The sequence below is a fragment of the Pirellulaceae bacterium genome (assembly GCA_029243025.1).
Taxonomy (GTDB): domain Bacteria; phylum Planctomycetota; class Planctomycetia; order Pirellulales; family Pirellulaceae.
Genome location: JAQWSU010000030.1, coordinates 288357 through 346027 on the forward strand (window position 1 = coordinate 288357; position 57671 = coordinate 346027).

The following is a 57671-nucleotide window of genomic DNA, read 5'->3' on the forward strand; positions in this document are numbered from 1 at the left end:
CGACGCTGGGAAGCTGCGGCAACTAGTTTTGAACGAGCACTGCAAGCCGCACCTCGGTCGAATATTGCACGACTGTGGGCCGCGCGATCCTGGAATGCACTCGGGCGACAGGATCAGGCAATCCGACTTTGTGAACATGCGATTGGCCGACCGCCGGTTCCCGAATCGATCTGGTTAATGCTTGCTGAATTGCGGATGAGACAGCAACTCAAGTTGCCGCCAGCCGAACGAGCATGGCAGCCAGTGTCCGAACTGCTCCAGCAGGCCGCCAACCGGTTGCCGGATTCCTGGGAAATCCAAGTGCTGATCGCGACTCAGCTCGTAGCGACCGAAACAACAGATTTGCAAGATGAGGCGCTTCAGGCCTTGCAATCCGCCGAGAGAATCGCGCCCACGTCACTGCCTATGTGGACCCGCTTAATGTTTCTTTATGACGCCTTGGGGCAAAGAATAGAGGCGGATCAAGCGTTGCAACAGGTTGGCCATCTGAGCGGTGATGAAGCTTTGGTGTCCCTCTATCAGGCTGTCCTTTCGGCAAGGCGCGGTGACTACGAATCTGCGATGAAGACGCTGGAGGAAATTGATGCAAACCGCGATGATCTCCGAGACTCGATCGAACGCGCCCGACTGATGTTGGCTTATCGTCAGGGTGATCCTGATGCCGCGAGAAACGTACTCTTGAAGCGACTTGAGTCGGAATTGACCAAGACTGATGCGCTTGCGCAATTGACTGAGTTGGCGGTGTTCGATCACGACTGGGAGCAAGTTGAACGACTCGTCGCCGAACTACACGACCTGGAGGGGCAAGACGGTGTGCTCTGGCGATTTTTTCGCGCTCAGCTGCTTCTCGAGAACGCCGAATCCGAGACAGGTCAGCCGGTTGCGCGGGCGTTAGACTTGACCGAACAAATCAAAGCGAAACGTCCTTGGTGGGTTGGCACAAAAATTCTGCAAGCGCGATTGGCCGAATTGCGCAAAGAAGATACTGCAGCGATCGACCAATACGCAAGTGTGCTGCGTTCAGGATTTAAACAAGCCAGCATCTACGTGCGATTGATTCGCTTGTTGCATCGGCAGGGACGGTTTGTGGAAGCTGACCAATGGCTGGATGATCTTCAAAATCAACAACCCCTTGATCCGCAATTTCTTGATCTTGCGTGGTCAAATGCTCCCGATCGAAATCGTTTGAAGTTGGCCTTGCGCGTGGGGCAAAAAAATGTGCAATTGCATCCCAGTGAGGCAGTCGCACGCGTGTGGTTGGCCCAAATGCTGCTGGTCGCTGGGCGTCCTGAGGAAGCACGAAATCTGATTGACGAAGCACTCGTACTGAAACCAGAGGATGCTCCTGCTTGGACCGGATTGCTCTCTTATTTTCTGCGGATTGGTGATAGTGAACAGGCGATTCAAGCGCTCGAAGTGTTGCAGAAACTCGAGGATGTGCCGGTCGAACGGCGGCATTGGATTGCCGCGCAAACCTATCGGCGGTTGGGCCGAATTGAAGAGGCGAAAACGGCATATGACCAAGCACTTATCCATGCCCCAACTCAAGTTGAGATCTTGTTGGATTATGCACGTTTTCTACGCGCGTTTGATGAGGATCAGGCTGAGCGTGTCGTGCGGAATACGATCCAAATGGCGCCGAGTAACCTGGGCGCCCGACAACTGTTGGCCGGTTGGCTCAATTTAAGTCAGGAAAGTAACGATCGACTGGAAGCACGGGCCCTGTTGAATCCCGACGGAAATCGAGTTGAGATGTTCGACCGACGTGCGGAGGCGATGGTGCGGATGCAGAGTGGTCGCTCGGATGATCGCCGGATTGCGAGGGCAATCCTGGAAGAACTGGTGGCAGCGGGGGAGGACCGTTTGGAGGATCGAGAATCCTTGGCGATGGTTTATGAGCGAGACGGTGACTACCAGCGGGCCGGTGCTGAATGGGAGATGTTGGTAGAACGTTCACGCCCAATCGCTCGACACCTCGTTGGCTACATCGAACATTTACTGAATCAGGGCCACATGGATGACGTGCCGAAATGGCTGGGGCGACTTGAACAACAATCGCCCCACAGTTTTAGCTTATTGAAGTTGCGCGTCCGATATCTGCTGGCTCGAGGTGAATCCGAGAAAATGGATGTGATGATTGAGGATTATGTTCGTCGTGGATTTGCTTCAACAGACAAACCGGCGGTAGAACGAAGAATGTTGCGGCAAGTTGCGGAAATGCTCGAAGGATTCGAACAGATACATGCATCCGAGTTGCGATTTGCTCAGCTGTTCGAACGTTATCCTGAGGAACGCGAAGGTTTGGTGCTGTTTTGGGTGAGAAATCAACAGGCTCCGCGAGCGTTAGAGATGTGTTTACGAGCAGTCCAAGAACAACCTTCCCCGGGAAATGCCACGCTGCTCGCAAAAGTACTGGTTTACGGTGAGTATTCGGCTGATTTCTACCGTCGTTCTGATCAGCTGCTGACAAGTGTCCAAGCGGAATACCCAGACGATCCACCTTTGTTGTTTGCGTTGGCGAATCTGCGACTCAAACAGGGGCTTCAGCAGGATGCAATTGAGATTCTTCGCCACCTGACGCGAGTGACTCCGCAGCATGTCCTTGCTTGGAATAATCTCGCTTCGATTCTGGCGGATCAAAAAGGGCATCAACAGGAAGCCATGCAGTGCATTAATCAGGCGATCGCGGTAGCCGGCCGGCCGGTGCCAATTCTATTTGACACCAAAGCCGTGCTGCTGATCCAAGCCGGTGATCACGAGGCGGCGGCTAATTTATTGAAGCAAGCCATAAGTTTGTCGAACGATGCAGATTCCCGCTATCAATTGCATTTGGCGGTTGCTGGTCAACGACTCGGTGATCGGCGGATTGCACAGAACGCTTTGCGCTCGGCAATGGATGCTGGTGTTCGTAAGGCGTTCTTAACTGACTATGAGCTTGAATGGATGACGGAAGTAGAAGAATCGCTTGCAGAATAATTCAACGCGACTTAGTGTGAAATGATGGCACCATCGAACGACAAAAATGTGAAGCTGAACTTGTACGTATCGATGATGATTGCGCTGGCTGTGCTTGTGACGGTAACTTCCGGTGTCCTTGATGGACGCATGAGTCAGCAGTGGGGTGCGGACCAGGACTTCGAACAATCCGCGATTGCTCTTGCAGAGTTGCCAAAGCAATTTGGTCGATGGCACCTCGAAGGCAAACAGGGACTCGGTGACTCTGCAATGGAACTGTTGCAATGTCGCGCATTTATCCATCACAGTTATCGGAATGCGGATACGGGACAATTGGTGACGATTGCCGTTATGGTTGGCCCCGGTGCAAAGATGTCAATTCATGTTCCTGAGATTTGCTTCGAAGCAAAGAATTACAGTCTTGTTCAAGATCGTGAGCGGATACAAGTTGATGCTGGAAGTGCTGTGGAGAACCAACTGTGGACGGTGGTGTTTCAATTGAATGATGTGTCAGAACAGCGGATTAATGTCTATTACGGCTGGAAGGCCGCGGGCCAATGGGTGGCTCCGACAATGCCCCGCTGGTCTGTTGCCGGTAATCCTGTCTTATACAAACTGCAGTTGTCCGAGCGAATCACGACATCGATCGATGGTTCCGAAGGTGGTGCCTTGGAATTCTTGGAATCGTTCTTGCCCGTTCTGAATGAACGGCTTGAAGCTTCGAGAATTCCGTGAGTTGTTTGCAGTTCCAGTCTTTGGCTGTAAGCGGTCGAGAATGGTTAATTAAACTGAATTTGAAATGACTTTGATAGTTGTGCGTCTACAAAACCAACCAAGATTTGCGAGCTTCTGATAAATCGTGAGAAGGTTACAATCGACAACCGAAATTCGACACGTTGAAGGTCAAGATGATCTTCGTTCGCATGCGTTTATTTCAATTGTTGTTCCGGTGCGTAATGAACAGGCTCACATTCAGAAGACCTTGGAAATGTTGCTGGTTCAAGATTACCCCCGCGACTGTTTTGAAATCCTTGTGGTGGACGGACAATCCGACGATGCAACGGTAGACATTGTCAGCCGAATCTCGCGTGAATGTCTCAACGTTCGAGTCATTAGTAATCCGCGACAGTGGTCCAGCGCAGGGCGAAATTTGGGAGTCCAAAACGGTTGCGGAGATCTGATTCTGATTGTTGACGGCCATTGTTCCCTTAAGAGTCGCTCGCATCTTTCCGATTTAGCCGCCGCATTTGCGAATAGCGGTGCCGACATTATTGGCCGTCCTCAGCCGTTGCGAGTTCCGCTGGCGACTGCCTGGCAAAAAGCCGTGGCGGAAGCACGAGCATCCCGTCTAGGCCATCATCCAGATTCGTTCATTTACACAGAAACCGATCGCTTTGTCCCGGCGATCAGCGTAGGGGCTGCCTATCGTCGTGAGGTGTTCTCGAAGATTGGCTACTTTGATGAGTCTTTTGACGCGTGTGAAGACGTGGATTTTAATTACCGCGCGGACCAAGCTGGCTTGAGTTGTTTTTTCTCTACACGGGCCGTCGTGAATTATGTGCCGAGAAAATCGCTGGTGGCGTTGTACCGGCAACTGTCTCGGTATGGCCGAGGACGCATTCGTCTTTGGCGCAAACACCCAGAGACATTGAGTCTCAAGACACTCTTGCCGGGTGTGTTCGTCACCGGTTTGTTGAGCGGACCGCTGCTGTCCCTGATCAACGATCGCTTGTTGTGGGTGTATTGGACGGCCTTGCTTCTTTACTGCTCGACGTTGCTGACGATCTCAGCGTTGATTGCGATTCGGCGACGTAATTTCAATTTGATGGTGTGGTTGCCGGTGATCTTTCTGACCATACACATATCAGCGGGCTGGGGGATACTTCAGGAGACGTTGGTAAGTGGTTGGAGAAGTGGATGGTCGAGTTTCCAGGGGGTAAAGGTCAATCCGAATGTTCAGAAGACATCTGATCTAGGCTGATATGTCCGGTCAAGCTGCACAAACCGTTCGCGTTTGCTTTGTGATCGAGAATCTCCTCAGAGCTGGAACCGAACTGTGGATTCTACGTCTGATCGAACGACTTGACCGTCAGCGTGTTCAGCCACTGCTTTGTGTCGTCGATGGTGATTCGCCTGACTCCCGTCAGCTTGAGCCCACCGATTGCCCTGTCCTGCGATTAGGCTTGTCAAACCTCAAGACGGTTCGAACCGTTTCCGCAGCATCTCGTTTGTTTCGTTTTTTGCGGCACCACCAAGTCGATGTGGTTCAAGTACATCACGCTGATCCGTTCTACTTGGGAGTGCCCGTTGCTCGATTGGCAAATGTTTCCCGAGTTGTGCAAACCAAGTATGATGTTGGTTATTGGCTCAAGGGAGCCGATTTGTGGTTGCATCGAATGATGCGTCGTTGGGTTGATTTGACCATCGCCAATTGCGAAGCTTGTCGGCAAGCAGCAATTGAGCAAGAGTGGTCCTCGCCTCAGAAGATCGTAGTCCTGGACAATGGAATTGACTTAGCGGGATTGCGTCAAATTCCACCCATGGTGATGCGGGAACAAGCATCGCTTCGTATCGGTATATTGGCAAATCTTCGGCCCGTCAAAGATGTAGCCACCTTTCTGCGCGCGGCACGACATCTGCTTGATACACGTCGGAGTCTCTCATTTCACGTGATCGGCGATGGCGATCAGCGACCTGCGTTGGAACAATTGGCTCTTGATCTGGGGATTGACCGACAGGTTGTATTTCACGGTCATGTATCCAACCCTCAGCATTTGATCGGTCAAATGTCGATCGGCACGCTTTGCTCGTTGTCCGAAGGGTTGCCACATGCGTTGCTTGAATTCATGGCGGCAGGTCGTCCCGTCGTTGCGAGTCGCGTCGGTGGAAATGCTGAAATTATTGAGGACGGTCGCACCGGGCGATTGGTGCCACCGCAAGATCCGAGAGCCTTGTCGGATGCATGGGGCGACATGATTGATCATCCTACCGAGACATTTCAAATGGGAGTTGCTGCGCGCGAAAGCGTTGTGGATCGATTTTCGCTCATTGCGATGACGCATCGTTTCGAGTTGTTCTATCAGAAATTCGGTCGCTCGCATTCGATCAATAAGCGAGTTCAGGAAGAGACTCTTGTCTAGCCCCAATCTACGCACTGAATTGCGTTCCGCAGGTCAGCATTCGCTAGTCTATTTGTTGGGACCGGCATTGTCCAAGGTGATTGGTTTTCTGCTAATTCCGATCTATACGCGTTTTATCTCGCCCGCCGATTTTGGTGTCATGTCGCTCGTCGATGTCTGCATGTCAATCACGATGATGTTTCTCGCAATGGGTGTAGGCGAGAGCATGGTGAGGTTTTATTACGAAACGAGCGACCAAAAACAGCGGCGACAGCTGGTGGCTACTGTGATTTGTGGCACGGCATTAATCAGCTTGCCCACGATGGTAGTCATCCTTCTGTTGGCGGGTAGCTATTATTCGATGCTGGGGATCAGCGATGAGTACGTGAATTACTTGCGATTAGCTCTCGTCAGCGCTTGGCTCTCGATGCTTGCAGAAATCGGTTTGGCCTACTTGCGTATGCGTTATTTTTCCAGACTGTTTACGACAGTCATAATCTTTCAGGTAGTAATGTCCTTGGCGTTAAATCTCTTGTTTGTCGTTCTTTGGCGGCAAGGCATTTGGGGCATTCTTTATTCCACGTTGATTGTGCAAGCGACCATCGCTGTTTTGCTCACCGTCGTGATTCTGTTTCAATCACGTGCGAAACCAAGCTGGAAGCAACTCAAGCAGCTTTTGAGCTTCGGGTTACCCCTCGTGCCCTCAGTCGTTACCTTGCAACTCAGTAATTATTTAAACCCTCTGTTGATTCGTTGGATGCTTGTTGGCGATCCTGTGATGGTGCTTGCCCAGGTGGGCCTTTTTGCCGCAGGGCAACGGATTGGTGTCGTCGTGAATCGTTTTGTCACGGTCCCATTCAACGCCTTCTGGCGTCCCAGGCGGATGGAGTTGGCCTTGCAAAACACGGGAGAAGTCAAGCGGATTCTCGCGAGGGTGTGTACCTACTCAACACTCGTTGCCGCACAAGTTGCGCTATTGTTAAGTGTGGTGATTGAGGATTTACTTCGATTGGTGATTAACGATCGGTATTGGGATGCATGGCGAGTTGTACCAATCATTGCTGCCGCCTACGTGGTGTTGGGATTGGAACATCATTTTTCCGTGGGAATGTATTACGGTCGGAAAACAATTTGGGCGACGTGGATTGGGATGGTTTCACTCGTCACCATGGTTGCAATCAATCTTGTTTTGTTGCCCCTGATCGGAATTTTGGCCGGGGCGATCGCGACCTTTGTGGGGGGCGCTGTTCGAGTCAGCCTGATCCTGATGGTGAGCCAACGGCTGTATAAGATTCCCTTTGAATTCCGTCGAATCGCGTGTTTGGCGATTTGTTGTGCGATGCTGTTTGGATTAAGTCGACTGGTGGATCTTGAGTCAACAGTCCTGACGCTTGCAGCGCGTGGAGCCTGTGGATGTTTGTTAGTCCCCCTGCTGTTGGTGTCGCGATTCTTTTGGCCCACAGAACTGAATGGGTTTCATGATGTTTTGACTGGCCACCGACTTCGGACCGTAACAAAATGAGTGAATTGTCTCGTTCCTATACCTCATTGCCACAGTGCGAGTTGTCAACGCAGGTCTTGCCCATGGGTGGACTCGCTGATGAAGCGTCGGACGTAGATGCAGAAATCGGTGCTGATGACTTTGCGGTCGTGGAAAATCGACGCTGGTCACGATCGATCGGGCTTTGGCTTGTTTCGATTTACATCGTACTTTTCTTGATTCGACCTTGGGAAATATTGGTTCCTTCACTTGGGGCCTGGCATTTCGAACGCATGTACGCCGTCGTGATGATCAGCGTAGTTTTGATGACCGGTCGTATGCCTCGCTGGAATCTTCAGACGGTGTCAGTCATCGCGTTTGCGTTAGCTGTGACCCTGTCGGCCCTTAATGCGTGGCAGTCCGCTTTGGCGTGGCATTGGCTTTACCAGTATTTGGCGATTGTCTTGGTTTATTTCTTAATGTTGGCCGTCTGTCGTGCCCCCAGAGACTTGTTCTTGCTGATCATGACCTACGTCGGAACGATGTTTGTGTATTTGACGAAATCTCTTTGGGAATTCTACGTTCACGGTCGCCATGAATATGCGCAAAGCGTGACTCGCCTCCTCGGAATTGAAGAAACCTATGGGGAACCGAATTCATTAGCGATGTCTGTTGTGTTGTCGTTGCCATTGTGGCTTTTTCTCTTGCGAAGTCGGAAGCCGCTGACTTGGCAATGGAGTGCCGGTTGGCGTTGGGGCTACGGTGTGGTGATTAGCAGTTATCCGTTTTTGGCAATCGTGACAGTTTGGGAAACCAACAGTCGCGCCGGCATGCTTGGGATCGTTGCCTTTCTGGTGGGTGCTGTGGCTTTTAGCGAGCGTTCCGTGAAACCGATGCGGGCTGTTTTCGTTTGCATGATGGCTGTGGCGATACTTTGGCTGATCACCCCCGCTATTCAAAAGGAAAGGCTGAGCACACTTTGGGATAAGAATGCGGGGCCGGCCAACGCTCATGCGTCGGCCAGTGGACGTTGGGAGGGTTTTCTGGCAGCCATGCAGATGGTTCAAGATCGACCTCTGCTCGGCGTGGGAATTGGGAATTTTCGCGACTATCGGATAATCTACGTGGATGGCATTGGCCTAGTTGCCCACAATTTGCCCGGCCAGATTCTTGGTGAGACCGGCGTGCTGGGTGGAACTGCCTTCTTGGTGATGATCTTGGCCACTCTTCGCATGACGCGTCGACTGCGGTTACTCGCGGCTGAACAGTCGGCGTCGGCCTTTGAGGTTTATGTCCACCTTGCACAGATGTGCTTGTTGGGTTTGGGGTTGAGTATCTTGTTTGGTGTTTCGTTGCACAATGGACTAAGGTTCAATTGGTTGTGGATCGCAGCCTTTAGTGGGTTGGCTCTGCAGTTCTGTGAACAGAGCATTGCCGACTGCGATGATGCGGGTCAGTTGGGACAGACGCTGTGACCTGTTTATCCACATCGAATTTACCACCTGCATTATTTGCTGACTTGCAGCGGTGGTGTGATCGCGAGTTTCAACAGGCTCCGAAACAGACCGATTTGCTTTCCACAGAAAAACGCAACTGTTCGACGATTTATCAACTCAAGGTGACGCTGGCCGATCGCGATGAACACTTGGTCTGCAAACGAATTGTCGACAACGAACAAAATCGACTCTTCCGGCATCGGGGTAACGCGGCCCAAGTCGAATATGACGCGCTCTGCAGAATGCATCGAACATTGTCCTCGAATCGTGCGTTCGGCGTTCCGAAGCCTCGGGCCGTATTCCCTGACTCGAACTCGTTCCTGATGGATTATACGTCGGGAGTAAGTGTCGAGACTGTGTTTCCAGCTCTTCGTTTGACGGCGAGCCGGAATGCGATTGGTCATGCACTCGACGTCTTCCGTAAAAGTGGCGCCTGGTTAAGATGTTTTCAATCGTTGAATCAAGAATTTAGCGATGACAAGAGTGTCTTGGATGCGACGCTGCGCCATTGTGACGATCGGCTGCAGATGATCATTGACGAATGCGATGCGGCCCTGCCGACTGAGTTTCGTTCCCGGACGCTTCGGAAAATCGAGTCTTGGGTAAGGCGAATTGACGGGCCCATTGGCGTCGCCAATTGCCACGGGGATTTTGGCCCATGGAATCTGATGATGGATCAGGATCGCCTCATCGTGTTCGACTTTTTTGCTTTTCGACACGACTGTCAGTTGACGGATTTGTTGGGCATGTTGATATATCTTGAGAGTCAAAGCGACGCACCGTCATTCAGCTCTCGAAGAGTGACGCGATTGCAGGCGGCCTTTCTGCAGGGCTTTTTCCCTGAGACACCGCTGGATCCTAATTTGATTGCGGTTTGTGAAGCACACCAACGCATTCGTCGTATACACGATTGCGTGATGCAACGTCCGGTTAAGTGGAGTGATCAATACCGTCTGAAACGAACATTGCGAAAGAACATTGACTGGCTGTGTGAAGACAGTCCGTCGTTGCTGGATAGATTTGAGATCTTGACCGAAAGCCAGGTGAAATGAATAAGAATCAAACCGTTCGCGTTGGGATTGTTGGTGCGGGACATATTTGTCCGTTCCACATCGAAGCGTTGCAACGTCTGGATGACGTTGAAATTATCGGAATCAGTGATTTTCTAATAAAGCGAGCCGAAACGATCGCCAAGCAATACCATTTGCCCAAGGTGTACGCGCAGCTGAACGAATTGTTGGCGGAGAGCGATGTTGTCCATGTGTTGACGCCACCAGAAACCCATGCCAATTTGACAGTGCAGGCACTGAAAAAAGGTTGCCATGTGTTTGTGGAAAAACCAATGGCGACTTGCGTGAGTGATTGTAATGCGATCATTCGTGCGGCTGAGACACATGGTGGCATCGTCGGGGTCGATCATTCGTTGCTACTCGACCCTTTCACCTTGCAAGCACGTCGAATCGTCGCGAGCGGTCGGATTGGCGTCGTGCACTCGGTGGAATGTATTCGATCTCAAGACTATCCGCTCTATGAAGGGGGGCCATTGCCGGAGATGTATGCGGTGGGTGGTTACCCGTTTCGAGATTTGGGTATCCACGCCCTCTATCAAATCGAAGCATTCCTGGGGCCCATTATCGATGTGAAATGGATGATGGGTCATCAAGGCGATGATCCGACGTTGTGTTTTGATGAGTGGCAGGCGATGGCTCGCTGTCGTCAAGGTTCGGCGCATCTTCGCATCTCTTGGAATTCGCGACCGCTACAAGATCTCATTCTTATCCATGGGGCGAAAGGCACGATCAAGGTGGATCGCTTTGGGCTGTCGGTGACAACAAAGCGCGAGGGGCGACTGCCGGAGCATCCGCAGCGAGCGTTCAATGCCATTGCCGAAGCAGCCAACACTTGCTGCCAAGTTCCCTGGAATCTGGCCAAGATCGTCACCAAAAAGATCCGACGTTATCATGGCCTGCAGTCAATGGTGAGTGATTTTTACAGCCGGCTTCGAGACGGAAAGCCGCCTTTGGTGGGGCCCGAGGATGCAAGACGGATCGGATATTGGTCGGAGATGATTGCGGCTGACGCCGATCAGCAAAAGGAACTCTTGCAAGCGGAATACGCTCGTCCCTTAATTGCGAAGACGCTTGTGACTGGTGCTACAGGATTGATCGGATCTCACTTGCTTGATCGGTTGTTGGAAGCGGGGCAGCCGATTCGAATCCTGACACGCCGACCCCCACCCCAGCATCTTCGGAATCATCCTCTCGTGGAGGTTGTGTTAGGCGACTTGGGTGACCCGATTGCCGTCGACCGAGCTGTTGAGGGTACGGAAATCGTTTTTCACTCGGGCGGCGTTCTGCACGGGGCGGCCGTCGATTTTGTGCGGGGTAATGTGGTGGGTACAGAAAACGTTGTCACCAGCTGCCTCAAGCATCAGGTTCAGCAGTTGGTCTACATGAGTTCACTCAGCGTCTTGCAAGCGATTCGAGAGGATGAAACACCCATTGATGAAAATTGTCCGTTAGAAAAGGCACCGGAAAAACGAGGCCACTACACGCAAACTAAGCTCAACGCCGAAGTGATCGTGACCCGTGCTGTACGTCAATTTGGCTTGCCGGCTGTAATTCTCAGGCCTGGAGAAGTGATTGGTGAAGGCGCTGCCTTAATCTCTTATGGGGTGGGGATTCGAAAAGGATCAAGGCTGATCATGTTCGGTGATGGAAGGCTTGAAGTGCCACTGGTCGATGTCGAAGATCTGGTGGATGCGCTTTTGTTGTCGAAGGATAAAGGTATTACGGATGGAACGATTCTCCACTTGGTGGATTCAGATTCCAAGAGTCAGAATGAGATGGCAAAGCAGTATTGTGAATTGACAGGAGATGCGTTGCAGCCGATTCATGTGCCCCGCTTCATGCTTTACTCCTTGGGCTTTTGTGTGCAAACGTTATTTGGATTGTTTGGGAGGTCTCCGTCGTTGTCGATCTATCGATTGCAATCTGCGTTGGCCACTCGGAAATACAATGTAAGTGCCGCAACGGACGGATTGGGATGGTCGCCAAGACGCGGAATTGATCAAGGGTTGACTGCGACGCTGGAAGCGGCACAGGCGACCGCATCGTCCGTGTCGAACCAGGAGACATTGACCGATGGAAACTGCGTTTACAAAGAGATGGGCGATGATTTAATTCTGGGCGAAACATCGCGGGTTGACCAACCACAAATGCCCAAGTGCAATTGATCTATCGATTGTCGTACCGCTGTTCAATGACTAGAAGAGTATTTACGGAATTTTTCGTTAGATCAAAACAGTGTTGTGAGAACTCCATCATCGTTGCGAAGTGATCTTCGTGGATGACGGAAGTACGGATGCGACTCGAAATGGATCAGCGCAATTGTGTGCTGGGGAAGGGCTTATTAAGGTGGTCCAATTGACCATTGGATTTGGGCAAACGGCTGCGATGCGAGCGGGTGTTGAAATGACGTGCGGTCCGACGATTGTGACGATGGATCGTGAGTTGCAAAAAGGTCCTTATGACATTCCTCGTAGGTGGCGACAACTGGACGAAAGCTACGACCTGGTTGTCGGCGGGAGCCTGTTGTGAGCCCGGTAGTCGTCTTGAAGGTAGGAATTGTTCGACCGGCGGGCGTGTCTTTCAGGTTGAAGGTCAACGTTACCGATGTTGTCAGGATTGTCAGACCTGTTATGGAATCCGACTAACCGCAATCCAGTTCACCGGTTGATCCCCGCTGAGCATCAACAAGATCCGGTTACTGCAGGCCCCATTGTGGCAGTTGGAAAAGCAGTTGGAAAAGCAGTGCAGTGCAGTGCACCACCGCGATCCTTATCAACAATGGGACGGGCGCTGGGGAATGGGTTTACCACGCTGACAGAGTAGGAAAAGGGCATTCAAGGCCGAGCGAACGCGTTGGATCGAAGACCGAAATTCTTTGACCCTGAATCTTAACGGCTCGACCCATCGTGATCGCGGCCAAGCGGTTGACCTGACCCGTCAGTCGCGAATTCGCGTCGCTCGGCCTTGAATGCCTTTTACTGCAACGCTTCCAGTTATAAAAAGAGTCGCACACTGCCTGTTGTCTTGACCCTGGTTTGTCGCTGCGCCGTCGCGGCGTATGTTGATTTTTCCGAAACTTGGGTGTCACTGAGAAACTTCCAACTCAGTACATCTATCTTGTTGTCTGTTTTGGCGGTTAGAAGTCGTATCTTGTAGGACGCAAAATAGAATCTCTTGCTCCGTAGCCAAGACATCCAGATTTCTACAGGGATGCCGTGCGTTTAAATTGGATTGGAAGTTTCTTTGCGTTTTGGATATCGGCAGAGTTTTTGGAAGTGTTGTCCGCACGACTGCCTACGCACCGTCACTTCAATAAGATGCAAACCAACGGCTATCGTAACGTCGGTCGTTCTCTTTGTTGTTCGTCGTTAAGGTGCTGGCAGTTGTTGAAGTGGGCGCCTCGGACGGTATCAATTATCTCGCTGCGCTATCTCTTGGTGTTTAGCTTTCGTTTCTGCTTTGGTTGTGTGCGATGCCTCCTGTTTAGTTGGCAGCGATCTCGATCCAGGGGTGGGGACTACAGGAGGACGCAAGGGGCTACGTGCTTGCAGTGCAGGATTTAATCCGGCGGCCGATGTCACACTCTCGTTGCTTCAACGAACGGTGGAACTTTTCTGCTTTGTGCTGCCGGGTGCATGGTTGACCGTTGCAGATCCGGTCGTTGTCCACGATGGAAAACCGATTCGCCATGATCGAAATTTATCCGCGCCCTAGATGGCCGTAGTCTTGATGAACTGTTTGTGACACAGGTTGTGTTTATTCCGCAGGTTGATCAGCGGCGACCAAATCTGCGCGGAGCAAATCAAATGAAAATAACAACCCCCAAGAGGGTGGAGCGGTCGCGGAAATCTTTGGCTAGAGAAAGGGAAATATTTACTTGGCGAGTGTCACAGAGTCTCAAAATCAAAGTCAAGCACTTTGCGTTATCGAGCCACTTTGATGATTCGCAAATCGCCTCTGCCAAATGGTTTGTTACTTTGTTCCGTTGCTCGGTCTAGCATCTTTTGGTTGCCAGAGACTTCTGGTCCGCAAACTTACTGCAATCGTTTTTTCTTGCGCCCCTTGCCTTCGTTCTTGGCTTCGCTAAACTCGTCCGCTCGAGTGATCAGCTTTGTTTGGTCAGATCACATGGAACAGGAATAGGTTTTTGCAGAGGAAGTCGTGATGAAGAGGATTTGTAGTGCATGTTTCTTGACGGGATTACTGGTGTGGATGTCACAAACGGGCTTTGCTGCCGATCTTGAACTCTTAGAGGTCGAGCGGCAGATCATCGCTCACACCAACGCCCAACGTTCTCGTCATGGGTTGCCATCGTTAGTGACTGATCCGTCTTTGATGAAGTCAGCGCGAAGCCACACGGCTTGGATGGCCCGCAGAACTTCGTTGCAGCACACCTCCGCTCCCGTCGGTGAGAACATTGCCTTTGGGCAACACACTCCCACGGAAACGGTCCAAGATTGGATGAATTCTTCGGGGCATCGGGCCAACATTCTTTCGGGAGGCTACAGTCGGATTGGTGCGGCTGCCTATCGAGGTTCAAATGGGCGCGTCTACTGGTGCCAACAGTTTTTGCGCTAAGCCGCACATGCCTTTAGTTTCGTGATGTAAGCGAACCGTATCGACGCTCTGGTCGGTACGGTTTTTTCGTTGGATGTCTCGGGATTTATCGAGGTTTCCCTGATTTTTCTTATTTCGGCATCTGCGATTGGCGGGGGCTCGTCCCAACACAAACGCGAAATCTTGGGTGGGGAAATGGCGGACGAGGGGGCGTAGACTCCACGGCATGGATCGTCTTCGACGATTATGCGACAATCGGAAGTCGGTCGCGACTTATCTTTGAAAAGTTAGAGCATGTCTGACGAATCCTCATCCAACGACTTGGAACTAGAAAAGTTTCGTGCCTATTTGCGAGTGCTGGCACGCATGCAACTGAATCCTCGTTTAGCGCGTAAAGTAGACGCGTCGGATTTGGTTCAGCAAACGATGCTGCAGGCCCATCGTGCGATCGATCAATTTCGTGGCGATTCTCCCGCTGCCATGGCGGCTTGGCTTCGACAGATCCTAGCTCGGAATCTGGCGCATACGGCCCGAGACTTCACTCGCGAGAAGCGTGATATCAATCGTGAAAGATCGCTCGAGGCGGGTTTGGACAATTCTTCCTTGTGTCTGGAACGCTGGCTTGCCAGCGACGAATCGACACCCAGTGTAAAAGTTGCCCGATCGGAAAGTTTGTTGGAGCTTGCTCAGGCCGTTGAGTCGTTACCCGATCCTCAGCAAGAGGCGGTGATTTTGCATTACTTTCAGCACAAAACATTGAAGGAAATTGGCGATCAATTGGAGCGAAGCCCGGCGGCAGTTGCCGGATTATTACACCGGGGTTTAAAGAAACTGCGGGAGCATCTGCAGTTTGCAGCGGAGTGATCACAGCGGGTGTTCTATTAGAGTCATGAAATCAGCAGGTACGGGCGACTCCAGTAATCAACAGCTGAATGCGATACTTGCCGACTATTTGCTGGCATTGGAGAGCAAGGAACAGCCTGATCGCGAGCAATTGCTCAAGAGCTATCCGGAGTTTGCTGACCTGCTTCGCGACTTTTTTCACGATCACGACAAAATGATGGCGCGCGGGAGTGAGGTGATACAAGAGGAGGCGATGTCGCAACGACTTCATCGTCGCACCTCTTCCGCGAATTCGGCTATGTCGAGGGAATCTGCGGAAACGGATTTCATGAAAATATTTGCCGAGTTTGGTGAGTATCAGTTGCTGGATGAGATCGATCGCGGGGGTATGGGGGTTATCTATCGAGCGCGCCAGTCCTCATTAGACCGGATTGTGGCCTTGAAGATGATCAAATCAGGTCAGTTCGCTACGGCGGAGGAGATTGCGAGATTTCATTTGGAAGCGGAGGCAGCAGCCAGTCTTGATCACGCTGCCATCGTATCAATTTACGAAGTGGGTGAGCGTCAGGGGATTCATTTTTTCTCGATGCAGTATGTCGAGGGTTGCACGCTTGCGTCTCGGCTTGCAGAAGGTCCGATGGAACCCTGCGATGCGGCTTGTTTAATATTGAAGATTGCTCAGGCGGTAGCTTATGCACACTCGAAGGACATTGTTCATCGGGATCTCAAACCAGCAAATGTTCTGCTCGACAATGAGGGAGATCCCCACCTGACTGATTTTGGTTTGGCCAAACGAATGACTGAAGACAATCAGTTAACGATGACCGGGCAGATCTTGGGTACTCCTGCTTTTATGGCGCCTGAGCAAGCCTCGGCGCGGGTGGGCGACCTGGCACCATTGGTCGACGTTTATGCGATTGGAGCTCTGTTGTACACGACGCTCACAGGAAAGCAGCCCTTCGAGGCCGAAAATGAAATTGATCTGTTACTCAAGTTGCTTGATCAGGATCCAGTACCACCGACCAAAGTCAATCGGCGAATTCCAAAATCACTCGAAATGATTTGTCTGCAATGCATGGAGAAAAACCCCGAACGTCGTTATTCTTCTGTGGCTGCGGTAACCCAAGATCTTCAAAGTTTCTTGCGTGAAGAACCGTTGCAGAAACGTTCGGATGATTTGGCCCAATCAATCCGGCGCTGGTGGCGTAGAGAGCCGGTCTTGGTAACGCATGCGACTGCGATCTTAGGTTTCCTATCAATCTTGCAGCTCTATTACGTTTTTCAAGGAGGGGATCTTAACTTTCATCTCAAGCACGAGTTGACTTTTTTTGCATGGTTCCTGCTCTGTTTTGGTTTGCAAAAGATGCTGAATCATCCTAAGTGGGCAAACTGCACGCAGTACCTTTGGGCCTCGGTCGACCTTTTTATGCTGACGCTTATTCTGGTGATGGCTCATCCGCCGATTGGCGCTTTGCTGATCGGTTACCCGGTTTTGATTTCCGCGTCTGGGTTATTTGCCCGTGCGAGGCTGGTCGCATTTACGACAGTCATCTCGATCATCGCTTATTCCGCGCTGATGGGGTTACGGTCGATTCAGACCGTTGGAGTCCACTACCACCTGTTCCACGCATTGGGATTAGCAGTTGTCGGCTTCATTGTCAGCACCCAAGTAAGACGGATTCGCGCCTTGAGTCGCTTTTACGGTGTATCGAGTTCGATGATTACGCCGAAATCATTCGATTGAACCTCAATGTCTAGCGATTTGTTTGGATTGTCTTGATTTCCTCATCGAAGACGTGGGATACTCCTTTCGGTGTGGTTGGAAATATTCGCCAACTGCGCGCAATGATCAGTCTTGCAGAGGCTCTCTAGTGGTAGAGGCTGATCAGATAGCCTTCGATTACTTCCTGCCCCCATCACAGTTCGGTGAACTGCCATGGATGTATTGATTTTTCTTCTTCTGTTAGCTGTCGCTGTCGTGATTTTCGCCGTATTTGTCGTGTTAGCGGCTAATATAGGCTCGCGAAAACGATCTCGAGCAGCGAATCGCGTCACCTGTTCGGTTTGCCAGAAGGCAATGTCAGTCGAAGGGGTTTGCCAGCAATGTGGTCGAGTCAATGATGGGGCGAGTGCAAGCCAAGTGACGCGGTGGATGCTGAAAGAGTTATTGCATCATCAGCAAATTGATTCTCAGACCTACGACCAGCTACTGACGGCTTTGCAGGAACGAACCGCAAAGATGTCAATAAATCTGGATTCCTCGCCGGACGTGAGTGCGCGAGAGAATCCGGCCACATCTGAGTCAGACACAACGGTGCCGGTTGTCGCAGAACTGGTTGAGGGCGGTGAGCAAGACAGGCACGAGACGGATTCGTCACCAATCGCCCCGATTGAATCGGCAAATGTCACTTCATCCCAGCAACCCATCGACTTTCACGGAACCGAACCCCCGACGGAAGTAACGGAACCCGCTTCGTCAATTCAGGAACGCGTGGCCGCCTACGCGCAAAATCGATCGGAGGCTGACGCAAGTCACGACCAACCTGGAATTGAACAAAAACCCGATCGCCAGCCATGGAGCGTGTGGTTTTCCGCGTTTATGGAAGAAAAGAATATTCGCTGGGGAGAACTGGTTGGTGGGCTTCTGATTGTTTCCGGCACTGTTGCTCTCGTGATTAGTTTTTGGTCAGCAATCGCGGAACGCCCTTTGCTTAAATTTGGCGTGTTGAATGGAGTCACTGCGGCACTTTTTGGCGTAGGGATCCACGCAGCGCGTCGTTGGAGGTTACCGACAACTAGCCAGGGTATCTTGATTACATCCATGTTGCTGGTGCCACTAAATTTTTTGGCGATCGCGGCCTTCACGGATGCATCGCAAACGCTCAATTTGGTGACAGTTGCTGGGGAGTCTTTGTCAACGCTTTTGCTGGCCACATTGGTTTTGCTGGCCGCGCGCATTGTGACTCCCCGTTGGCCGATTCTCTTGTTGATCGGCATCATGGTCCCGTCGGTCACTCAATTGTTCATTCGAAGACACATCAGTGAATCCTGTTCGCTTTGGGTGTTGTATGGTTTATCGACTATATGTTTGTTGCCGTTTGCCTGTTTGAACTTTGCCGTGGCACGTCGTTTTCAACACAAAGCGAGCGTCCCCGAGCGCCGGGCGAATGAGTTATTGAAGCATCTAGGGCTGCTCGCTTTTCCTGTAATCACAGCTGCTGGATTATTCCTTGTGAAAGCAGGGCAACTCGGATCGACACTTGAGCAATTATCGCCATTGTCGATCGTTGCGTCGTTCCCTTTCCTTGCAGTCGGATTGACTTTAGCAAGACATCCCGGCAGCAGAAATCCAGCGATGCAACTTGTGGGCCGTACTCTGCTGGTTGCTGCTCTGATGGTGTTTGTTGCCGGGGCGGTGTTAGCTTGGCCTCAACCGGGGCTAATGATCTGTCTTTCAGTGATTGGTTTCCTTGCGATGGTGTATCTGGCGATTGATCTCCGGCTACCGGATTGCCATTTGGTCGCAGCAGTATTCTTCGTAACAGCAGCCGTTCTGCTGAGCTTTTGCACGACGGGAAGGCTTAGCTGGACGGTAGCTGGACCGACAGAAACGATCAATCAATTGTGGTCAGCGGAGACTGGCCATTTTCTCAATGGGATCGCCTTGTTGGGTGTTCTGGCCAGCGGCCTGATTGCCAAATTTGGTGGTCAAGCCACCGCCCTCCGGTACGGTATCGTGAGTGTTGGCTCTGCGGTCATTAGTATTGCGATCCTGCTGGTTTTCGGTTTAGGGCAGCAAGGAGATCCGGAGCATCTGACGTGGTTAATTGGCTTTTATACGCTTGCCTTGTTTGCGGCGGGTCTGTTTTTTCGTCAAGCAGGGGCGATTGTGGGCGGCGGCGCTCTGTTGTTAATCGTTCTTTATCAGGGTTTTTATTGCGGTGGTTTTCCCGGCACGCACCAACAGCCCGCCTTGTTGACGCTTATGTCGCATGCGTCGGTGATGGTTCTTGTCGGAGGTCTGGCCAATTGGAGGCTTGCGGGATCCGTCCCGGTGACAACCCGGACTTATGCTTCCATCTGGGCGGTGACGAGTTCGTCAGTAGCTGCGATTCTGTTGGGGAGCTGGCTGTTCGGATACCTCGTTAAACCAGAAACCCCGCCGATGCCGGGCTACTGGTATTGGTTGGCAATCGTCTACTTGATACTTGCCGGTCTCGAGCAGGTTGGAAAGCTGTTTGTCGTCTTTCAAACTGCTTTTGCGATTGGCTGTATGGTCGTGATTAACGGCTATTTGACGGATCAACTTTGGTACGGCACGCTTTCCCATGGTTGGTTGCATCCTAGCAGCTTGCAGTGGCAGGCGATCTTTTTGGCCGCTTATGGTTTGGGTTGGATCGTTTTGCGAATTAAGCTTCGTGCCAGCGAAGGGGAATCAATAGCTGATTGGCGTGCAACCCTGGCAGCATCGCTGAAGCCGTCGCTCCTGTCGTTTGACGGTTGTGCTATTGGTTTTTCAACTGCCATCCTGCTGATGTTGACCCTTTATGGTGTGGTGCCGGGGGCAGCGCAAGAGCTCACTCCCCGACTTGCTGGATCCGAGCGGATAGTTCCAGATTTTCGGACGTATGAATTGGCCAGTATCCCGCATCATGCGGTTCAGGTGTGGCCCACATGGGTCCTGCTTGCTGTTTTGATTTCTACTCGGTTTGGGGATTTTGTTGACCGTCGCCGTTTGGGAAACCTCGTTATCGGTTTGATCGTACTGACATCGACAATTCCTTTGTTAATCGCCCCTCATTGGGAGGCATCGGTAGCTGTTGCCTCGGCGCTGCGTTGGTGCTCTTCGACCTATTTTCTCGTGGGAAGCATGCTGCTGTGTGCTTGGCAACCCATCATGAAATGGGCAAGTCGCCATCGGCGATGCCAGCCTACTGACTTGCCGCGTTTGCAGTGGTACGCATTAGGTTGCATGGCCTTACTCTCGACCGTGCCTGTCTTTGCCATGGCGGTGTTTGCGGCGATTTCCGCTGTGATTTTACGGCCGCCAGATGAAACTCAAACCAACTGGTTACTGGGAACAACCGCATTGTTTTTGATTGTTATCGGTGTGAGTTGGACGATCCAGCGAATCAAGACCGAATTGGATTCGTTGCAGAGCATCCTCGGCAGTCTGGCCGTGATTTCGATCATGCCTCTCACCGCAATCACATTGTTTGTCGTGGGTCAGGCGTTTGGGGAACACCCGATTTTGGGGCCGGATCCTAATTCTTTTTTTGCGAGTATCGGGTTAGCTGCGTCGTATGCGATTCCGCTATCGATGATGAGTGTGGCTTTGATTGGTCTTGCCATCAGTTTTCGATCCGGAACGATCGCTCTCACCGCTGGCTTGCTTCTGAACTTTTCCGCAACAGCCGCCTACCTCTTGGCGGGTGCGAAGAGTGGATTCGATCTGGTTCAGTGGTTGCGGATTGCTCAATTAAACTCAATCGTCGCATCGACCTATGGTTTCGGTTGGCTTGCTCTCGGTCACGTTGGATTGAGAGATCAATCGAAACGGCAGCTTTGGTATCAGACTCAGGTTGGGTTGGGGGTTGGATTCATCTTGATTCCCTTGGTCCTGATGATTGCCCGGTTGGCGTTAGCGCCAACCGAGGGCGTTGCCCTTGAACTCGCCGCTGGATGGTGGGGCTGGACAGCTCTTGTGTTGGCAATCGGCCTCGTGTTCAGCTACGTCCGTGTCGCTTGTGGCGAAATTCCCGTCAAGGTGATACTGGCCGCCACTTTTTGTGTTGGGGCGATGGGGGCCCTCGCAAGCCATCAGTACGACCCGGTGAGATTGGTAAGTTGTTGGCGCGCATTTCATGTGTTGCAGCTGATGGCCATGGTATGGGGTGGACTTTGCTGCACCATTGATTTGGTAGGAAACAGTAAATCCAATGGTCGATTGAAGGGCGAGTTATCGGTATGGCTGGTGACGGTTGCCGGCGTGCTTACCTACTTAGGGATTCGTAGTTCATTCGGGGATCCTGCCAGCCCGTGGTGGTCAGTGGTCGTTTGGCTGTTCGCCTCTGCCATGTTTATCATCCAAGCAAAAAAAACACAGCAACATCGATTCGCCTACTTGGCTGCTTTGCTGTTGAACGCGACAGTTTCTCTTTGGTGGATCGAGGTTGGGTACAAATTGACGGGCGGAAGCGGTCGGGAACAGCTGGTCGAATTTTTGTTTGTGAATGCGTGCGCGGCCGCTCTTCCCGTCATGTTGTGGGTTTTTATCTTTCACAGGTCAGCGAAGGTGGAGCGTAAGGCGCCAACGGTTCAGGCGATTGGCCTGTTTTTCAGTATCTTGCTCTATGCGTTGGGCGTATTTATCGGATTGTGTGCGGACGCAGTCCAATCACCGCTCAATCTGAATCCCTGGCCGGTTGGAGCCGGACTTGTCGCGGTGGTCATCGCAAGCCTTGCCAGCCTGTGGCGACCGAAAAATCAGTTCGCCATTGTCTGCTGTTATGTGGCTGGGCTTTTGGTGATGGCGACCCTGTTGGATTCATTCGATCAGCATCTCAATCCAATGATCTGGAGCGGAACATTGTTGTTGGCTGCCTATGCCTTTTTGACAAGCTACCTTTGGAGTCGTCGTGGGGGCATCAAAAAAGTTGCCGAACAAATGCGGATTCCTCGGCCCGCAGGAGTTGGGGCGAAAACTCAGGCTTGGCTCATTCCTTGTAATGGAATCCTAGCTGTGATTGTTTGTTCGTTAGCGGTCTGGACACAATTTACTTGTGAAGTCCCCAGTTTGCGTTTGGCAACGAGTCAAGCGATTGGTGCGATTGCTTTTGCGTTGGGAATGCTGGCACGAGGTAAACGTGAGACCGAATTGCGTTACTCGTCTCTTTGGTTCGGGGTCATTTCACTTATCGCATTTGGTTGGTCTTGGATCGATCCTCAGGGACCGTCAGCAACGTTGCTGAATCGTGCGGTTGTGTTCGCCAGTGGGATCATGGTAATGGCCGTTTTCTACGGAATCGGATTTGCCAAAATTATTCGGCGAGAGAACGATTGGACGGCGGCCGCTCGGCGACTGGTGCCGCTCCTCTTGGGAATTGGCGTGGCATCGATTGGTGGCATCTTGGGCTGTGAGGTCTGGTACTATGCGAAGACCGGGGTCACCGACATGGGGATGCCAGCCATTTTGGCGGTAGCAGCAGCTTTAATAATCGCACTAGTCGCTTGTCTCATCGCCGCGGTTGTTCCGGGCCGTGATCCACTGGGGCTACCCGCCCAACGCCGCACCATCTATGTGTATGGGGCGGAGGCGATGATTGCTTTACTGTTCCTGCATTTTCGTGTCACCGTGCCGACACTTTTCAGCGGATTCTTCCAGGAATATTGGACGTTTGTCGTGATGGGGATCGCTTTCGGCGGTGTGGGTCTGGGCGAATGGTTTCGGCGTTGTGGTCAGACCGTGTTGTCCCAACCGCTCGAGAAGACCGGCGCACTTTTGCCCATTTTACCCGTGATCGGATTTTGGGTTACCGATCAATCGGCCGATTACTCAGTGTTGATGTTGATTGTAGGTGTATCGTATGCCTTGCTTGCGGTGATGCGTAAGTCATTTGGCTTTGGGATCGTGGCTGCCCTCGCGGCAAATGGCGGCCTCTGGTATTTCCTGCAGAACACGATGCGGATCCAATTCTTGTTGCACCCGCAGCTCTGGTTGATTCCCGGTGCTGTTTGTGTTTTGATTGCCGCCTACATCAGTCGAAAGCAACTGACTCATGCTCAAATGTCGACCATTCGTTACCTGGCTTCGGCCGTGATCTATTCTTCTTCGACGGCTGATATTTTCATCAATGGTGTTGGCAAAGCACCTTGGTTGCCGGTGATTCTGGCGAGTCTTTCAATTGCTGGCATTCTTGCCGGGATCATGATGCGAGTGAGAGCTTTCCTGTTTCTGGGACTTTCCTTCCTGTTGATTTCCCTTTTGACTGTTGTGTGGTACGCCGCGGTTGATTTGGAGCAAACCTGGTTGTGGTATGCCGTCTGTGTGGCCGCCGGTGTCGTGATCATCGCTGTGTTTGCGATATTTGAACGGAAGCGGCAAGAGGTATTGGGACTGGTTGAACGGCTTAAGTCTTGGGATGGGTAGTGAGCCGATGTCCCGGTAGAAATATCAGCGCAGAGATTTGAGCTGTCTGCGCTTATTTTTTGAGATGCGACAAGCCATTGTCAACGAGTCGTTAGCTGGCTGGTCCTTCGCCGAATTAATAGTCTCGGATTGATACTGTATCTTGTTTCGGGAAGTCGTCATCGATTGGAGAATTGACATTTTCGTTGGCAGCCCACTGAGTTCCCCGCTGGAGCGTGTTCACAAAACCGGCGCACTTCATTGATAAGTCAGAATGCCCCATGGGAGTGTGGAAGATGCGGCCATCACCATACTGGATGGTCATCATCATGGGTTCATGCCTTCCCGACTTTGCCGAATAGGCGGTGGCAAGAACCCGCATGTTTTCAGCTGGCCCTCGTAGCGAATCGTACAGTTCGTCTTTGGCATGCATCCATGCTGGCGGCATACCATCGGTAATTGGATGGTTGGCATCGCGGACAATGACTTGGAACGCATGTTGCGGGCCATGGCTGCCACCGTTGCCTTTACTGACATCTCTTACAAATCGCCCTTCTTGGAAATAGACGTAGGGTCCTGATTTTTCCGTTCGGCCTCCCCAACCGCCAAGTCCGATCATCTCGTTGTACTCTTTCCATTTTGGGAAGGAGTTATCAGCCGCATGGACGATCACGAGTCCGCCACCGTCTTTGACGTAATCGATGAGTGCTTTTTGCGTGCTTTTTGACCAAGCGTCGCCGTTGTAGTTGGAAACAACCACGTCATAGTCCGAAAACGTTGGCGAAAACTTACTCATGTCCGCTCCGTTGGGCGGTGAGGTGGCAACGTCAACTGAAAACCCTTCGCCATCCGCAAAGGCCCTTTTCAGCATGGGGGTTGTTGCCTTCCAATTGTGATTGTTTTGCCCATCCAAGATCAGCACTTTAATGGGGCTGTTGGCATTGGCCGTGCTTGCCAACAGCATCGCTAAGGCCACGGTAAACGGAACGATTCGTCGGATCATTCTGTGAAACTCCTTTAAGTTGAAGAGATTGCTTTAGAAAAGAGTTGTAGTCGCTCTGTCCGAATCAAGCCAGTATTTCTCGGATGGTTTCTCCGCTGGCAATCGGCAGCGGCCGATTCGCTCGATCAAACACTTCGGTTTTTGGGTCGATGCCAAGCAGATAAAACATGGTTGCTGCCAAGTCGTCGGGGCGAACGGGATCATTGGCTGGATACATGGCGTAGCGATCCGAATCACCAAAAGCAAAGCCTCGTTTGACTCCTCCTCCTGCTAAAAGAGCCGTATAGCACTGCGGCCAGTGGTCTCGACTTTCATTTTTATTAATTTTTGGGGTCCGACCGAATTCACCCATCCAGACCACGAGCGTTTCATCAAGAAGTCCTCGATTGTCAAGGTCGTCTAGTAAAGTTGGTAGGGTCAGATCGGTCATCGGTAGCTGGTATTTATTGACGATCTTGTACATTCTTGAATTGTCAAAGCCGTGAGTGTCCCAACCGCCAGACCCAATGCGTCGTCCGCCGATTGTTGCAGAGAAATACACCGTAACGAACTTGACGCCGGCTTCTACCAATCGCCGTGCCAGCAAACAGCCTTGTCCATAGGTTGTGCGACCGTAGGCATCTTTTAGCCTTTCCGATTCACTCGACAAATCGAAGGCCCGCCGCACACGATCGGTGGTCAGCATCGAGAGTGCGCGTTCGTAATATTGATCAAAGCCAACTGCCGGTGCGGCCTGATCGAGATAACGAGTCTGCTGGTCGATTAAACGTTGCAACTCACGACGTCGCTGGAGTCGATCGATGGAAAGATCGGCAGGCAAGCTTAGCTCGGGTAGACGAAAGTTTTGGTCGTTCGGGTCCTGCTTGAAAAAGAGCGGATCGTGTGCCTTTCCCAGAAAACTAGCGTGCTGACCAGGAACGATCGACCCATCGCGAATGACGTGTGGGTAAGAGACAAACGAAGGGACACCGTCTTCTGAGGCGGCAAGTCGATCTACGATGCTGCCATACGCTGGGAAAAGTTTGAGAGAATCGCGGAGTCGTTGGTCGTCTGACGGAGGCGCATGTCCGGTGATTGCGTAGTAGCCGGCCGAAGCATGGTTTTTCATCTTGTGCGTCATGGTTCGGATTAGCGTGACTTTGTCCATCCGCTTAGCCAACCTCGGCAAGAGTTCGCAAATCGGTTGCCCGGGAACGCTGCTGGAAATCGTTCGATAGGGACTGCGAATACCTTCGGGCGCATTGGGTTTCATATCAAACGTATCGAGCTGACTTGGGCCGCCCCACTGAAAAAGAAAGATCACCGATTTGGCTCGAGGTGGATGGTGTGCGATCGTCCCACTTTGTAATAGGCGAGGTAAGGTCAGGCCCAGTAAACCCTGTCCGCCGATCTTTAGCATGCTGCGACGCGTGCTCATGGGTGGAAATAGTGAATGGTCATTCATCGTGCAGGTTTCTCGATGGGGCGTTCACTGACGAAACATGAACTCTTTTGAATTGAGCAGCGCCCAGGCAAGGTCTTGAGTTGCCAGAGTTCGATTCGCGGCGTGGGTCAATTGGGAAATGCATTGTTGTGATTCTTCACTTGTTGGCGAGCGCGAGAGCGTGGCCCAGTAAAGTCGCTCAACAAGGGATGCGTCACCCATGTCTGAGTTTGCGAGTTGCTGCAAGTAGGTGGAATGAGTCAAACGTAGATTGAGGCCGTCGCCGCTGATCAGGAGAAAGGCTTGAGACAAGGTCGTCTCTGATGAGCGTTCACATTCGCAAGCCATGATTCTGGCGGGTTTGCCGAAGACCGTGAGAAAACGGTCATCGTTCGAAGGTGTTTTTTCTCGCAATCGAACTCGTTGAACGCCTGGCAGTTGCCCGGCTCGCGTGCCAGCATCATACCCATTAAAGTTGCTCGCCGTCTGTAAAGCTTGGCACTGAGCATCCAGGAGTTGTTCGGCCGTCAAACGCCGCACCGACATGCGAGCATAGTTGTGCTCGGCCAGTTCAGACATTAAGCCTCCGCTTGACGAAACCTGATAGGTGTGTGAATTCAGGATCGTGCGGAGCAAGTGGCGAATGTCGTATTCGTGCCGAGTGAAGTCGGCAGCCAGGGTGTTGAGTAATCCGGGATGACTGGCTGGGTTGGTAATGCGAAAGTCGTCGACCGGGTTGACGAGGCCACGCCCCATCAGGTGGTACCAGATTCGATTCACTTGGGCTTTGGAAAACGCGTCATTGCTTGGGTCGGTCAGCCATGAACTGAGTTGCTCACATCTGTTTTGAGTCGTGTCGAGCGCGATTTGAGAAACACCAAGAAAGCGAGGTTCGGCGGCCTCTCCCGTCTTTGCGTTGGTGACTTCCCCCGTGGGATTTGTGATGATGCGTTGCTCGCCATTGAACTCGTTTTTATCGAGTTTGTCTCTTCGTTTGTTTTCAACCAGTTCGTAGTCGACCCGAGCAAAAACGCTTGCCCACGAATAGTAATCGTCCTGTGTCCATCGATCAAATGGATGGTTATGGCACTTTGCACATTCGAGTCGTACGCCCAGGAACAATCTTGCGGTTGTTTCTCCACGAGTCAGTGGGTCACGTAATGGTCGGTAGTAATTCGCTGGAGGGTTGTCGTAGGTGCTACCTGTTGAGGCAATCAACTGGCTCGCGAATTGATCGAGGGGTAATCCATCAGCGAAACACTGGCGAATCCAATTGTGGAAAACTTGGACGCCATGCTGATCCATCACCTTTTCTTCGTTACGTAAGAGATCGGACCATTTCAAGGCCCATTGATCGGCAAACTCGGGGCGAATCAACAATTGGTCGATCAACAGATTTCGCTTCTGCGGATTTTGATTCTGGGCGAAAGCCTGTGACTGTTCGGCTGTCGGTGGAATTCCTAGTAAGTCGAAATAGACACGGCGGAGAAAAATATGATCGCTCACCCGCTCGCCTAAATTGATTTGCAATTCTTCAAGTTTCTTGAAAACGTGCTCGTCGATGAAATTAATCGGATCGGGAGCGGTAGATTTGAAATCGTGTTGATTGGGTAAGAACGCAAGCCGGACTGATTGTTGTTGATTGAGGTACCGAACAGCAATTGTGGTTTCACCGTGCGATGATTGCTGGACATTTCCGGCGGCTGAAATCGTGGTGTCGAGACTGGAAGATTCATAGGTTGCCATGCGCGTGACATCGATGATGACGCCGTCCGAAAAAACGGCTTGGACGTTAAGCTGAATCGCATGGGCAGGTGCGAAAATGAATTTTCGCATGGGGGTGACTTCTAATCGGAGTAGCGTCGGGGATGTCGTAGTGGGCACAGGTAGGCCTGCTTGAATCCAATTGAGCAAGGTTTGGTATTCCGGGCTGTCTAGCTTGAATCGTTGTCCGCCTTGATGTGGAACTTGTGCTGTGGCCTTGAGCAGCATTAAGCTTTTGGCGGGGGCAACACGATTGATTCGACGACCAGAGAATTCGTGGGTTAAAGCAAGATAATCGTCGTCGGGACTTTGTCCTCGAAGTGATAAATGGAGTCCGCCTTTACCATTCAAATTGCCGTGGCAGATGCCCTGGTTACAGCCTGCTTTGGAAAGCACCGCCATCACGTCGCGCTCAAATAGGACTTCGGCTGCGCAGAGAGGGCCTGCAGTCGCAATTGCGCACCAACAATAGATTGCGGCGAAGTAGCAATGGATCGGTATTCGAATCTTTGCGGCGTACTGCATCAGAATTAGATTGAAACGGGGTGGGCGGTGCAGCGGATGACCAATGGTAAAACGGGGTTGATGGGTTTGAGGATCATGTTGGGAGGTAACGGTCCGATCTTTTGCATTGGTTTAAAAGGAGGATTCATTCATGACTAGTTTGACAGATTAGATTCCGTCCCACAAATCGCGGCAGGAATTCGCCGTCGGATCGGATGTCAGTCGCCCATTACGGTCACGACAATTTCGCGATCTCGCGGTTTGACGTCACATTCCAGATGGAAAACCTGCTGCCATGTACCAAGTACTAGACGTTTGTCGCTGATGGGGATGTTGATCGAAGGACCGAGCCAGGACGCTTGCAAATGGGAATGTCCATTGCCGTCATGCCAGGCCTGTTCGTGTCCATAGGTTGGCGAAGGGGGAATCAGCTGATCCAAGATTTCTGGTAGATCTCGCTCCAGCCCCGGTTCGAATTCAATCGTCCCGATCGCTCCTGTACTGCCAACGTTAAAGACGTGGGCTGTGCCTGCCTGCACCGTACTGCGAGCCACAATGGCGGCCACTTGGCCGGTGATGTCTTGCATGTGCCGGTGACCACTGGTCGCGATGCGGAATCGTTCTTGAAAGACCATCTCTCTTTTCCCGTCGATAGCACGAACAGGATTCAATCGCGATTCGGTTGGGAATCGCAATCAAATCAATTCGGCAATCGGAGCTGCATCCGAGTCCACGAGATAACGCGGACGTCCGGTGAGATCATTCACGGTGGTGGCATCCAAATTAATTCCCAGGTTGTGGTATAACGTCGCAATGACCTCTTGGAAAGTGACGGGGCGATCTACGGCTTCGCCACCAATACGATCTGTCGCACCGATGACTTGTCCCGTCTTCATACCACCGCCAGCCAACAAGGCACAGGAAACGTTGGGCCAATGGTCTCGTCCTGCATTGTTATTGATCTTCGGTGTGCGTCCAAATTCACCCCAAACAACCACCGAGACATCTTGGTCCAAACCGCGTTCGTGCAGGTCGTCCACCAGTGCTGTGACGGCTCCATCCAACATCGGCATGTCCTGCTTGGCTCGCGTGAAATTTCCACCATGCCAATCCCAGCGACTGAAATTCAACGTGACGCAGCGTGCGCCCGCTTCGACTAAGCGTCGGGCGATCAGGAAGTTCTCGACCATCTTCGGCGCGCCATCCGCCCGTGGTTTTGGATCGCCTGTGCCGTAGCGCTCGGCGACCGATTTATCTTCACGAGAAATATCCAAGGCTTCAATCAGTTTTGACGAAGTCAGGACATCGAGTGCCTGATGCTGGAACGCATCCAAGCCGCGTACCATTCCAGCATGGTCGATGTCTCGTCGCAGTCGGTCGAAGGCGTGTAACAGCCCTTTGCGATCTTGCAGACGCTCTAGCGTGATCCCATTTAAGATCATGTCTTCTTTGCCGTCTGCCATCGGTCGGAAGGGGGCGTTTGGCACTCCTAAAAATCCAGGTCGCCCCGGATCTCCCCAAGGAACGTGACTCGTCTTGTAGCAAAGACTTACGTAAGGGGGAACGTTCGGATCCACGGGGCCTTGAAGTTGTGAAAGCGTAGAACCCACCGACGGCCATCCACCGCTGGGGGAAGGTGTTTCACGGCGACCGGTCATGCATTGGAATGCTGCATGCCGTCCCGACGCACCAACAATCGAACGAATCGGCACGAAGCGATCCATGCGCTGAGCGATCTTTGGAAACAGTTCGCAAATTTGAATTCCTGATACGCTGGTCGAAATGGGCTGCAGAGGTCCGCGGATTTCCGAAGGCGCCTCGGTCTTGATATCCCACATATCTTGATGGGGAGGTCCGCCCGGCAAGAATATCATGATTACGGCTTTATGAGATCGTTGAATGCCGGCCTTGGCTTCGGCCCGCAACAACTGTGGCAGTGACATGCCGCCCATCACCATGCCACCGATCTTCAAGAATCCTCTTCTTGAAACACCATCACAAAAAGCAGATCGGCGACTAGCATTTCCCAAGATATTCAACATCTGTGGACTCCTGCTTCGGTACGATGCTTCTTTCACGGCGGATCCGCGAACTCGGGACTCTGCCCACGAAACGCACTTTAAAAAATATATCAAAAACCGTTGAAAGGTACAATGAAACGGTGATCCGGACTTCCCTGAGAAGGGCTCTGGAAGGGGGGGCCCCGCTTGCCGTCCGAGCTGGCAGGGAAACGCTGTAGGGTCAGTTTTTACCGAGCAAATCTGGAATTGGGCCCGTTCATGGATCCCTATTCACTTGCTAGGATGAGAGGCAGAGTGCCTAGAAAAAAATCAGTGACTAGAATTTCGAATCGATGGAAAACTTTAACGATGGCTAAGAAGACAATTGCCGACGTCGATGTTGACGGTCAGAGTGTGTTGATGCGAGTCGACTTCAATGTGCCGCTGGATGAGCAAGGAAAGATCACCGATGACCGGCGAATTCGCATGGCGTTGTCTTCGATCAATTCTGTGTTGGAGCGTGGTGGCAGTGTGATTTTGATGAGTCATTTGGGGCGACCGAAAGGTGAGCCAAAGTCTGAATTCAGCTTAAAGCCCGTGGCGGAACGCCTTGGCGAGTTGATGGATGCAAAAGTGGTTTTCGCGACGGATACGGTAGGGGAAGACGCATCAGTCAAAGCAAAGTCGTTACAATCCGGCGAGGTTTTGTTATTGGAAAACGTGCGTTTTAACTCGGGTGAGAAGAGTGGTGACGCAGCCTTTTCACAAGCCTTGGCCGAGATGGCCGACATCTATTGCAACAACGCCTTTGGTACTTGCCATCGCAAAGACGCGTCGATGTACGCTGTGCCGGTTGCGATGGGCGACAAACCGAAAGTTGTCGGTTTCTTGGTTGCTCGAGAAATCCAGTATCTCAGCGATGTGATTGCGAATCCTGAACGACCTTTTGTTGCTATCTTGGGTGGAGCAAAGGTATCGGACAAGATCAAGGTTATCGAAAATCTGTTGAGTGTTTGCGATAAGATCTTGATCGGTGGTGCTATGGCATACACCTTCTCGCTTGCTCGCGGTGGCTCGGTTGGCAAGAGTCTTGTGGAACCCGACAAAGTCGAGTTGGCAAGTTCCTTGATTGCGCAGGGGGGCGACAAACTTGTTTTGCCAGTTGACACTCATTGCGGAGATGATTTCTCCGCGAGTTGCAACAAGCTAGTTGTTGCGGCAGGTGAAATTCCGGATGGTTTTGAAGGATTAGACATCGGTCCGAAGACAGCCGAAATCTATCAAGAAATCGTCAAGTTAGCCAAGACCGTTGTCTGGAATGGTCCGATGGGCGTTTTTGAAATGCCTCCTTTTGACGCAGGGACGAAGGCTGTTGCGGAAGCGATTGCTGACGGCGACTCCACCAGTATCATTGGTGGTGGCGATAGTGCGGCTGCGATCCAGCAATTAGGATTTGCCGAGCGAGTAACGCATGTGAGCACTGGCGGCGGAGCCAGCCTCGAGATGTTAGAGGGGAAACCATTTGCCGCGGTGGATATTCTGGACGAAGCGTAATGCATCTGGTGGAGAACGCGATCGTCTCATCGGGTAATTTGGTGTTGGGCAACGGTTCTGATTGGTCCGCTCCAGCTTGGAATGGAGTCGCGGAGTGTTGAGCCCTGCCGACGCAGGGCGACGGTTATCCGCGAATCAACAGATAGGTGAGCGTCGTGTCCAACTACGAGCGAATTACAAGTCCGCAGAATTCCAGGTTGAAGAATGTAATTCGTTTGCGCCAACGAAGGGGCCGAGAGCGACAACAGCGAATCCTGATTGATGGATTACGGGAAATTGATCGTGCGATTCGTGCTGGAGTTGAGCTTCACGAGTTGTTTGTCGCTGAAACGTTTTGGGATTCAGAGGCTGGATCGTTATTGGAGACAGTTTCAACCCAGACTCAGGTCCTATTGCTCCCGGAGCAATTGCTCGGACGCATCGGGTACGGTGAGCGTAACGAGGGTCTGGTGGCGGTCGCCACAGCCCCCTCCAGGACATTGGAGCAGCTTGATCTGCCGGCTCTTCCGTTGATCGCGGTGCTGGAGGGCGTGGAGAAACCAGGGAATGTGGGAGCCGTCGTGCGTAGCGCCGATGCGGCAGGCCTTGATGCAGTGGTCGTCGTTGATGGGGTGACCGACCTGTTTAACCCCAACGCGATTCGCGCTAGTTTGGGGACGCTCTTTTCCATGCCCGTCTGTGCGACCAGCAGTCAGGAGTTGATTGCCTGGTTGGAGCACTCGAAGCTTCGAGTGGTTGTTGCCCGAGTGGACGGTGCTGAGTTGTACGATGAATGCGAATACCGCGGTGGAACGGCCATTGTGCTCGGCAGCGAAGCGAACGGAGTCAGCCAGCGTTGGAAAGCTGAGGATTTCAAGGGTATCAAGCTGCCGATGGAAGGTGTGGCAGATAGCTTGAACGTGTCGGCGACGGCAGCTGTGATTTTTTACGAAGCCAAGCGCCAACGTCGATTAACCGTCTCGAGAGGGTCGGTTGTCGAGTGATTAGACGATTTGTAGTTCGGCAGCGGTCAGCGTGTTTCGTAACAGCATGGCCACGGTGAGTGGGCCGACGCCTCCGGGTACCGGTGTCAGGTGTCCGGCCACTTCGCTAACGGCTTCGAAATCCACGTCGCCAACGAGTCCTTCGTCCGTTCGGTTGATGCCGACATCAATCACGGCGGCTCCGGGTTTTACCATCTTCGCAGTGATCAGTTTCGGCTGCCCCACGGCAGCCACCAGGACATCCGCCTGCCGTGTTACTTGGGCCAGATCGGATGTGCGACTATGACAGATCGTTACCGTAGCGTTGGCACCGTCGCTACCGAGTGTTGAGTTGCGTTGCACCAGCATCATTGCCAGCGGCTTACCGACAATGTCGCTTCGCCCAACGATCACGATGTGTTTGCCGCAAATAGGGATTTCACTACGGTGTAAGATCTGTTGCACACCATGAGGTGTACAGGGCAAGAAGCGAGGTCGCCCTTGGGCGATGCGCCCAACGTTTTCTGGGTGAAAGGCATCGACGTCTTTCCAGGGGCTAATTGCATCGAGAACAACCGAGGCATCGATTTGGTCGGGCAGTGGCAGTTGAATCAGAATGCCATGGACGTCGGCTGCCTTGTTCAGTTTGTCGACAAGTTGTAATAATTCATCTTGGGTCGTTTCTTGCGAAAGTCGGTGCATTTGGCTTTCGATACCGACTCGTTCACAGGCTTTTTGTTTGTTGCGCACGTAGACTTGACTCGCCGGGTCCTGTCCGACAAGGACTGCGGCAAGCTTGGGAACGACGTCGTTGTTTTCAATGAACTCCACGACCTCATCAGCCAGTTCAAGTTTGATCTGATTAGCGATGGATTTTCCGTCCAGTAGTTGGGCACTCACGACGCAATTCCTTGTGGCAATCGTTGGTTCAACAGCAAATCAGTCGACATCTTATCTCACGTGATCGGTCTGCGTCACCCTCCCAGGACAAAGCGCGTCAGGAGGTGCAGTGACAGACAGGAGTAGAATCCTGCCACCACATCGTCAAGCATAATTCCGGTGCCACCCGGTAGTTGTTCGATTTGCCGGGCAGGCGGTGCCTTGGAGATATCGAAGAGACGATGCAAGACGAAGCCAACGATTAGCACACTGGGACGAGACATAAGTTCGATGGGAATCAGGAAAAACGTGATCGGTACGGTAACGATTTCATCCCAAACTACGGGCCCTGGATCCTTCATCTTCAATTCTGCGGCGGCGCGAGTACACATCGGAATTCCCACCAAGATCAGGAGTACGATGATGGTAATTTGCACAGGCACAAACGGGATGTGATTGATCCCCCATGCCAGCGGAATTCCCCAGAGGGTCCCGACCGTTCCGGGAGCGAAAGGTGAGAAACCGAAGCCAAGTCCTGTGGCAATCCAGAGCAGGAGACTTTTCTTCTTGGGACGGTCGCTCTCCGACTCAGGGGGCGGCGTGTTGGTCATCGAATATCCCTTTGTCGGAGCGATGAGAGGAGTTTCGTCTCTGGGTTTCCTGCCAACAGTATTCCAGCGGATTGGTTTTACTTCGGCGCTACTTTGTCAATCTTCGCCGCGAGAATAAAGTCGTTTTCGCTGAGTCCACCGATGGCGTGCGTCCAAAGCTCGATTGAGACGTTTTTGTATCCAACAAGGTGGAGGTCGGGGTGGTGACCATCGTCCTCGGCAATTTCGGCCACCCGGTTGAAAAAGTCTAGTCCTGCCATGAAGTTTTGGACGGTCCAATCTTTGCGGATTCGTTGTCCGCCTTCGGTCAGGTACCAGCCATCTAGGATGGCCAGTTGCTGTTCTGCCGCCGGCAGAGTGCAAGGTTCGACACCGCCTTCACACGGCTTGCATTTTTTACCGATTAATTGTTCCGCAGCTTGGATTTCCATGATGATTCCTCGTTATGCTGGGGTGGTCGTGGGGTTGGAAATTAACCTTTGTTCACATTGTGCAGCATTATTTCGCGGTCTCGAGGAATGTCAATCAGGTAGATCGGATCATTGTTAGAAGCCGAGCTCTGCAGCGATTGGGGTCATCGCATCGATGACGAATTGAATATGTTCGTCGAGGGGTTCTCCCAAATCCTCAGCACCGCGGAGGATGTCGTCCCGATTCACAGCTGCCGCAAAACTTTTCTGTTTCAGCTTCTTCTTGACGCTCTTTGCTTTCATGCCTTGAAGGCCTTCAGGGCGGATTCTGGCCGTTGCAGTCACAAAGCCGGCCAATTCATCGCAGGCATAAAGAGTTTTGTCGAGTGCTGAATTTCGGGGGCAATCCGGCAAATAATCGGCATGGGACTTGATCGCGTAGATCACCTTAGGCGGGTAGCCGAGTTCGGTCAGGATCGCCGCGCCTTTGAGAGGATGATCGGGCGGATTGGGCCAGCGTTCATAGTCAAAGTCATGTAGCAATCCGACAATACCCCATTCGTTTTCGTCTTCGTCGTATTTTCGGGCGTAAGCCCGCATCGCCGCTTCGACGGCCAGCATGTGACGGCGGAGCGACTCGCTGTCGGTGTATTGGTGGACAAGTTCAAGAGCGTCTTGGCGATTCATGGGCTCGCATGAGTCGGAGGTTTAATCGTCGGAGGTTTAATCGTCGGAGGTGATAAAACCGCATTTTCAATCGTCGCTGGTGGTAGGGGCATCCTGCGAGTTGGTTGTCGCTTCCTCGACGGATTTTGATTCTTTCGGATCCGGATCTTTGGTTGTGTCATTCAATCCGGCTTCTTCGATCGTTGTTTCCTCGTCTAAGCCGGCGTCACTCAGATCGGATTCGGCGTCTTCGGCGAACGCGCTTTGCTGCTCGCGCCAGGGTTTCTTTTTGCGGTAGTTTTCCAGTTCGCGAGCCAGTTGATCTTCTTCGGGATCAAGTTCGACAGCCTTCGTCGACCATTTCAATGCTTCTTCAAAGTTTCCCAGCTCCGCGTATGCAGCCGCCAGTGTGCTTAGGATATGAGCTTGTTGGTATTGTGTCACATCACAAGCCTTTTCTGCCAATTGCAGTGCTTGCTGACCATTTCGTAACTCATCAATTGTCGAGGTAGCGCGAATCCAAGCCAGATTGTTAAGTAGGCCACTGTCTTTCGGCTGTTGCTGCAGTGCCGCTTCATAGTCGGCGATCGCTTCCTTTTGCTTTCCCATGCTGAGATACGAATCACCGCGACGTCGGAGAGCAATCTGTTGTTTGGGGTCGGAGCTCAACACCTCATCGTACAACTCGATCGCTCTTTTGGGTTCTTTCGCTGCGTCGTAATAGGAGGCCATTTGAAGTTTAAGGTCGATGCTGTCGGGGTTTTGTCTCAACAGCGATTGCAGGTCGCCGATGGCTTCATCAAATTTCCCCTGCGCTGCCCCAATCACACTGCGCAGCAAAATGGCTTGAGGCATGTTCGGCTGCAGTTTCAGCACGCGATCGACATCGCCTTCAGCGAGATCATATTGAGATTCGCTTGCTCGCATTCTGGCGCGGGTCATGAGTGCAGCGATATCTTTTGGCGCGATTCGGATTGCTTGGTTAAGGCTCTCGATCGCCTCCGTGATCTTGCCATTTTCCTCCAGGATTTGCGCTTTTAAAGCGTAGGGAATCGAGGATGATGGTTGGGTGATAATCACTTGGTCCAGATGTTCGAGAGCCTTGTCGAATTGTTTCATCTGCTTGAATGCTTGCGCCACGCCTTGATGGGCCGAAAGATCTTTTGGGTCATTTTCGAGGAGAGTTTGGAAATCCTCCAATGCTTTTTCGTAATCTCCTTGCGTTAAGCGGTAGAGGCCACGTCCTCGCCAGGCTGGCATATTTCGTGGGTCGAGTTCAATGGCCTGGTTGAAATCGGCAAGCATTAACTCAGGTTTCTCTGCCAAACCACCTCGGACGACGAGCGCCTTCGAGAGTTGTTCCGGTTCAGCCGCCAATAATTCGATGGCCTGGTTAGCCGCTTGTTTGGCCGTTTTGCGATCGCCACCTGGTAGAGCTTGCAACTTGGCAATCAGCAACTGGGCGCTTCCCATCTTGGGGTCGATCTCGATGACTCGATTGAGATCCTTCATGGCGAGCCGTCTGGCTGCCGGCCAACGTGGGTCGATTGGGCGTTGGTCAAAAATCAGTCGTCCGAGTCGTGAAGCGTGTTCGTAGAGCGTTGCGGTCAGCAGGCCGTGGGCATAGGTCTTGTTCTCATCATCCAGACCTTTTTCGAGTGCTGACTCACATAATTCGATGGCGGATTCAAGATCTGCCATATTTTTTGCGGTGAGCTTCTTGAGGGTTGCCTCATCCAGATCTTCTTGACCGGGACCCTCCGCCCACGCCTGGGGAGCGAGGCAGCACATGCAGCAGATCAAGAATAGGGAACGGAGCAGATGACGGTGCATCGATATCGCTGGATAGTGGAGTGACAATGGGTGTAAGATGGACATGGATAGCTCCCGGAAGATTGGCGTCGACAACACTTGCCATCAAGACTGTAACCGTCGCGGCATGACCCCTGCTCGCCGGCCCATTATGCCGCAGTGCCGCTTGCAAGGCTATCCGAATTCAACGGCTGAAGCTGTGGAGTCGCGGTAAATTCTTGGTTGGTGTTAAGCAGGAACGTCGGATTGTGTCCAGTTTCCGTCCACATGGCGCCACATTGCCCCATTGGGATTTTTGTCTCGTAGGCAAGTGGGCAAACGGTGGTTACGTACATTGTCATAGCAATGCAAGGCGGCAAATCGGTGAATTGAGGCGGGAATCCCAACTGCCGTGAAGCCTGGATGTCCGGTGGCGGGAAAGGGTCCGCCATGATTCATTGCGGCAGATACGGCGACTCCGGTTGGCATTTTGTCATTTAGCAATCGGCCGACTCGCGTTCTTAGTTGCGCCGCGAGGCGGTCGTAGGCTCCATCATCCGCTCCTTGGGAATCCGAGTAGATGCAGCCTGTCAGGTTGCCTTCAAAAGAGCTCACAATCTTGGCCGCTTGCTCTTCGTTATCAGCGACAATGACGAGAGAGCAGTTTCCAAAGGCTTCCGTTTGGAACGTTTCGCTTGCCTGGAGGTAGTCGCTACCGGTGAGCTTCAAAAGGGTATTGGGGCAGCTGTATCCACTGGGAGCAGTTGCAGTGCCCGCAGCCAATTTTTGGGCGCCTTCTTGTTCGAGAACATGAATACTGGCAACCAAGTTTTCTTGGACGCTTTTTGACAATAATATTCCGGCAGGTGCGGATTGGTATTGTTGCTGCAAGCGATCGAGAAATCCGTCTGTCTGTTCACCTGCCATCAAGACAGCGATGCCAGGGCTCGTGCAGAACTGACCGGTTCCCATCAATCCGCTCGCTGCCAATTCGTCAGCGATTTCATTGCCTCGTTCAGAAACGGCACCCGGCAGGATGAACACCGGATTGACACTTGAGAGTTCCAGGTAGATCGGCTTACCCACTTTGTCTGCGGCCGCCTTCAGTTTGAGACCGGCACTGCGACTGCCGGTGTAGCCGGTAGCCCCATTCCGCGGATCTGCGACGAGTCGTTCACCGTCGCTATGAGATAATCGGTAGATCAGTTGCACGGTCGCAGGTGGCATGTCGGTTGCTTGGATCGCATCCAAAGCTGCTTCGGCGAACAGTCGTGTGGTTGCGGGATGGGAGGAATTTGCTTTTCCAATAATGGGGTTGCCGGCAGCGAGAGCGGCTGCGGCGTCACCGCCTGAAACGCTGCCGAAAGCGAAGGGGAAATTGTTGGGACCGAACACGCACACGGGGCCCAGTGGACCATAGTGGGATCGTATGCCGGCTTTTGTGTCGATCGTGGCAGTGGTCCAGGAACCGTCTCGCGTGGCGGCTGCTGCAAGTCGTAATTGATGGGTCGTTCGAGGTAATTCGACGTTAGCCAATCGGGGTGCCTTGGGGAGCGCCGTTTCCTGATGGGCGGTTTCCACCAGCGCTTCGCTGCGATTCTCAATTTGCGAGGCAAAGTTTTCCAGGAACGTTGCAATTTGTTCCGCCGGTAGTTTTTTCAACTGGTCAGCAGCAGTCGTTGCCGCGTCGAGAGCCATTTCGCAATCTTGCCATTTGCTGATCGGATAGGCTTCGGGGATGGTCTCGCCCGTTTGCGGGTTGTGGGCACAAAAAGTGTCAGTGGATTCTGCGGGCCGCCACTGACCATCGATCAAAACAAGTTGACTGCTCATGCGTCGGATTCCTTGGCGCGTGAAAGGCAAATTAGGGAAAGAAAGATTGATGGCGCGTGGCGCCTTGTCCGGATTTATCCCTGCACAACGAGGTTCTTAAGCGTGCCAACACCATCCATCGAGATGGCAACTTCATCACCAGCTTGCAACGTAAAGGAGCTGTCGGGCACGATGCCGGTGCCGGTCAATAAAAACACCCCTTGGGGAAACGAATTGTCGCGTCCGAGCCACTGAATAAGGTCTTCGAACGATCGGGCCATTTCCGCGACGCTCGTCGATTCCTCGAAAACAGATCGCGATTCTCGTGTGACCTCGAGTTTAATACCAATTTCTTGCCGCGGGGGCATCGCTTCGGTCAAAGTGATGCAAGGACCTAGGCTGCAGCAGTGGTCATAGACTTTCGCCTGCGGCAAGTAGAGCGGATTTTCACCCTCAATATCTCGGCTACTCATGTCATTGCCGATGGTGAAGCCGACAAGTTCCAGACGGGAGTTGAGCACCAGCGTTGCCTCGGGCTCAGGCACATTCCAGTGCGAATCCTCTCGGATGCGGACCGTTGCATTTGGGCCGACCACTCGATGGGGGGTGGCCTTCATGAAGAGTTCCGGTCGATCTGAGACGTAGACTCGATCGTAGCAGGAGGCTGCTGCTTCGGACTCTTCCATCCTGGCAGCCTTACTCCGTTTGTAGGTCACTCCCGCCGCCCAAACTTCTTGAGAGTCGATGGGAGGCAGTAGTTTGACATCTTCGAGATTGACCTGGGTTGAGTCGTCTCGCAGGAAGTCGATAAGTGGATGGAGATCGTCAGCTTCGAGCAATTCGGCGAGTGATTTTACGTGACCCGACTCGAATCTGAGTGGATGAACCACGTTATCCGTCGCGACGCCAACCGATTGTCGGCCGTCTCGGCCTTCGTATTTATACAGTTGCATGATGAACCTCAGTGCGTTGTTCGTGTGGCATCATACTGTCTTGAGGACAGGGTGGGGTAGGACTGCGCACCGGAGCGACCCACAAATCCAGGCTGGTTCATGGGCCGATTGATCGGTGATCCGTGGTTTCTGCCCGATCAGCAGGAGCAGGCAGCCGACTCTCCCTCAAAAGGTTGTTGGCGATCGCCTTTTCCATCGGATCTTTGCAGGCTCACCGTTCCCGAGAGCGCACAAAGAAGCTCGACGGTTTGGGCCGTCGAGCGAAGGGGTGGCTGACGGGGCTCGAACCCGCGACTTCCAGAGCCACAATCTGGTGCTCTAGCCAACTGAGCTACAGCCACCACGAAGTAACCAAGGAGTGTACGCAACCTGGCCGTTTCGGTCAACGGCCCGTCGTGCGGAGGCGGGTATCAGTCGCCGGTCGGGGCTGTCACAAAAGGAAATGCATCGTCGAGATCTGCCTCCGACAGTTCTACCAAAAATGGGGCGAGTCGCTCGACGATCACCTCCATCAGCTGTTTCCCCTTCTCCGCCGTCGCTTGGTGCGGGTAGGCGGCCCCGGAATTGGTGGTCAGCAAGTGCCAGGGTCGCGTGATGGAGACCCAGCCCTCTTGCAACGCTTTAAATCGTAAAGGGGTGGTTCGGCCATCATCCGCATCGAGCGATCCATCTGCACTTTTTCGGACGAGATCCGGGAAATAGGCTAATCCGAACGAGGTTTCCATTTCTCCCGCATGGTCCTCGGCATGGTCGAAGATTTTGTCGTATTCCTCGGCAAGTGCGTGATACCAGTTGCAGAGAAAAAGATGGGCTTCTGTTTTTCCGTAAAGCTGCCGCAGCAGCGGCTTCATCTCGTTGCCTCCGTGGCTGTTCAGAAGCACGACCTTGCGAATGCCGCTTTTGACAAGTGATTCGACGAGATCTTCGATGACTGCAAACAGTGTTTGGGGATTTAGATTCATCGCCAAGGGGAATTCACGCAGATTGGTTTCGGTCCCGTAGGGGATTGTGGGCAGAAGGACAACTTTTCCACCTTGCTCATGTGCTGCGCGACAAATGTGCTCGCCAACGATCCGACCTTCCAGCACATCTGTACCATAAGGCAAATGCAAGTTGTGGGGCTCTGTTGCTCCCAGCGGCAACACGGCCACTTCATACTTCTGCTGTTTGACGGTTCCGTAAGAGGTTTTCAATAGATTCCACGACATGATTGACTCCATCGACGGTAAGTTGCTGCAGGGTCGGTTGCTGCCGATTGAACAGGGCATTGTCGGGTTTGAGGTAAAGCGGACCAAGAGGGTAGGTCGACTTTTTTCCGAATCGGTATCGGCGGATGAGACGGGTCGTGAGAAGGAAAGCGACCATGCTCGTCACAGCATCATTCGGACTTATTTTGCAGCATCTCTTGTAATTGCTGCTGGCCTGCCGGGGTCACCTTGGTTCCCGATAGATCGACTTCGCGGAGATTTGCGTGGTTGTGCAGATGTCGAATTCCCTCATCGCTGACTTCGGTTCCGGTCAGCCAGAGAATCTTGAGATTGGGGAATTTGGCAATCATGCTGAGGGCGTCGTCGTTGATGTTGGTGTGCGATAGATCGAGATCTTCCAACTGGAGAGCAGGCGCGAGTCTGGCCACCGTTTCGTTTCCAATTTGAGTCTGTTCAAGGCTCAACTGAATCAGGGATTCTGCGGTTGGTAAATGAGTTGTTCCCAGGTCGCTGATCTTTGTTCCTTTTAGATCCAGCCAGACGAGCTTTTCGAGTCGCTCAACTGCTTGGAGGCCTCGGTCGGTGATATGCGTCGATCCGAACGCTAGATTGTGCAATCTGACTGAGGGGTCGAGCATCAATAAGTCGGAGTCGTCGACGTTGAGGAAGTCATGATATTGTTGGTCGATCTGACTGGGATTGTCGTCTACGAGTTTTGCCAGAGCATTCGCTTTCGTCTCTGGGGCATAGACGCTTGTGATGTAATCGATGAATGCTGAGCGACGTTGGTCGTCTTTGCCGTTCATGAAAAAGTGGGTGAGTCCGGCGGCTTGGCTGTAGAGCTTACGGATCTGAGGGTCTTGTTGCAGGTCGATACGTCCCAAGGCTGCGAAGCGATCGAAGGGCACATAAAAACTTTCTCTGAGAAAGCGGTATCGTGCGAATTGCAGGCGATCTGACTCAATCCCACCCAGTGAAGCCAGGTTGTTTGAATTCTTGAGAGACTCCATGTAGAGGGCGATTCCCTCAACCACCCAGAAGTGTGCTGTTTCGCCAACCCGCGATGGAGTGCGTTTTTTTTCTTGGAATAATTGATGGGTTGCTTCGTGACGCCAAGTCGATTGATTGGATTCATCACCAAAGAAAAAGGCGGTACGAGACGGGGCGTGATAATAGCCGAGCGTCATCTGAGCGTTGGGCTCTATCGCCTTCACGAATTCCGTATATTGAATCCGATCACGGAAGAGCACGACTTGGTGCTTGGCTTTACTTCGCAGCGTGAGAGGGCGACCAGTGAGGGCTACTTTGAGCGCAGCAGGACGACTCCAATAGTCAAAAAACAATTGTCGCCAAGCCGAATTCAGCTCTTCGAGTGTATCGGCCAGCTTCTTACCCGCGGCTTCGCCTCTGTTGGTCGTAATACGAAAATTGGGCGTGTCGATTTGCAGGTAGCTGCCAGTTTTCCAACCGTATTTGGGATGGGTGCGTTGTCCTGGACGAATGCGGGCCGCTCGGTTTTTCGGCATGTTTAACAGGCGGGTAGCCTCTTTGTGATCCGGGATGTAACGCAGGACCTCGTGAAGCCATCGGTACGCCTGCCCAGCCTCGTCTGCTTGGATCGAGCGAACGGCGAGTTGAAAAATCTTTTCACCAAAGATCTGTTGAACTCTGGCTAATGCCGCATCATCCACCGCAGGTTGATTTGAGTCGTCGCCTGGCGGAATGAATAGATACAGACGCGAAGGATCTGTCGGGAGCAGTGCCTTGCGACGGTGTTCACGCTGAGTCTCGTTTTGACTCGCTTCAATGAGACTGTGAATTGCCTTGTTGAATTGTTGGTTCAGCCGTTTTCGAGCCTCGCTGGGCGCTTCATCAGCGTGGGCCGGAATGGCGGGCGCTAAACATGCGCCGATCATCAAGCTGATCATGCCTGTGAGAAACGGATCTTTGACTCGTGTCGTTGCCAACCAAAGCTCTCCTGCCGTTCCAAGATTGAAACGTCTGCCGTTGCCCCTTATCGCCGTTGCCCCTTACCTCAGTGTACACTGCCCGCACTGGATTGGGTGGTTGGGTTGCCTTGGTACGAATTGAGATTCACGGGTGAGGACATGCGAATTCTCGCGATTGAGCCCTATTTTGACGGTAGCCACCGAGCTTTCCTGGAAGGGTGGCGGGATCATAGTCGTCATGATTGGACGGTGCTTGATCTGCCAGGCTACAAATGGAAATGGCGGATGCGCCACGCGAGCTTGACCCTGGCGAAGCGTGTTGACCAACATGTGGACGAGGGTTGCGAGTGGGATTTGCTGTTCTGCAGCGACATGTTGAACCTGCCGGAAATGTTGGGCATGTCGAGGCGACTCCCCCGTGATTTGCCATCGGTTGTCTATTTTCATGAAAACCAGCTCACCTATCCCTCGCGACAGCCTCGTGACTATCAGTACGCCTACTCGAATTTCTTGTCCGCTTCACGAGCAGATCGAGTTTGGTTCAACTCAGAATTCCACCGAAATGAATTTCTGGACGCAATTCGTGAATTCTTGCGGAAAATGCCTGACTTTCAGCATCTGGAGGCGGTGGATGCGATTCGTCAGAAGTCCGCCGTCCAGAGCCCTGGAATTGGCGTCTGGGACACAAAGTCCCGCCAATTGGGGACGGCGCTGAGGATTTTGTGGTGCGCACGTTGGGAACACGATAAGAATCCGGATCAGTTTTTTGAGGCGATTCGTCGGTTAAAAGCCGCTGGGCACCCTTTTCGACTTGGGGTCATCGGGCCCTCCTATCGGGAGATTCCTGGCTGTTTTGACAAGGCACGGGTTGAGTTTGAGGCTGAGATTGATCACTGGGGCTATCAATCCTCTGCATCCGACTACCGGAATGTCCTGGGTTGGGCGGACGTGGTGGTCTCGACCGCAAATCACGAGTTTTTTGGGATGAGCGCCGTCGAAGCGATCTCAGCAGGTGCTTTGCCATTACTTCCACAACGTCTTGCCTATCCGGAGGTTGTGGGCGCGGACGACCGCGATGTGCAACGCGAACATTTCTATATGGGGGCGTCGGCAGAGCTTGCGGCGCGCCTCGGGAAATTAGTGGGTCGTCACGAAACGGGGCAACTTTGGTCGGGAACCCGTGAAACGCTCCAGACGCGGATGCAACATTTTGCTTGGTCCGAGCGATCGCTTGAAATGGACAATTCTTTGGCTCAATTAGGAGCGATTGAGTAAGTTCTTCGCAGATCTTTCTCGGGAATCGCTTCGCTAATTGAAGGCAAACAGGCTATGATCATGGGGTCTTGAAATCTGCGGGGAGGTGCAATGTTTTCGAGTAAGAACTGTGTGGACGGCCAGACGCATTCATTTTCGGCGTCAGGCAGCCAGATTATCGAAGCGAAGACGGGCCAAATTCAGCGACCCGACTCGTTCCGTTTGCGGCAAGCGCATTTGTTTGTTTTGGCTGCCTTGGTAGCCAGCGTGATTTTTGTTCCACAGTTTCTGATGGCATTTTTGATGTTGATTCTCTGTGTCGTTCTGTCCTTGATATGCTTTGTGTTCTTGGTGCAGATGCCGATGCGATTTTTTGTTAGTCGGCTCAAAAATCGCACCCGAGCCGAGACTAAGGCGGAAGCCCAGTCTCGCTAAAGCGGCTGTTTCCACTCAATCGGACTTCCGATTTGTTGCAGATCTTGGCAGCGGATTGAGTCGGGCACTCTCGGTTGTCGTTTTCCGCAACTGTCCGTCTCGGCGGATTCCGTCATTCGCACTGGGTTTCCTGACAGCGGAGAATGGTGGATAATGTCCAGCTTGTCGGATCTCCGTGAAGCCCTCGATTGAAGCCCTCGATTGAAGCCAGAGTGGTGACGTGGTGATCACTTTTGATTTAGATGACACGATTGAGTTAAGGGGATTGTCATGTTGAAGCGACCACGTTTCTGTTTGCTTGTAGGTTTGTTCCAACTGGCAATGGTCCAGATGTTGATGGCGCAGGCGGCTGAGTTACCTGCCCAATTGCAAACCCCTCAGCAGAAAGCGGGCTATGGGATCGGGATGTCGATCGGCACCAATTTTACGCGTGGCGGTTTGGATGCAACAACGATCGATTTGGATGCTGTACTCCTTGGCATCAAGGACGCGTTAGAATCGAAAAAACCGCGACTCGAGCAGGCGGATATCCAGCAGGCGATGCAGCAAGTGGAGCAGATGGCTCGAAGTAAAGTCGAAGCAAAGATGAAACAGCTCGCCGAGAAGAATCGTGTTGCCGGTCCACAATTTATGGAACGATATAAAGCAGTTGAGGGAGTCCAATCACTCAAGGATGGAATCCTGTATAAGGTGCTCAAGAGTGGGAATGGACCGACACCCAAAGCTACTGATTCGGTAAAGACGCATTATCGCGGTCGGTTGGTCGACGGGACCGAGTTTGACAGTTCTTATAAACGGGGTGAGCCTGCCGTCTTTCCGGTCGACGGTGTTATCAAGGGGTGGACCGAGGCGTTGACGAACATGAAGGTCGGCGATAAGTGGCAGATTGTGATCCCGTCGGAGATGGCTTATGGGGCAAAGGGAAGTCCACCAGTCATTGGTCCCGACTCGGTGCTTGTTTTCGAGATTGAATTGCTTGGAATTGAACCGTCACAACCTGGCCAGTAGTGAGAGTGCCGTTGGGATGCTTTGATGCAGGCACTCGCCTGATGGCAGCTGAATCGGTCACTTAGTGCTGGTTGAAGCTGTGATTGAAGGAAGACTCTAGTTTTTTAAGGTCGCCAAGCGAATGGGCGACCTTTTTTTGTCTTGCGGCGGTCGGACGCATAAAATCTGTCGCCGATGCAGCAGGTATTAGGTTGCGTCGGAAGTGCCGGGACGCGCGGTCGATCAAGTTTCGAGCTAGTCAGGTCCAGCCAATCGTTGCAATAGCCAGTCGAGTTGCGATTGTATCGATTAAAAGGCTGTTCCACGGTCTGAACCGGGGTTGATTTCTTTGACCGAGGTCAATTCGTGACCTATATTCACCTGGGCCGAGAGCACGCCTTTTGCTTTCCCCAACTATGGTTAGAACAAATCCTGAAACGGCGCGATTAGCGACCCTCATCGATTTGTCACCCGACTCAGCCTCGCTCCCATTCTTCTTTCGGGCTGTGTGACAAGGACGTGAATGGTTGCCTCCGCCCCCAACGGTTGGAAGTGGCTGATGATAAGACGGAATCTCTTCAAGCGGGTGCTGCTCAGTAGTCTATTCCTTTCATCTTCAATCTTTGTTCAAGTCAGTGAAGCGCAACTCGGCTTTTCAGCGTCTGACGCAGTGGCGCCAGACCCGGTTCAAAAAGTGTTGCTCGAAGGCCGACGTCTCGAAAGTGACGAGCGATGGGGCGAAGCACTGAGTCATTACGAAGAGGCCGTTCGTCGATATCCGCAAAACAACCAACTCAAACAACTTGTTTCGCTGACTCGCATGCGTTTCGATCTCGACCGTCGATACGCCGATCAAAGCTACGTTGACGCTCTTCAGCAACTCAGCGAACAACAAGCGATGGATTTGTTTTCGGAAGTTATTCTGAAGATCCAATCGCACTATGTCAGGTCGCCTGACTGGAACGACTTACTTCGGCGAGGAACGAAAGAATTAGAAATTGCTTTGAAGGACCAAGACTTTGTCAGCGTCAACCGAGTGCAGGTTTCGCCGGTAACTCGTGATCAGCTCACGCATCAGATCCAAAATGTTTTAAATGATCGGAGACTGACCGACCGTCAACACGCAGAGGAAATGGTGCGGTGGATCGCTCGCTACTCGGCACGACAACTTGGTATCTCAAGCACGCCCATTATTCTTGAATACATGTGCGGGGCAACTAACTCATTGGACACGTATTCCACTTACTTGACCGGTGATCAGTTGGACGACGTGTACTCGCAGATCGAAGGAAACTTTGTCGGCTTAGGTGTTGAGCTGAAGGCTGATGAAGGAGCTTTGCTGATCGCGGGTGTGATCGCAAAAGGACCCGCCGAGTCAGCGGGGATTAAAGCCGGTGATCGTATTGTGGCGGTGGATGGTGTATCCACCCGAGATCTCTCAACCGATCGTGCCGCGGATCTACTCAAAGGTGAGCAGGGGTCGACGGTTCAGGTGACCGTCGTTTCCCCGGATCTGGCTCCTCGTCTAATCACGGTGCGTCGCGATCGGGTTGAAGTTCCGAGCGTTGAGGACGTCAAGATGGCTGATGCGGCCAGCGGGGTTGCCTACTTCCGCATCAGTAGCTTTCAGAAGACGACCAGTCGCGATGTCGACGCGGCTCTCTGGAAATTACATCGTGACGGAATGAGAAGCTTAATCGTGGATGTGCGTGGCAATCCGGGTGGATTGTTGACCGAAGCCGTCGAAGTGGCTGATCGATTTGTCGTCGATGGAACCATTGTTGCTACTCACGGGCGAAGTGCACGTGAGAACTACGATTACAAAGCACATCGCGTTGGCACGTGGCGAGTTCCTTTGGTGGTGCTGATCGACTCAGATTCGGCGAGTGCCAGTGAAATCTTTGCTGGGGCGATCCGAGATCATCGGCGCGGAACGGTCGTCGGGATTCGAAGTTATGGAAAAGGATCCGTGCAGGGTATTTTCCCGCTGCGATCGGTCAAAGGTGGCGTTCGGCTGACAACAGCCAAATTCTTTTCTCCAAGTGGCCAAGCGATTAGTCTTCGCGGAGTCACGCCCGATGTGGTGATTCAGTCGACGGCCAAGCCGGTTGAGGGAGTCGTCGCGGACAATGAATCCGAGGATGCTGTGATGAAAGCGGGTGTCAAAGTTGCCCAAAACCTGGTTGTGATGCGAGATCGTGGTTCCCGTCAGGACCAATCCTCCACGCAGCAAACGCAAGCATCACGCCAACCTCGTCGATTGCCACAAACACTGGGTTGGTAGGCGTTTTCTCGCCTGAGCCATGCATGGCAGGCCGCTGAGTGCGTTTCTTCTCTGGATTCCAAGGGTGTTCTCGTTATCTTTCCTTGCGGATATCGCCTTGGATCGGGCTGTCCGTACCGCTACCATAGAGCAGTCAGTGTAAAGACGGCTCGATCTCCTAGGCTGTAACCAGGGGTGCGGCTGGTCGAAAGGGCAATGATCCGGCGAACGCTTGGCAGGGATCGAACCTCACACGCAAAATGAGGCATAGGTCCCTTCGCTTACCGCCACCGTGTTTTTCCGCTCTCGAAAATCCATGTTCGTTCGACTCGGCAATCTCATCTCCCGTTATTGGGTTCTAGTCATCCTCGCTTGGGTTGGCGTTGCCGTATTGTCTCGCTCATTAGCTCCGCGATGGGATGACGTCACCGACGATGGCGACTTAGCCTACATGCCGGCTCACATGTCAAGTGTGAGAGGCGAGCAGCTTCTCGATGAAGCTTTTCCTCGCGGTCGTGCCAAGAGTGAAATCGTCGTCATTGTTTCCCGTGATGGGCAGGCCTTGACGGCGGATGACTTGGCGGTGACCGACCAAATTGCGGCTAGGCTAAACAATTTGCACGCTGTTTCGAGTTTTCAATATGCCCAACAGCTTTGGTCGGAAGCTGCCGAGTTGCGCGATCAAGGTGAGGATCAGCGAGCCGATCAGATTTTTTCATTGGCGGATGAATCTCAACGGACGGCGGCTGTTGCTTGGGATGAATCACTGAGATTGGATCCGCAATTTGGTTTGGCGCTCAACAACCGAGCTTTTTACTTGCGCACATTGGGAATGGAAGAAGATGCCCAAAGGGATCGCCAGCTGGCCAGCGATTTTGATCCGGGGCTTGGGTTGGTTGGCGAGACGCTTCAGCCGACGGAGCTGAGTCGTTTACCGATTATTGATATTTGGACCCGTCATAACGAAGTCTTGGGAACCAACCTTCGTAGTCGCGACCATCAGGCTGATCTGGTGATCGTACGGCTGTGGCAGGAATTTATGGCGTCCGACAATATACGATTGCTTCAGGAAGTGGAATCGGCGATTGGTGACGTAACCCAAACGGGGCTTCCCGAGGGCTTGAAAGTTGGCTTGACGGGGTCAGCTGCGGTGGGAGGCGATATGTTGCGATCGGCCGCAGAAAGTATCAGCAATACCGAAACGTACACGATCGTTCTGGTCGTCGTCATATTAACAGTCGTCTATCGTTCTCCCTTACTCGTGCTGATTCCCTTGATCACGATTGTGGTTTCCGTCTTGGTGTCCACAAGTCTTGTAGCTGCCTTGACACAATTGAACGTCATCCCGGGATTTGATTGGTGGAATTTCCGTATTTTCACGACGACAAAGATTTTTGTTGTCGTGATCTTGTTTGGCGCTGGAACCGACTATTGCCTGTTTTTGATTTCTCGTTACCGCGAAGAACTTGCTGCTGGGAAAACACGAGGAGATGCCATCGTGGATTCGCTCCAGGGAGTTGGCGGTGCGTTAGCGGCCAGCGCTCTGACAACGATCATCGGCCTTGGCATGATGTTTTTTGCCGAGTTTGGAAAGTTTCGCAATAGCGGTCCTGCGATTGGACTTTGCTTGGCAGTGACTCTCACGGCTTGTCTAACCCTCACACCGGCGCTGTTGAGGGGAATGGGAGCAGCCGTTTTTTGGCCTTTCGGTGTAAGCCAATCTCGTCGTCGACCTTACTTCGTGGGGATTTGGAATCGGCTCGCGCGAATTATCGTCGCGCAGCCAGGACGAGTCCTCGTCATCAGTTCGGTGGTAATGTTGCCGTTTGCCGTCGTCGGATCACGCGTCGGAGTGACTTACGATTTTTTGAGCGAATTAAGTCCAAGTCGTCCCAGCAAAGCTGGCGCGATGACGATGCGGAAACATTACCCGATTGGTGAGACCGGACCACTCACTTTGCTGGCCAAGACTCCCAGTCGAGATTTGGATCTATCCGCAGGCAAAAAAGCGCTTCAACAACTGACGCGGGATCTGTATCTGGATGGGGTCTTGTCAGTTCGGAGTTTAGATGAGCCACGAGGCGATCGGCCCCGCGGTTATTCGCTCAAGAAAGCCGCTTTGCAAAGTCACCAGTTGACACGGTCCCTCTATCTGAGCAAGGCCAAGACGGCTCAAGAAAAGCGAGGTACGGCCGGTTCTTTGCGAGGAGACATCGCGCGGTTTGAGATCGTATTGGATCACGACCCGTTTGCGATTGAGTCGGCGGAAGTGTTGACGCACCTTGATCACTATTTGCAAACGGAATTGGCAGACCCTGATTCCTATTGGTACCAAACCGAATTTCTTTACGCCGGGACTACTTCGGCCATTCGCGATCTGCGAATCGTGACAGCACGCGATAATATCCAGATTCAGATTTTGGTTGTTTTGGCAGTGCTCGCTGTTCTATTGCTGACCCTACGTCGGCCCGTGATCTGTTTGTATCTGATTCTGTCCGTCCTTTTTAGCTATTACGTGACGCTTGGCTTGACGGAACTATTTTTTCAAGCGGCTTATGGTGAAACCTTCCAGGGACTTGACTGGAAGGTGCCGTTGTTTTTGTTTGTGATTTTGATTGCTATTGGGCAGGACTACAATATTTACCTGGCGACCCGGGTCTTCGAAGAACAAGCCAAGTATGGAATGTTTGGTGGTTTACGACGAGCGATCGTGCTGACGGGCGGTATCATCACGAGTTGTGGGATTATCATGGCCGGCACGTTTGTTTCCATGACAACCGGATCGCTGCGTGGAATGGCCGAATTGGGATTTGCGCTCTCGCTTGGCGTATTGATCGACACGTTTGTAGTTCGGCCTATTTTGGTGCCGGCCTTTCTAGCTGTCCTGTTTCGGCGGCGGACCGCGGCTCCACCCATTGGTGCCTGGATTCAACCTCCACACGCCATGAAATCTCGACGTCGAAAACGGGATCCTCGATTGGTTTCCGATTGAGCGTGCTTGTTCAAAGAGCCGTTCTGAAGGTTTCAGCCTGTCGGCGTTTGAGTCGAATCTCGCCATCGGATCGATCGCACGGTTGGGGAATCTGTGATCTCTCCGATTGAATTCTGGACACAATCGCCTAACATGCGGCTTCTCGGATAAAGGTTAGGGCAGTCGGCCGTCCTGTGAAAAGTGCCGAGTTGAAACCAGGTGGTGAACAAGCTTTGGCAGTCTTCCACGAAAATCCGCCGGCGAAACCAGAAAGCCAGCCAGCCAACTCTGACCAGTGGCAGCAGAGCCACTGACGTTGGTGTTGTGGCAAGATCAGCTGTTACGATGTTGCAAACAACGATTATTGCATCTCGGTCGAACCTGTCGGAAGCCGTGCGGTTTTTGGCGGGCAGCTTGACGTTGGAGGAGCCAGTGGAAGGGGAGGGTTGCAAACGAATTTGCAAAGAATAAAGCCGAACGTTGGCGCTGACCAAGGCGTGGAATCGAGCCCAGGGTTGACGATTTAGGCGAGGAGTTGATGTGAATAAGGCCATCTCTTGTCCGTGGATCGATGCCGAATCTAGAATCGGCTCCGGATATTCAATTGGTTTTCACGGCGGGACCGACCTCGGTCGCCTGACCGATTTGGCATGGACAGTTTAGTTCTTGTTTCAAGAAAGAGGATCACATGACACCCAAAGAAGTGTTGGCCCTGTGTCGAGAAAAAGATGTCAAGGCGATCGACATGCGTTTCATGGACTTTCCGGGCCTTTGGCAGCATTTTACGATTCCGGTAGGTAAGTTAGACGAAGATGTTTTCGAAGATGGCTTGGGCTTCGATGGATCAAGTATCCGTGGTTGGCAAACGATCAACGAAAGCGATATGTTGGTTGTGCCCCAACCGGAGACAGCCTTTCTGGATCCTTTTACCGAATTGCAAACTCTCGCGCTGATTTGCAATATCCAGGATCCGATCACTCGCGAAGATTATTCGCGGGATCCACGCAATGTTGCTCGAAAAGCAGCGAATTATTTGAAAATGTCCGGTGTTGCCGATACGGCCTACTTGGGGCCAGAAGCCGAGTTTTTTATCTTTGATGATGTGCGTTTTGATCAGCAGCCGAACAGCGGGTTTTATTTCCTCGACAGTGTTGAGGGCCAATGGAATCGGGGAACGGATGAGGGGCCTAACCTGGGTTATAAGTTGCGACACAAAGAGGGTTACTTCCCTGTACCACCTGCCGATCAAATGATGGATATCCGTAATGAGATGATGCAAGTTATGGTCGAAAGCGGATTGGATGTCGAGTGCCAACATCATGAGGTGGGTACGGCAGGCCAATCCGAAATCGATTTGCGTTTTGGCGAATTGGTCAAAATGGCTGACGATTTGTTGCTCTACAAGTACATCGTCAAGAACGTGGCGACTCGTCATAACAAGACGGTGACCTTCATGCCAAAACCTCTGTTCAGCGACAATGGTTCCGGCATGCACACTCACCTTTCTCTGTGGAAAGACGGTGAGCCGCTCTTCGCGGGCGACGGTTACGCCGGCTTTAGCGAAATGGGACTCCACGCGATCGGTGGAATCTTAAAACACGCACGTGCTATCCTCGCGTTTACGAACCCAACGACCAATAGCTACAAGCGTTTGGTGCCCGGTTATGAAGCACCCGTCAACCTGGCCTATTCACAACGCAATCGTTCGGCTGCTTGTCGCATCCCAATGTATAGTCCCAGTCCCAAATCAAAACGAATTGAATTTCGCTGTCCAGATCCCAGTTGCAACCCGTATTTGGCTTTCGCGGCGTTACTGATGGCTGCCATTGACGGGATCCAAAACAAAATTAATCCGGGTGAACCGTTGGATAAGGATATCTATGACTTACCCCCTGAGGAGGCGGCGGAGGTTCCCAAGACGCCGGCTTCGCTGGATGAAGCGTTGCTTGCCTTGGAACAGGATCATGAATTCTTACTACGGGGGGACGTATTTACCGAGGATGTTATCTCGACTTGGGTTCGCTATAAACGCGAGAATGAGGTGGACGCCATTCGTCTGCGTCCGCATCCGTATGAATTCTGCTTGTACTACGACATCTAAGATCGAAATCACTTCGACGTTGTTGCGAGTATCGAGGGCCGGTTAAATTGCCGGTCCTCTTTCGTGCCAGAGGCATCGGTCTGGAGCACGTGTGCTACGAATCGAATTCGGTGGCTGTACGTTGGGCCAAGCGCGAGCCGGATTCCGCCAGATTTATCTGATACGGAGCGAGATTTCCTGATGAATCGAAGGCAATTGACGAAATTGGGTGTACCCGAGGATTGCATGAGTCGCGCCATTCAAGCGGTGCAGCGCGCTGTTTCCTCAGGCGAGTTAAAAGGACAGGCCGTAAAGCAGAAAGTCAAACAGGTTCTGAATGCACCGCGGCTTTTTGTCGGTGACTCCTGTTTTGGTGATTTCGCCTCGGAATTGATTGCGGAAGGGTCTCGGCCACAAGTTGATGAAATCAAATATCGAACTTGGGGTTCAAGCATTGATGAAGCTGCTCATGCGCAGATGCGATCGGCCTGCCAAGTTCCATGCGCTGTTGGCGCGGCAATGATGCCAGATGCTCACGTTGGATATGGGCTACCCATCGGTGGTGTGTTGGCCTGTGAAGGTGGGGTCATCCCCTACGCCGTTGGCGTTGATATTGCCTGTCGGATGAAACTCTCCGTCTTGGATATGCCCCCGCGTGCTCTCAAGTCACGGTTCTCATTGTTTCGTGATTCGCTGGAACGAGGAACACGCTTTGGTGTGGGCTGCAAATATAACAAACCCCAGGGACATGCGGTCATGGACCAAGATTGGTCGATTACAAAAGTCACAAGAGAAAACAAAGACAAGGCGGCGCGACAACTTGGGACGTCCGGTTCGGGTAACCATTTTGTTGAGTTCGGCGTCTTGACGCTAAATCAGAAAGACGATGAATTGGGTCTCGAGGCTGGCCAATATGTGGCGCTCCTCAGTCACAGTGGCAGTCGTGGTTCCGGAGCTTCTGTTTGTTCAACTTATAGCTCGATCGCCCAATCACAACTGCCAAGTCGCTACCAAAAACTGAATCGCTTAGCTTGGCTCGATCTGGATTCTGAGGCAGGCCAGGAATATTGGTTGGCGATGAATCTGATGGGGGATTATGCGGCGGCGAATCACGCAGTCATTCATCGAAATGTGACGCAGTTGCTGGGAGCAAACGTCATGGGGGGTGTTGAAAATCATCACAATTTTGCTTGGAAAGAGAGACACCATGGGCAAGAAGTGATTGTTCATCGCAAGGGCGCGACGCCTGCTGCGGTGGGTGACCTTGGTGTGATTCCAGGATCGATGCAAGATCCTGCATTCGTGGTGCGAGGTAAGGGCAATCAGCACAGTTTTCGTTCCGCAGCTCATGGTGCGGGTCGGCAAATGTCTCGGAGAAAAGCGAAGGCAAAATTTAATTTGCAGGCTGTGAAAAATGAGTTGGCCGAACAAGGGATTCACGTGATTTCGGCCGGGGCGGATGAAGTCCCGGCTGTCTATAAAGACATTCTGCAAGTGATGCACGAGCAACAAGATTTGGTTGAAGTGGTTGCCCGGTTTGATCCCCGGATCGTCAAGATGTGTGGTGATGGTAGTCGAGCAGAAGACTAAACACCGAGTATCAAGAATGATTCTCGGAGATCAGCACAAACAGAAATCAATGTAAAAAAAACGGAGCAACCGCGGTTCGCTTCGGTGGCCCCGTTTCTCTGGAATTAGATGTTCAATCGGATGCTACTGGTCGTGCATTGAGCGACGAAGTCGTCGAGAGACGACGCGATGGGGAGGACGTCCCTGACTGAAACCGACGTGGTGATCTGCCGGGTGCACGATCGTGTCGCCGTCCATTACTTCGTTGTAGCCATCGCCGCCGCAGGAATCACAGCCGCCGCAGGAATCACAGCCGCCGCCGCCACACGAGTTGCAACCCCGAGGATAATATCCGTAGATGCCGCTATGGAAGACGTGGTGAATCTTGTGTTTCATGTGTCCCCAGAAGTTGCCCAGGTGGCCGCAATGTCGACACCCTCGCGATTCAACCCAACAGCCACAGTCGTTGCACGGATCACAACAGGCGGGGGGATCGTTCATCCATTCACCCCAATAAACGCCACCGCATCCACCGTTGGTGCCGCAAGCAAGTTTCGTACTTAACAGAGGAAGAAAAAGTCCACTGATACCTCCGCATCTTCCTCTGACGCAGTTGCCACAGCTTCCAGGAAAAGCACCCGGCGAGCATTCATTACAACCACCTGCACAGCCTCCGCAGAGCATATCGAAGCCGGCGTCGCAGTCAGCACAGCCACCGCATCCTCGATCAGGCTCGCCGCCACAGTCGGCGCAACCCCCGCCGCAACAGCTGTCGGTTGCGAGATTGCTGCAGCAACCGCCGTGACCGAAGACTCCCGTCTTGCACATCCTATTCGTGCAGCAACCACTACTGATCAGCAAAACAGTCACCGCCAACAGAGTCAGGCAGCAATTCAGAGCTTGCGTTCGATTCGAGCAACGCATCGGTTCAGAATCCTATGTAAGCAGGCCTTGGTACAGGATGGAGCCCTAGGCTACATCTCGCGTCCAGAGGTATATCGTCGTTAAAAGCTCTGGAATCGAGAAAATCTACGCAATCCGCAAAGATTCACAGGGCCAGGCCGGTAGCTGCGGTTTCGCCCGCTGGCGGGAACACTATATTCATGGCTGGATCTCTGCTTTTTTCTCCCAGCAACCGAGTTTTAAATATTCTTATGAACGATCGACCCGAACAAGAACCAGATGTTGCGAAGGAAAAAAACGCTAGCGACCCGACGTTGGCAGAGGCTTTGAACCGGCACGAGCTATCAATACCACCAGCCCAGATCCAGCGATTGGAAGACTATTGCCAGTTGTTGTGGGCGGCAAATCAACGTCTCAATCTAACGCGGCACTTGGATTATGAGACGTTTGTCATCCGAGACGTCATTGATTCTTTGGCTTTAGCAGAGCAATTGTCCCCCGATTTATCTGTCCTCGATGTGGGCACGGGGGGTGGGGTACCGGGGATTCCGCTCGCTATTTTGCGACCCGATCTCCAAATTTCGCTTTGCGATTCATCTGGAAAGAAGTGTGAAGCGGTCGCTGAAATCGTTCAGCAGCTTGCCCTCTCGCTGCCCGTTTATCAAGACCGTGTCGAAAATGTTGTGCAGATCGCAAAGTTTGATGCGATTGTGGCGCGGGCGGTCGGACCACTTTGGAAAATCCTGAAATGGATGGAGCCACATTGGAATGAGTTCGGCTGCCTGGTGCTCATTAAGGGGCCAAAATGGACGGAAGAACGACTCGAAGCGAGACACAAAGGTTTTTTGAAACCGTTGGAAATTCGCCGGCTTTCTTCCTACACTACGCCTGGACATCACGGCGAGAACGTGATTCTCGGAATTATGACAAAAGTTGAGGCCAATAGCGTTAAGCGGTGAGCTACTCCCCCCTCCAAAGTTGGGTCGTTCGTATCGCTGTAATCGGCATGACGGATTAAATTGTTGCGATGTTGTTAGAATGGGCTGGTTTCGTAGACTTTTTGTGTTCGTGAGTCTGTGAGCTTAAGTCCTCCGTCTTAACTGACCGATACATTTTGATGTTGTCCTTCTCTATCACCTCTCATGCATGTGTAGATTGATCTATGTCTGGTTACAACCTCACTCATCTGAAGCAGCTGGAAGCGGAAAGCATCTATATCATTCGGGAAGTCGCCGCCGAGTTCGAGAATCCAGTGATGCTGTATTCAATCGGCAAGGACTCGGCTGTGATGCTGCATTTAGCCATGAAGGCTTTCTATCCGGCCAAGCCACCGTTTCAATTGCTACACGTGGACACCACATTCAAGTTTCGCGAGATGATCCAATTTCGCGAAGAGTATGCTCGCAAGGAGCTTGGTCTCGATGTGATCGTGCACATCAATGAGGAGGGGCGAGAGGCGAACATCAACCCGTTCGATTACGGGAGCAAGAAATACACGAATGTGATGAAGACGGAGTCGTTGCTTCAAGCACTCAGCAAACATCGATTTGATGCGGCCTTTGGCGGAGCTCGTCGAGACGAGGAGAAGTCCCGAGCGAAGGAGCGAGTCTATTCGTTTCGAGATCAGCATCATCGGTGGGATCCGAAGAATCAGCGTCCGGAACTGTGGAACTTGTACAATGCCAAAGTGAATAAGGGGGAAAGCATTCGCGTATTTCCCCTCTCCAACTGGACTGAATTAGACGTCTGGCAGTACATTCACCTCGAAAAAATTCCCATTGTGCCGTTATATTTTGCTGCGATGCGGCCAGTGGTCGATCGCGATGGCGTATTGATCATGGTTGACGATGATCGGTTTCCGCTTGAGCCGGGAGAGACGCCCGTCGAAAAATTGGTTCGTTTCCGCACGCTGGGATGCTATCCGCTTACCGGAGCAGTGGAATCCGACGCGACCACTCTGCCAGAGATTATTCAAGAGATGCTGCTCACCAAGACTTCTGAGCGGCAAGGGCGAGTCATTGATTATGACCAGTCTGGTTCGATGGAAGAGAAGAAGAAGGAAGGTTACTTCT

Annotated in this window: 39 protein-coding genes and 1 tRNA gene (2 of these 40 cut by a window edge); 24 read left to right on the top strand and 16 right to left on the bottom strand. The window is 52.4% G+C overall.

The annotated features are described in order from the left end of the window. From P8N76_13795 to P8N76_13855, 13 genes are all read left to right on the top strand, one after another. Window positions 1-2976, top strand: the 3' portion of a protein-coding gene (locus P8N76_13795; GenBank protein MDG2382738.1) for a tetratricopeptide repeat protein. 1347 nt of this gene lie to the left of the window's left edge; the window shows 2976 of its 4323 coding nt (coding positions 1348-4323); its start codon lies off the left edge, out of view; it ends in the stop codon at window positions 2974-2976. Window positions 2977-2997: 21 nt separating this feature from the next. After that, the gene (locus P8N76_13800) at window positions 2998-3690 is read left to right on the top strand and encodes an exosortase-associated EpsI family protein (protein MDG2382739.1); all 693 of its coding nucleotides are present in this window, start codon (window positions 2998-3000) and stop codon (window positions 3688-3690) included. A gap of 124 nt (window positions 3691-3814) precedes the next feature. Continuing rightward, on the top strand, window positions 3815-4936 hold the full coding sequence (locus P8N76_13805) for a glycosyltransferase family 2 protein (protein MDG2382740.1): 1122 nt from the start codon (window positions 3815-3817) through the stop codon (window positions 4934-4936). A gap of 1 nt (window position 4937) precedes the next feature. Continuing rightward, a complete protein-coding gene (locus P8N76_13810; GenBank protein MDG2382741.1) occupies window positions 4938-6095 on the top strand; it encodes a glycosyltransferase in 1158 nt (385 codons plus the stop codon). Next, window positions 6088-7596, top strand: coding sequence for an oligosaccharide flippase family protein (locus P8N76_13815; protein ID MDG2382742.1), 1509 nt, complete (start codon window positions 6088-6090; stop codon window positions 7594-7596). The genes P8N76_13810 and P8N76_13815 overlap by 8 nt, the downstream gene beginning before the upstream one ends. Continuing rightward, on the top strand, window positions 7593-9029 hold the full coding sequence (locus P8N76_13820; protein MDG2382743.1) for an O-antigen ligase family protein: 1437 nt from the start codon (window positions 7593-7595) through the stop codon (window positions 9027-9029). The genes P8N76_13815 and P8N76_13820 overlap by 4 nt, the downstream gene beginning before the upstream one ends. After that, a complete protein-coding gene (locus P8N76_13825; GenBank protein MDG2382744.1) occupies window positions 9026-10102 on the top strand; it encodes a hypothetical protein in 1077 nt (358 codons plus the stop codon). The genes P8N76_13820 and P8N76_13825 overlap by 4 nt, the downstream gene beginning before the upstream one ends. Beyond that, entirely contained in the window at window positions 10099-12285 is a 2187-nt protein-coding gene (locus P8N76_13830) for an NAD-dependent epimerase/dehydratase family protein (GenBank protein MDG2382745.1), read from the top strand. Before P8N76_13825 ends, P8N76_13830 begins: the two co-directional genes overlap by 4 nt. A gap of 100 nt (window positions 12286-12385) precedes the next feature. Continuing rightward, window positions 12386-12649 (top strand): glycosyltransferase, encoded by a 264-nt coding sequence (locus tag P8N76_13835; protein ID MDG2382746.1) that lies wholly within the window; start codon window positions 12386-12388, stop codon window positions 12647-12649. Window positions 12650-14284: 1635 nt separating this feature from the next. Beyond that, window positions 14285-14698 carry a CAP domain-containing protein gene (locus P8N76_13840; protein ID MDG2382747.1) on the top strand — a complete coding sequence of 138 codons (414 nt, stop codon included), beginning with the start codon at window positions 14285-14287 and terminating at the stop codon, window positions 14696-14698. Window positions 14699-14971: 273 nt separating this feature from the next. Next, window positions 14972-15541, top strand: coding sequence for a sigma-70 family RNA polymerase sigma factor (locus P8N76_13845; protein ID MDG2382748.1), 570 nt, complete (start codon window positions 14972-14974; stop codon window positions 15539-15541). A gap of 25 nt (window positions 15542-15566) precedes the next feature. Further along, window positions 15567-17264: a protein kinase gene (locus P8N76_13850; GenBank protein ID MDG2382749.1), complete on the top strand. Its 1698-nt coding sequence runs from the start codon at window positions 15567-15569 to the stop codon at window positions 17262-17264. Window positions 17265-17456: 192 nt separating this feature from the next. Continuing rightward, entirely contained in the window at window positions 17457-23669 is a 6213-nt protein-coding gene (locus P8N76_13855; GenBank protein ID MDG2382750.1) for a hypothetical protein, read from the top strand. Between the two features lie 115 nt (window positions 23670-23784). Here the strand turns inward: P8N76_13855 and P8N76_13860 are convergent, their stop codons facing one another. The 5 genes from P8N76_13860 to P8N76_13880 all read right to left on the bottom strand — a co-directional run bounded on the left by P8N76_13860 (window position 23785) and on the right by P8N76_13880 (window position 30384). Then, entirely contained in the window at window positions 23785-24651 is an 867-nt protein-coding gene (locus P8N76_13860) for a ThuA domain-containing protein (GenBank protein MDG2382751.1), read from the bottom strand. Between the two features lie 64 nt (window positions 24652-24715). Next, a complete protein-coding gene (locus P8N76_13865; GenBank protein ID MDG2382752.1) occupies window positions 24716-26095 on the bottom strand; it encodes a DUF1501 domain-containing protein in 1380 nt (459 codons plus the stop codon). A 24-nt stretch (window positions 26096-26119) separates the two neighbouring features. Further along, window positions 26120-28363 (bottom strand): DUF1549 and DUF1553 domain-containing protein, encoded by a 2244-nt coding sequence (locus P8N76_13870; protein MDG2382753.1) that lies wholly within the window; start codon window positions 28361-28363, stop codon window positions 26120-26122. A 197-nt stretch (window positions 28364-28560) separates the two neighbouring features. Then, the gene (locus tag P8N76_13875) at window positions 28561-28977 is read right to left on the bottom strand and encodes a secondary thiamine-phosphate synthase enzyme YjbQ (GenBank protein MDG2382754.1); all 417 of its coding nucleotides are present in this window, start codon (window positions 28975-28977) and stop codon (window positions 28561-28563) included. Between the two features lie 60 nt (window positions 28978-29037). Beyond that, window positions 29038-30384, bottom strand: a complete 1347-nt coding sequence (locus tag P8N76_13880; protein ID MDG2382755.1) for a DUF1501 domain-containing protein — start codon at window positions 30382-30384, stop codon at window positions 29038-29040. A 327-nt stretch (window positions 30385-30711) separates the two neighbouring features. On the opposite strand from P8N76_13880, the gene P8N76_13885 reads away from it, so the two are divergent. Further along, window positions 30712-31896: a phosphoglycerate kinase gene (locus P8N76_13885; GenBank protein MDG2382756.1), complete on the top strand. Its 1185-nt coding sequence runs from the start codon at window positions 30712-30714 to the stop codon at window positions 31894-31896. Between the two features lie 155 nt (window positions 31897-32051). After that, entirely contained in the window at window positions 32052-32879 is an 828-nt protein-coding gene (locus P8N76_13890; protein MDG2382757.1) for a TrmH family RNA methyltransferase, read from the top strand. On the opposite strand, the gene folD is transcribed toward P8N76_13890, so the two are convergent. From folD to P8N76_13940, 10 genes are all read right to left on the bottom strand, one after another. Next, entirely contained in the window at window positions 32880-33758 is an 879-nt protein-coding gene (folD, locus tag P8N76_13895) for a bifunctional methylenetetrahydrofolate dehydrogenase/methenyltetrahydrofolate cyclohydrolase FolD (protein ID MDG2382758.1), read from the bottom strand. Between the two features lie 74 nt (window positions 33759-33832). Continuing rightward, window positions 33833-34348 (bottom strand): phosphatidylglycerophosphatase A, encoded by a 516-nt coding sequence (locus P8N76_13900; GenBank protein MDG2382759.1) that lies wholly within the window; start codon window positions 34346-34348, stop codon window positions 33833-33835. Window positions 34349-34425: 77 nt separating this feature from the next. After that, entirely contained in the window at window positions 34426-34779 is a 354-nt protein-coding gene (locus tag P8N76_13905; protein ID MDG2382760.1) for a 4a-hydroxytetrahydrobiopterin dehydratase, read from the bottom strand. Window positions 34780-34893: 114 nt separating this feature from the next. Continuing rightward, a complete protein-coding gene (locus P8N76_13910) occupies window positions 34894-35445 on the bottom strand; it encodes an HDIG domain-containing protein (GenBank protein MDG2382761.1) in 552 nt (183 codons plus the stop codon). 66 nt (window positions 35446-35511) lie between these two features. Continuing rightward, window positions 35512-37302, bottom strand: coding sequence for a tetratricopeptide repeat protein (locus tag P8N76_13915; protein MDG2382762.1), 1791 nt, complete (start codon window positions 37300-37302; stop codon window positions 35512-35514). A 162-nt stretch (window positions 37303-37464) separates the two neighbouring features. Next, complete coding sequence (locus P8N76_13920) at window positions 37465-39048, bottom strand: aldehyde dehydrogenase (NADP(+)) (GenBank protein MDG2382763.1); 1584 nt, start codon at window positions 39046-39048, stop codon at window positions 37465-37467. 74 nt (window positions 39049-39122) lie between these two features. Next, window positions 39123-39980: a fumarylacetoacetate hydrolase family protein gene (locus P8N76_13925; GenBank protein ID MDG2382764.1), complete on the bottom strand. Its 858-nt coding sequence runs from the start codon at window positions 39978-39980 to the stop codon at window positions 39123-39125. Window positions 39981-40247: 267 nt separating this feature from the next. Beyond that, a tRNA-His gene (locus P8N76_13930) sits at window positions 40248-40321 on the bottom strand. A gap of 69 nt (window positions 40322-40390) precedes the next feature. Continuing rightward, the gene (locus P8N76_13935; GenBank protein ID MDG2382765.1) at window positions 40391-41188 is read right to left on the bottom strand and encodes a creatininase family protein; all 798 of its coding nucleotides are present in this window, start codon (window positions 41186-41188) and stop codon (window positions 40391-40393) included. Window positions 41189-41358: 170 nt separating this feature from the next. Next, complete coding sequence (locus P8N76_13940) at window positions 41359-43155, bottom strand: DUF1570 domain-containing protein (GenBank protein ID MDG2382766.1); 1797 nt, start codon at window positions 43153-43155, stop codon at window positions 41359-41361. Window positions 43156-43296: 141 nt separating this feature from the next. Here P8N76_13940 and P8N76_13945 point away from each other — a divergent pair, with 141 nt between their 5' ends. The 7 genes from P8N76_13945 (at window position 43297) to P8N76_13975 (ending at window position 54717) form a co-directional block, all read left to right on the top strand. Then, window positions 43297-44412, top strand: a complete 1116-nt coding sequence (locus P8N76_13945) for a DUF3524 domain-containing protein (protein ID MDG2382767.1) — start codon at window positions 43297-43299, stop codon at window positions 44410-44412. A gap of 90 nt (window positions 44413-44502) precedes the next feature. Beyond that, window positions 44503-44826, top strand: a complete 324-nt coding sequence (locus P8N76_13950) for a hypothetical protein (GenBank protein MDG2382768.1) — start codon at window positions 44503-44505, stop codon at window positions 44824-44826. Window positions 44827-45096: 270 nt separating this feature from the next. Continuing rightward, window positions 45097-45834 (top strand): FKBP-type peptidyl-prolyl cis-trans isomerase, encoded by a 738-nt coding sequence (locus P8N76_13955; GenBank protein MDG2382769.1) that lies wholly within the window; start codon window positions 45097-45099, stop codon window positions 45832-45834. Window positions 45835-46372: 538 nt separating this feature from the next. After that, window positions 46373-48097 carry a S41 family peptidase gene (locus tag P8N76_13960; GenBank protein MDG2382770.1) on the top strand — a complete coding sequence of 575 codons (1725 nt, stop codon included), beginning with the start codon at window positions 46373-46375 and terminating at the stop codon, window positions 48095-48097. A gap of 295 nt (window positions 48098-48392) precedes the next feature. Beyond that, entirely contained in the window at window positions 48393-51068 is a 2676-nt protein-coding gene (locus P8N76_13965) for an MMPL family transporter (protein ID MDG2382771.1), read from the top strand. Between the two features lie 667 nt (window positions 51069-51735). Next, complete coding sequence (glnA, locus tag P8N76_13970; GenBank protein ID MDG2382772.1) at window positions 51736-53148, top strand: type I glutamate--ammonia ligase; 1413 nt, start codon at window positions 51736-51738, stop codon at window positions 53146-53148. A 180-nt stretch (window positions 53149-53328) separates the two neighbouring features. After that, window positions 53329-54717, top strand: a complete 1389-nt coding sequence (locus P8N76_13975) for an RtcB family protein (protein ID MDG2382773.1) — start codon at window positions 53329-53331, stop codon at window positions 54715-54717. Window positions 54718-54840: 123 nt separating this feature from the next. Here the strand turns inward: P8N76_13975 and P8N76_13980 are convergent, their stop codons facing one another. Continuing rightward, complete coding sequence (locus P8N76_13980) at window positions 54841-55092, bottom strand: hypothetical protein (GenBank protein ID MDG2382774.1); 252 nt, start codon at window positions 55090-55092, stop codon at window positions 54841-54843. Window positions 55093-55799: 707 nt separating this feature from the next. On the opposite strand from P8N76_13980, the gene rsmG reads away from it, so the two are divergent. Both rsmG and cysD read left to right on the top strand, forming a co-directional pair. After that, the gene (rsmG, locus tag P8N76_13985; GenBank protein ID MDG2382775.1) at window positions 55800-56558 is read left to right on the top strand and encodes a 16S rRNA (guanine(527)-N(7))-methyltransferase RsmG; all 759 of its coding nucleotides are present in this window, start codon (window positions 55800-55802) and stop codon (window positions 56556-56558) included. Between the two features lie 203 nt (window positions 56559-56761). Next, a protein-coding gene (gene cysD, locus P8N76_13990) for a sulfate adenylyltransferase subunit CysD (GenBank protein ID MDG2382776.1) crosses the window boundary here: on the top strand, window positions 56762-57671 show its 5' portion. It continues 2 nt past the right edge of the window; 910 of the gene's 912 nt are visible here — the first part of the coding sequence; its start codon is at window positions 56762-56764; the stop codon is cut by the window's right edge — 1 of its three bases falls inside, at window position 57671.

Bases quoted from the DNA above. Each gene is read 5' to 3' on its own strand.
- P8N76_13860 (MDG2382751.1), bottom strand. From the start codon at position 24,651: ATGATCCGACGAATCGTTCCGTTTACCGTGGCCTTAGCGATGCTGTTG.
- P8N76_13880 (MDG2382755.1), bottom strand. From the start codon at position 30,384: ATGTTGAATATCTTGGGAAATGCTAGTCGCCGATCTGCTTTTTGTGAT.
- P8N76_13945 (MDG2382767.1), top strand. From the start codon at position 43,297: ATGCGAATTCTCGCGATTGAGCCCTATTTTGACGGTAGCCACCGAGCT.
- P8N76_13830 (MDG2382745.1), top strand. From the start codon at position 10,099: ATGAATAAGAATCAAACCGTTCGCGTTGGGATTGTTGGTGCGGGACAT.
- P8N76_13905 (MDG2382760.1), bottom strand. From the start codon at position 34,779: ATGGAAATCCAAGCTGCGGAACAATTAATCGGTAAAAAATGCAAGCCG.
- P8N76_13845 (MDG2382748.1), top strand. From the start codon at position 14,972: ATGTCTGACGAATCCTCATCCAACGACTTGGAACTAGAAAAGTTTCGT.
- P8N76_13910 (MDG2382761.1), bottom strand. From the start codon at position 35,445: ATGAATCGCCAAGACGCTCTTGAACTTGTCCACCAATACACCGACAGC.
- P8N76_13920 (MDG2382763.1), bottom strand. From the start codon at position 39,048: ATGAGCAGTCAACTTGTTTTGATCGATGGTCAGTGGCGGCCCGCAGAA.
- P8N76_13885 (MDG2382756.1), top strand. From the start codon at position 30,712: ATGGCTAAGAAGACAATTGCCGACGTCGATGTTGACGGTCAGAGTGTG.
- P8N76_13870 (MDG2382753.1), bottom strand. From the start codon at position 28,363: ATGCAGTACGCCGCAAAGATTCGAATACCGATCCATTGCTACTTCGCC.
- P8N76_13935 (MDG2382765.1), bottom strand. From the start codon at position 41,188: ATGTCGTGGAATCTATTGAAAACCTCTTACGGAACCGTCAAACAGCAG.
- P8N76_13820 (MDG2382743.1), top strand. From the start codon at position 7,593: ATGAGTGAATTGTCTCGTTCCTATACCTCATTGCCACAGTGCGAGTTG.
- P8N76_13955 (MDG2382769.1), top strand. From the start codon at position 45,097: ATGTTGAAGCGACCACGTTTCTGTTTGCTTGTAGGTTTGTTCCAACTG.
- P8N76_13800 (MDG2382739.1), top strand. From the start codon at position 2,998: ATGATGGCACCATCGAACGACAAAAATGTGAAGCTGAACTTGTACGTA.
- P8N76_13915 (MDG2382762.1), bottom strand. From the start codon at position 37,302: ATGTCCATCTTACACCCATTGTCACTCCACTATCCAGCGATATCGATG.
- P8N76_13925 (MDG2382764.1), bottom strand. From the start codon at position 39,980: ATGCAACTGTATAAATACGAAGGCCGAGACGGCCGACAATCGGTTGGC.
- P8N76_13875 (MDG2382754.1), bottom strand. From the start codon at position 28,977: ATGGTCTTTCAAGAACGATTCCGCATCGCGACCAGTGGTCACCGGCAC.
- P8N76_13810 (MDG2382741.1), top strand. From the start codon at position 4,938: ATGTCCGGTCAAGCTGCACAAACCGTTCGCGTTTGCTTTGTGATCGAG.
- P8N76_13865 (MDG2382752.1), bottom strand. From the start codon at position 26,095: ATGAATGACCATTCACTATTTCCACCCATGAGCACGCGTCGCAGCATG.
- P8N76_13980 (MDG2382774.1), bottom strand. From the start codon at position 55,092: ATGAAACACAAGATTCACCACGTCTTCCATAGCGGCATCTACGGATAT.
- P8N76_13900 (MDG2382759.1), bottom strand. From the start codon at position 34,348: ATGACCAACACGCCGCCCCCTGAGTCGGAGAGCGACCGTCCCAAGAAG.
- P8N76_13855 (MDG2382750.1), top strand. From the start codon at position 17,457: ATGGATGTATTGATTTTTCTTCTTCTGTTAGCTGTCGCTGTCGTGATT.
- P8N76_13960 (MDG2382770.1), top strand. From the start codon at position 46,373: ATGATAAGACGGAATCTCTTCAAGCGGGTGCTGCTCAGTAGTCTATTC.
- P8N76_13975 (MDG2382773.1), top strand. From the start codon at position 53,329: ATGAATCGAAGGCAATTGACGAAATTGGGTGTACCCGAGGATTGCATG.
- P8N76_13840 (MDG2382747.1), top strand. From the start codon at position 14,285: ATGAAGAGGATTTGTAGTGCATGTTTCTTGACGGGATTACTGGTGTGG.
- rsmG (MDG2382775.1), top strand. From the start codon at position 55,800: ATGGCTGGATCTCTGCTTTTTTCTCCCAGCAACCGAGTTTTAAATATT.
- P8N76_13965 (MDG2382771.1), top strand. From the start codon at position 48,393: ATGTTCGTTCGACTCGGCAATCTCATCTCCCGTTATTGGGTTCTAGTC.
- P8N76_13950 (MDG2382768.1), top strand. From the start codon at position 44,503: ATGTTTTCGAGTAAGAACTGTGTGGACGGCCAGACGCATTCATTTTCG.
- glnA (MDG2382772.1), top strand. From the start codon at position 51,736: ATGACACCCAAAGAAGTGTTGGCCCTGTGTCGAGAAAAAGATGTCAAG.
- P8N76_13850 (MDG2382749.1), top strand. From the start codon at position 15,567: ATGAAATCAGCAGGTACGGGCGACTCCAGTAATCAACAGCTGAATGCG.